37 protein-coding genes (1 of these 37 only partly in view) are annotated in these 57,671 nt (G+C 47.8%); 27 read left to right on the top strand and 10 right to left on the bottom strand.

Going from position 1 to position 57,671, the window contains the following annotated elements:
• The 4 genes from H583_RS35010 to H583_RS0131390 all read left to right on the top strand — a co-directional run.
• Positions 1–1,188: the 3' portion of a non-ribosomal peptide synthetase gene (locus H583_RS35010; protein ID WP_051237302.1), read on the top strand. Its footprint begins 9,471 nt before the window's first position; 1,188 of the gene's 10,659 nt are visible here — the last part of the coding sequence; the start codon falls outside the window, past its left edge; the stop codon is at positions 1,186–1,188.
• Positions 1,189–1,371: 183 nt separating this feature from the next.
• Entirely contained in the window at positions 1,372–2,142 is a 771-nt protein-coding gene (locus tag H583_RS0131400; RefSeq protein WP_245586048.1) for an ABC transporter ATP-binding protein, read from the top strand.
• Between the two features lie 58 nt (positions 2,143–2,200).
• Complete coding sequence (locus tag H583_RS0131395) at positions 2,201–3,610, top strand: hypothetical protein (protein WP_154666044.1); 1,410 nt, start codon at positions 2,201–2,203, stop codon at positions 3,608–3,610.
• On the top strand, positions 3,597–4,664 hold the full coding sequence (locus H583_RS0131390; RefSeq protein ID WP_028563935.1) for a hypothetical protein: 1,068 nt from the start codon (positions 3,597–3,599) through the stop codon (positions 4,662–4,664). Before H583_RS0131395 ends, H583_RS0131390 begins: the two co-directional genes overlap by 14 nt.
• 617 nt (positions 4,665–5,281) lie before the next feature.
• On the opposite strand, the gene H583_RS0131380 is transcribed toward H583_RS0131390, so the two are convergent.
• Together H583_RS0131380 and H583_RS0131375 are read right to left on the bottom strand one after the other, a co-directional pair.
• Positions 5,282–6,028, bottom strand: a complete 747-nt coding sequence (locus tag H583_RS0131380; protein WP_245586047.1) for a GNAT family N-acetyltransferase — start codon at positions 6,026–6,028, stop codon at positions 5,282–5,284.
• 269 nt (positions 6,029–6,297) lie between these two features.
• A complete protein-coding gene (locus H583_RS0131375) occupies positions 6,298–7,554 on the bottom strand; it encodes an MFS transporter (RefSeq protein WP_081667684.1) in 1,257 nt (418 codons plus the stop codon).
• 170 nt (positions 7,555–7,724) lie between these two features.
• On the opposite strand from H583_RS0131375, the gene H583_RS0131370 reads away from it, so the two are divergent.
• The 7 genes from H583_RS0131370 (at position 7,725) to H583_RS0131340 (ending at position 14,667) form a co-directional block, all read left to right on the top strand.
• Positions 7,725–8,306: a TetR/AcrR family transcriptional regulator gene (locus H583_RS0131370; protein WP_028563931.1), complete on the top strand. Its 582-nt coding sequence runs from the start codon at positions 7,725–7,727 to the stop codon at positions 8,304–8,306.
• 76 nt (positions 8,307–8,382) lie between these two features.
• Positions 8,383–9,192 (top strand): Rossmann-fold NAD(P)-binding domain-containing protein, encoded by an 810-nt coding sequence (locus tag H583_RS0131365; RefSeq protein WP_342663568.1) that lies wholly within the window; start codon positions 8,383–8,385, stop codon positions 9,190–9,192.
• Positions 9,193–9,281: 89 nt separating this feature from the next.
• Complete coding sequence (locus tag H583_RS0131360; protein ID WP_028563929.1) at positions 9,282–10,094, top strand: copper amine oxidase N-terminal domain-containing protein; 813 nt, start codon at positions 9,282–9,284, stop codon at positions 10,092–10,094.
• Between the two features lie 69 nt (positions 10,095–10,163).
• Positions 10,164–11,168, top strand: coding sequence for a helix-turn-helix transcriptional regulator (locus H583_RS0131355; RefSeq protein ID WP_028563928.1), 1,005 nt, complete (start codon positions 10,164–10,166; stop codon positions 11,166–11,168).
• Positions 11,165–11,854, top strand: a complete 690-nt coding sequence (locus H583_RS0131350; RefSeq protein WP_036711722.1) for an AlkZ-related protein — start codon at positions 11,165–11,167, stop codon at positions 11,852–11,854. Before H583_RS0131355 ends, H583_RS0131350 begins: the two co-directional genes overlap by 4 nt.
• Before the next feature lie 26 nt (positions 11,855–11,880).
• Positions 11,881–12,771, top strand: coding sequence for a hypothetical protein (locus H583_RS0131345; protein WP_028563926.1), 891 nt, complete (start codon positions 11,881–11,883; stop codon positions 12,769–12,771).
• 111 nt (positions 12,772–12,882) lie between these two features.
• Positions 12,883–14,667: an ABC transporter ATP-binding protein gene (locus H583_RS0131340; protein WP_028563925.1), complete on the top strand. Its 1,785-nt coding sequence runs from the start codon at positions 12,883–12,885 to the stop codon at positions 14,665–14,667.
• A gap of 63 nt (positions 14,668–14,730) precedes the next feature.
• Here the strand turns inward: H583_RS0131340 and H583_RS0131335 are convergent, their stop codons facing one another.
• Positions 14,731–16,488, bottom strand: coding sequence for a sensor histidine kinase (locus tag H583_RS0131335; RefSeq protein ID WP_028563924.1), 1,758 nt, complete (start codon positions 16,486–16,488; stop codon positions 14,731–14,733).
• Positions 16,478–17,206, bottom strand: a complete 729-nt coding sequence (locus H583_RS0131330) for a response regulator transcription factor (protein ID WP_028563923.1) — start codon at positions 17,204–17,206, stop codon at positions 16,478–16,480. Before H583_RS0131330 ends, H583_RS0131335 begins: the two co-directional genes overlap by 11 nt.
• Before the next feature lie 338 nt (positions 17,207–17,544).
• Between H583_RS0131330 and H583_RS0131325 the strand changes: the two genes are divergently transcribed.
• Positions 17,545–18,594 (top strand): M23 family metallopeptidase, encoded by a 1,050-nt coding sequence (locus H583_RS0131325; RefSeq protein ID WP_028563922.1) that lies wholly within the window; start codon positions 17,545–17,547, stop codon positions 18,592–18,594.
• A 576-nt stretch (positions 18,595–19,170) separates the two neighbouring features.
• On the opposite strand, the gene H583_RS35815 is transcribed toward H583_RS0131325, so the two are convergent.
• The gene (locus H583_RS35815; protein WP_081667682.1) at positions 19,171–20,067 is read right to left on the bottom strand and encodes a transposase; all 897 of its coding nucleotides are present in this window, start codon (positions 20,065–20,067) and stop codon (positions 19,171–19,173) included.
• Positions 20,068–20,822: 755 nt separating this feature from the next.
• Here H583_RS35815 and H583_RS0131315 point away from each other — a divergent pair.
• Both H583_RS0131315 and H583_RS0131310 read left to right on the top strand, forming a co-directional pair.
• Positions 20,823–21,572 (top strand): SDR family NAD(P)-dependent oxidoreductase, encoded by a 750-nt coding sequence (locus H583_RS0131315; RefSeq protein WP_425414550.1) that lies wholly within the window; start codon positions 20,823–20,825, stop codon positions 21,570–21,572.
• A gap of 29 nt (positions 21,573–21,601) precedes the next feature.
• A complete protein-coding gene (locus H583_RS0131310) occupies positions 21,602–22,771 on the top strand; it encodes a phosphotransferase (RefSeq protein WP_028563919.1) in 1,170 nt (389 codons plus the stop codon).
• Here the strand turns inward: H583_RS0131310 and H583_RS0131305 are convergent.
• Entirely contained in the window at positions 22,703–24,043 is a 1,341-nt protein-coding gene (locus tag H583_RS0131305) for an MFS transporter (protein ID WP_028563918.1), read from the bottom strand. The two genes, H583_RS0131310 and H583_RS0131305, sit on opposite strands and share 69 nt — an antisense overlap.
• A gap of 132 nt (positions 24,044–24,175) precedes the next feature.
• Positions 24,176–25,186, bottom strand: a complete 1,011-nt coding sequence (locus tag H583_RS0131300; protein WP_028563917.1) for a YpdA family putative bacillithiol disulfide reductase — start codon at positions 25,184–25,186, stop codon at positions 24,176–24,178.
• 205 nt (positions 25,187–25,391) lie between these two features.
• On the opposite strand from H583_RS0131300, the gene H583_RS0131295 reads away from it, so the two are divergent.
• Entirely contained in the window at positions 25,392–25,925 is a 534-nt protein-coding gene (locus H583_RS0131295) for a hypothetical protein (RefSeq protein WP_028563916.1), read from the top strand.
• A gap of 65 nt (positions 25,926–25,990) precedes the next feature.
• Here H583_RS0131295 and H583_RS35000 read toward each other — a convergent pair whose 3' ends face one another.
• Complete coding sequence (locus H583_RS35000; protein ID WP_081667681.1) at positions 25,991–27,049, bottom strand: cation diffusion facilitator family transporter; 1,059 nt, start codon at positions 27,047–27,049, stop codon at positions 25,991–25,993.
• Positions 27,050–27,318: 269 nt separating this feature from the next.
• Here H583_RS35000 and H583_RS0131285 point away from each other — a divergent pair, with 269 nt between their 5' ends.
• The 4 genes from H583_RS0131285 (at position 27,319) to H583_RS0131270 (ending at position 29,985) form a co-directional block, all read left to right on the top strand.
• Complete coding sequence (locus H583_RS0131285; RefSeq protein ID WP_028563915.1) at positions 27,319–28,101, top strand: SDR family NAD(P)-dependent oxidoreductase; 783 nt, start codon at positions 27,319–27,321, stop codon at positions 28,099–28,101.
• Positions 28,102–28,350: 249 nt separating this feature from the next.
• Positions 28,351–28,926, top strand: a complete 576-nt coding sequence (locus H583_RS0131280; protein ID WP_028563914.1) for a nitroreductase family protein — start codon at positions 28,351–28,353, stop codon at positions 28,924–28,926.
• 149 nt (positions 28,927–29,075) lie between these two features.
• Positions 29,076–29,363: a hypothetical protein gene (locus H583_RS0131275; RefSeq protein WP_028563913.1), complete on the top strand. Its 288-nt coding sequence runs from the start codon at positions 29,076–29,078 to the stop codon at positions 29,361–29,363.
• A gap of 49 nt (positions 29,364–29,412) precedes the next feature.
• Positions 29,413–29,985 (top strand): NUDIX hydrolase, encoded by a 573-nt coding sequence (locus H583_RS0131270; protein ID WP_028563912.1) that lies wholly within the window; start codon positions 29,413–29,415, stop codon positions 29,983–29,985.
• 824 nt (positions 29,986–30,809) lie between these two features.
• On the opposite strand, the gene H583_RS0131265 is transcribed toward H583_RS0131270, so the two are convergent.
• Positions 30,810–31,772: a tyrosine-type recombinase/integrase gene (locus tag H583_RS0131265; protein ID WP_081667680.1), complete on the bottom strand. Its 963-nt coding sequence runs from the start codon at positions 31,770–31,772 to the stop codon at positions 30,810–30,812.
• 114 nt (positions 31,773–31,886) lie between these two features.
• On the opposite strand from H583_RS0131265, the gene H583_RS34995 reads away from it, so the two are divergent.
• The 6 genes from H583_RS34995 to alr all read left to right on the top strand — a co-directional run bounded on the left by H583_RS34995 (position 31,887) and on the right by alr (position 38,898).
• Positions 31,887–32,510, top strand: a complete 624-nt coding sequence (locus H583_RS34995) for an HD-GYP domain-containing protein (RefSeq protein ID WP_051237296.1) — start codon at positions 31,887–31,889, stop codon at positions 32,508–32,510.
• Between the two features lie 32 nt (positions 32,511–32,542).
• Complete coding sequence (locus H583_RS0131255) at positions 32,543–33,004, top strand: chemotaxis protein CheW (RefSeq protein WP_028563910.1); 462 nt, start codon at positions 32,543–32,545, stop codon at positions 33,002–33,004.
• A gap of 42 nt (positions 33,005–33,046) precedes the next feature.
• On the top strand, positions 33,047–34,633 hold the full coding sequence (locus H583_RS0131250; RefSeq protein WP_028563909.1) for a methyl-accepting chemotaxis protein: 1,587 nt from the start codon (positions 33,047–33,049) through the stop codon (positions 34,631–34,633).
• 493 nt (positions 34,634–35,126) lie between these two features.
• Positions 35,127–36,203, top strand: coding sequence for a D-alanine--D-alanine ligase family protein (locus H583_RS0131245; protein WP_028563908.1), 1,077 nt, complete (start codon positions 35,127–35,129; stop codon positions 36,201–36,203).
• A 5-nt stretch (positions 36,204–36,208) separates the two neighbouring features.
• Positions 36,209–37,615 (top strand): UDP-N-acetylmuramoyl-tripeptide--D-alanyl-D-alanine ligase, encoded by a 1,407-nt coding sequence (locus H583_RS0131240; RefSeq protein ID WP_028563907.1) that lies wholly within the window; start codon positions 36,209–36,211, stop codon positions 37,613–37,615.
• Between the two features lie 44 nt (positions 37,616–37,659).
• A complete protein-coding gene (gene alr / locus H583_RS34990; protein ID WP_051237295.1) occupies positions 37,660–38,898 on the top strand; it encodes an alanine racemase in 1,239 nt (412 codons plus the stop codon).
• Between the two features lie 102 nt (positions 38,899–39,000).
• Here the strand turns inward: alr and H583_RS0131230 are convergent, their stop codons facing one another.
• Positions 39,001–39,252, bottom strand: a complete 252-nt coding sequence (locus tag H583_RS0131230) for a type B 50S ribosomal protein L31 (RefSeq protein ID WP_028563906.1) — start codon at positions 39,250–39,252, stop codon at positions 39,001–39,003.
• A 352-nt stretch (positions 39,253–39,604) separates the two neighbouring features.
• On the opposite strand from H583_RS0131230, the gene fur reads away from it, so the two are divergent.
• Both fur and H583_RS34985 read left to right on the top strand, forming a co-directional pair.
• Positions 39,605–40,084, top strand: coding sequence for a ferric iron uptake transcriptional regulator (gene fur / locus H583_RS0131225; RefSeq protein ID WP_028563905.1), 480 nt, complete (start codon positions 39,605–39,607; stop codon positions 40,082–40,084).
• Between the two features lie 717 nt (positions 40,085–40,801).
• On the top strand, positions 40,802–57,671 hold a 16,870-nt coding region (locus H583_RS34985; protein ID WP_051237293.1), incomplete at its 3' end, for a non-ribosomal peptide synthase/polyketide synthase.

The raw sequence follows: 57,671 nt of genomic DNA, 5'->3' as shown, positions 1-57,671 counted from the left end.
TGCCCGGCCCAAGAGAAGGTTGTACTTACCGGCAAGCATACCGGGATGGATCATGTACTGCTTACAGGAGCAACGGGCTTTCTTGGTATCCATCTTCTTTATGAACTGCTCGTTCATACTGAAGCTGAGATTAATTGTATCATCAGAGGAGATGATCCGCGCTCGGCGCAGCGGCGTCTCCTGAAGAAAATGCAGTTTTATTTCCCACACGCTTCTAGCCGGCAATGGAACGACTGGCAGGCAAGAATTCAAGTCTATAACGGTGATGTGACAAATAAATATTTTGGATTACATCCAAATGTCTTTAACCTGTTGGGACAACGTGTGGACAGTGTGATTCATGCAGCGGCGCTCGTCAAACATTATGGCTATTATGAAGATTTTTACCGCGCTAATGTACAGGGAACGAAGCAAGTGGTTGAATTTTGCATGGACTATGCAATACCACTGCATCATGTATCCACAACGAGTGTAGCCGGGTCGATAAGTGCAGAGCAGCTTGATTCCAGCAGCTTTACGGAGAACAGCTTCTATATTGGGCAAAATTATTGCGATAACTTGTATATAAGAAGTAAGTTTGAAGCAGAAGGCATGATTTATGAAGAGATGGAGAATGGGCTGCAAGCTACTGTGTATCGGGTCGGTAATTTGACCGGCCGTTATTCGGACGGGGCATTCCAGGAGAATATGGATGAAAATATGTTCTACAACCGGCTGAAATCCTTTATTCAAATTGGTGTGGTTGTACCCGAAATGCTAGAGCAGACGGAGGAATTCACCCCGGTAGACAGCTGTTCCAGAGCTATTGTTCAAATAGCAAGTACGAAAGAAGCTTCTGGGCGGGTTTTCCATATTTTCAACCCGCGTCTGGCGACTTACGAATTGATCAGCCATGCGGTTCAGGAGGCCGGGTATCCAATGAAACGGTTGAGCGGGGCTGAGGCTGCACAGCATGTGGAGGAGATTATGAAGGATGAAAGCAGAAATGAGTTGCTGAGCGGATTTATGGCGGACAAGCTGGAGGCAGATGCTAATGAGCAGCAAATTAATATTGAAGTGAGTGCGCCTCTAACCCTGCATTATTTAGGCCAGCTCGGATTTGAATACCCTGAGGCAGATACTAACTATATTAAAAGGCTGGTTAATTATATGTATAAAAAGAATCTTCTTCAAGATAGCTTAATTTAAAGGTTTATTTACAATTTTACACATTATTTAAAATGATGTATAATATAATCACCTTATTTTTGGATATGTCACCTAAATTCAAGATCCTTGCCATCCATTTAACTCTATAGCCGCAAGGATCTTCTTTCTTTTTCGAATGATCCTTGCCTGAATCTAGCGGTTGTGAAAGGAAAGTGACGATAGATGAGTGCTGCTCCAAATATGATCGAATTAGACAATCTTACCCGCTTGTTTGATAAGCAACGGGCAGTTGACAACCTGACGATTTCCGTTCCAACGGGAGAGATTTTTGCCTTTCTCGGGAGTAATGGTGCAGGAAAAACCACGACCATGAAAATGATGACGGGCCAACTGAAGCCTTCATCAGGAACTATACGGATTAAGGGCGTTGATATGTGGAAAGACAAGGAAATTAGACAGATAACAGGCTATGTTCCTGATGTTCCCCTGCTCCACGAAGGTTTAACAGCCAGGGAAATGCTGCGGTTTGTTGGAGGGTTATACGGGCTTGGAAGGGAGGACATACATAAGCGAACAGAGGCATTGTTAGGTCAATTTGACTTATTGGACAGCGCCGATAAATTAATCAAGGCTTACTCACTCGGCATGAAACGCAAAACAGCGATAGCCTGTGGTCTTATTCATAACCCGGAGATATTATTTTTAGATGAAGTTACGAACGGACTGGATCCCAAGGCTGCGAGAGAGGTCAAAAATCAAATTCATAAAGCAGCCAAGGAAAATGGTGTCACCGTGTTTTTAACCACACATATACTCGATGTCGTAGAGGAAATGGCGGACAGAATCGCGATATTGGACGCCGGAAAGATTCAAGCTATAGGGACACTGGAGGAATTGCGCCAAAAACGCGGCATGGCTTCAGATAGCAAACTGGAAGAAATCTTCCTGTCTTTAATCGAAAGGGGTGGACAAACTGATACCCTCGCCAATTAAAGCAATGATTTATTATTATAACCGGCCTTTCTTAAATCAATATTTCTATCATAGCAGGATGAAATTGCTTGTTTGGTTCATTCTGCTCGGTTTGGCTGTCCCAATCTATTTTTCGGAGAAGTTTGGTGCTATTTTTTTGGAAGCCAATCTGTCTAAAAAGGTCATGTTTATTGTGGCCGAAAGCCTCCTTGTAGGCTTATTACGCGGACTTAATGATCTCCCTTCACAAATGTATTTGCAAAAAAATCTGATGTTTTTCCATTCCTCAGGTATTTCCAATTTGCAAATCATTATAGGGCAATGGCTGTCCAGGGCTCCATTGTATGTGTGGGCGGCGGTAATCCTTACAATCCCATTGACAAGTGGATTAAGTATCCCTGATAAAATCATGACCGGACTTTTGTTGTTCATCATTGGTTTTGTCGCAGAAATGACGGTTGATTTAGTAAGCCGATATTTAATGATTCTTACGATGTACTATATGCCGAGTATCGTTAAAGCATTTGTTGGCATTGCAACCTTCGGTTTTCTAGCATTATTTGGATTTATTATATGGGTCCTGACATCGCTGGATGCAGTTTCGGCCGATTTCTGGAATCAGTTTGAAAGGACAATGTTTGTCATCGCCGGCATTAGCGGGGTCGGAATCATTATACTGCTTTTATTGACGAAAAAAATGGGGGAGCTTTATTATGAAAGCTGGCTTCAGTCTGTAGAAAATGAAAAGGTGGTTCTTGATAAAGACAGTGGTATATCGCATCTTATTTCGCATCCCCGCAACGCTGTAATGATCAAGGATTGGATTCTAATTTTGAAAAACTCAGTCACCAAGGCAAGAATTGCTATATGGATCATCGGCATGGGTGTTGCTGCAGTGTTGGTGAATATGAAGGTGCTTGATTCTTTTCTCACAGAGCAGAATAAACCATTTTATGTATTTGGCTTTGTAATTGTTTTTACGTTTTTGGCGTTTGGCGAGATTGTCTCTTCTCTTTATCAGCAGGAGAAGCAGAATTATTTGCTTTATTTTGTGACAGGAACAAAGGGTCAGCATATCTTCATGGCCAAATGTTTAACATCCCTTTTATTGGTCTTCATTCCTGTCATGATCGGGTATCCTGTACTCGGTCTGCTGCTGCGAATTGATATTACCACAATTACGACCACTTTAATATGGTGCGCTTTCGCTTCGTTAGGAGCCATTTTGCTTCAGTTGGGCATTGCAACCCTTGACCGAAAAGGCGGTCAGGGGATCATGATTATTGGCAAGGAAGAAGATTCAGATGGCATGCTTGAACAAGTGCCGCAGACCGCTATTCCGATATTATCGAGCTTTACAGGGTTGGTTTATGGTCTGCTTGCGACCACATTATATGCATTTGAATTGCATGTGGCGTTTTCAATCCTGTTATTTTTGCCTTGTTTAGCCATGATCCCGTTAGGAGTGCGTTCCAGTGAATATCGATAACAAATATGGCCAGAATGAAGGAAGCAGGGCGGAAGCTCGTGGAATGCAGAAAACGCTGCAATTTTGTATGTTTTTGATCACGTTTGTTATTTATGTTGGGAGTTATTACCTTCTGGCCAGAGATGAGGACATACTGACCAATCATATAACCCTTGTGACCATCGGTTTGGTTATTGTCATTCCTGTATGCAGTATGTTCATCGCTTTATTGACATTGGCGCCATTTCTTTTCTTTTACATCATGACTTTCGCTTCGTTTATCTTTGCAGTTCTGATTATGCCGTCCCCCAAGCCGGAGTTGTATACCGATATTGTGTTATGGGCGGGTCCGGTTATTCTGTTGAGTTTTGTTGTGTTTATCACATACAAGCTTGTTCTTGTCAGACGAGAGTATATGCAGACAGACGTATCCAAGGAAACGATAACACGCATTCAAGATAGCCTCACTCCGTTATTTGGTCAAGGTTGGATCAGGCGGATCGCTTTTTCAGAGATTCGAATGTGGTACTACTGTCTATATGTATGGTTTAAGCCTCCTGTAATAAATAAAGAGATTTCATTCGCCTACCATAAAGATTCCATGATTAAAGTACTGATTTTTTTTGGGTGCGGGATGCTGCTATTCGATGTGGGGGTGCTTCATTTCCTGATCGGAATGTTCAGTAAAACACTGGCTTGGATCATCACGATTTCGACCGTATATTTACTGCTTCAATTCATCGCTTTCTACAATTCATGCCGTTATGAGCCGCACATTGTGGACGATCAAAGAATTGTACTGCGGTTGGGTTTTTACTTGCAGGCAGAATTCAGCCCGGATCAAATTGAATCCATTCAAAATGCAAAAAAATTCAATGATGTCAGTAAGGAGAAGGGCGTGTTCAATTGTGTACTCGGCTTGGATTCCCCGCAATACGAGGTGATTTTGAAAGAATCCCTCTGGATGACGTATATGCTGGGCGGCAGAGAAAAAATTACGAAAATTTTACTTAAGATTGATGATCCAAAAGCTTTTTATCAAGCTATTGACTCCAAAATGCAGACCGAAGCCTAGAGTAAATAATTTGTTTTTTATTCTCACGGACATGTGTGTATGGCAGGGCAGCATCAAGTGTTTAGTTAGTGTGGTTGACAGTGTTCAGGAGCATGATTGATACAGAACTTCTGTAGCAGCTCGCAAATTGCTCCGAACTGGGTCTGAATCTCGGACTAGAGCCGGGTAATCTTACGGAGACGATGACCGGGCAACTGCAAATTGTGGCTGAAGGATAAAGGAAAGCTTCTCTCTCTCGAATGCGTTGGAATACCGGCTCCGTCTAATATTGGCCTGTCAGAGCTGCATTGGCTCTGGGTGAACAGCTTCCCGGATGCTGCCGCGAAGCAATTAAGCAAAAATACAAGAAAGCCGGAGCCCTTTACAAGAAGCTGAGGTCATCGATTATAGCCAGGGGCAAGGGAGGAGATGTAAATATTCATATTGATTTGGATGAAAAAACCGCCTTTCTCGATAGGCGGTTTTTTTTGATTATGTGATATATGAGCATCTGTTTCTCTCATTGCCGGGTTGACCCATTGGTTATGACCATCCTCATCAGTATAGCAGAATGCTTTATTCACCGATTTGTAGATCAAGCACTGATTGGTTCAGATTGCAAAATAATGTCTCGAAAATCAATCTGCATACTCTTTAACACGATACCAATATTTATAAATTTCTTTATATCCAAGCTTAGAGTAAAGGCGTAGTGCAGGCAAATTATCGGATAGCACAGCTAAATAGCTATACGCAGCCCCGTTATCTTTTCCCCAATGAAGCAAATTCAGTATCATCTGTTCAGCAATGCCTTGATTTCGAAAATTTTTATCTGTGACAATGTCATAAAGGCCTATGTAATCTCTCTCAATAACCCCAAGTCCGCATGCGAGTGCCCGTCCCTCATAATAGAAGGATATATATCCAGCTTTAGTTCTGATATTGGACAAAAGCTGCAGCATCGTTTTTTTATTAGGAGACTCCACCCCGCTAAGCCGGCTAAAGTTCTCAATCCACTCTGCATCAGGCTCTTCAATGATTTGGCAAGATGCAAGTTTAGGTTGTTTGATGCTGTTCAGCTTGAGAGTATGCACATTAGCCATATTCATGATCGAGTAGCCTTTCTGCTCCAGTATCTGATCCAGATTTTCAGGGTGCATATGGGGGGTGATTTTAAATACAGTATGCTGGCGTTGTTTTGTGTACAATTGTTCGCAATAGTTTATTTTCTGTTCTGTATCAATGCTTGATTCATAAATGCTGCTAACCGAGTTGGATCGAAAAGTGTATCCATTAGCAAATCGCAGCATCCACCCGTCATAAAATAACGTAGTTAGTGTTGGCCAGTTGTTCAATGATAGTTCTTCGATAAGCTTGCTGTCCACTGTAATCCCTCCTTCAATTAATGAATAATAATACATAAATATGAATTAAAATTCAATAGTTGAAATGAAAAAAGGATTATATAGCTTATAAAATTACCTGTGACAAGTCTATTCCAACCACTGGCGTGGACCAATGACATGAACCCCGGTCGATGAGACACTACAGTGTCAAGATTAGGGGCACGTAGGCAGTAAGAACTGAATATCCTGGTGGGAAGCTCGCGTGATGAAAGCTGTTGAACAGTCCCCATCCCGCGAGCTTTTTACAGTTATGACCGCATAGCGGCGGGCATATGGTGCTTCGTAAAACTCCAAAACAGCAGCGTGAGGGTGCTGACTGCGGCACCAAGCACACATACGCCGCTCCACCCGGAATAAGCATAGACAACGGTTGAAGCGATCGCGCCTGCAGCGCTGCCGATGGAGTAGAAGATCATATATGTTGCTGTCAGACGGCTACCTGCTGCGGACTGCGCAGACAGTATCATGGCCTGATTTGTCACATGGACGGCCTGTACAGCGAGATCAAGTATAACAATACCTGCCGCCAGTGCCCAGAGCGAATGTTGAAGCAGGGAAATTGGCAGCCATGATGCAATCAGTATAAGCAAAGCAACAAAGGTTGTACGTTGACCAAACCCGCGGTCGGCGAGTCTGCCGGCGCGCGCTGCCCCAATTGCTCCTGCTGCGCCGGCCAGACCGAACAATCCGATAACGGAATGGGCGAGCGATAAGGGTGGTGCGCTTAGTGGCAAGACAAGAGGTGTCCACAGAATGCTGAATACTGTGAAGATCAACATACATAGAATGGCACGGATACGCAGCACTGGCTCGTGCACAAATAAGGCAAGCATGGAGCGCAGCAACTGAGGATACGATAGTTCCATCGGCTGCCTGTGTGAGCCAGGGAGTGCCCGGAACAGTATCGCTGCCAGGAGCAAAGTTAATGCAGCAGATACATAATAGACGGCACGCCAGCCTGCAAGATCCGATACAATACCGGCAAATGTCCGTGCCAGCAGAATGCCGATTACAATTCCGCTTGTAACCATACCGACCGTTTGCCCTCTGCTGGCTGGGGAAGATAGCTTGGAGGCGAATGCGACGAGCACCTGCACGACAACAGCAAGCAGACCGACCAACGCGAAGCCGGCCAGCAGCAGCGATTTTTCAGATGCTGTGCCTACGATAATCAGGGCAATGGCGGTGAGCAGCATATGGGCAAGTACGAGCCTTTTCTGATTGAGAAAATCCCCGAGCGGTACCAGAAAGAACAGTCCGAGCGCATAGCATATTTGCGTAATCGTAATCATGCTGCCAATGGATGCAGGTTGAATCCCGAATTCCAAAGCGATCATATCCAGCAGGGGCTGAGCAAAATAAATATTGGCGACCGACAAGCCGGCTGCAACTGCAAATAGCAGTGTAAGGGAGGCTGGCAAGGGAGATGTCCGGCGGGCCTCCCTTTTTTCCTCACGTTTGGAGTCTGCTGATGTTATGCTATACTGCGTGTTCTGTCTGTTCATTCCCATCTCTCCTCCCAATATGGTGATAAAATAAATTACTGATCGGTATGTTATACAAATGAAATATAGTTGATAAATGATTAAAGTGTCAAGTGTTTTGACAAGTTTACTGGTATTGAATTAAAATTATAATATACTGATCGTTATGAAAAGAAGGGGTGAGCAGCAATATGGCTCGTACCAGGGAATTTGATGAGCAAAAGGTGCTTGATGCAGCGATGAGGCTTTTTTGGGAGAAGGGCTACGAGGCGACTTCCTTGAGTGATTTGACAGCAGCCATGGGGGTTCAGCGCCCAAGCATTTATTCGGCCTTTGGAGACAAAAAGGAATTGTTTGAAGCTGCGCTTCGGAAGTATAATCAGCTTCACGCTGCTAGTATAAGAACAAAGCTGAAGAAATTCTCCTCCGTCAAGCAGGCTTTTCGCTCTTTATTTGAAGGGATTATCACAAAAGCAGGAGACAGCAGGCCTGATATCGGCTGTTTTTGCATCAATACAATGGTTGAGCTCGCACCGCATGATCCCAAATTTGAGGTTTTGACCAGAGAGCATCAGTTATATCTTGCTTCTGTTTTCCAGGAGACGATTGAGCGCGGATTAGAGTCCGGGGAGCTAAGGCCGGATATTCAGGCGGAGGACCTGGCAAAGAATCTTGTCGTATCCATGATCGGATTGACAGTCATGATGAAATCCCGTCCTGAGCAGTTGTTTGCCGAGCAATCGATAGCACTTACACTTTCACTACTCGATTAGACCACAGAACTTCTGGGAATCAGAGACACTTTGTCCGGTTCTCGCAAATAAATCAATCTCCGGGTGACATTGGAACATGACTGCCTCCCGTTTGCATTATATTTCCTGGACGTTTAAAATTAGGGAAGCAGATGAACCGGATTTACATACGGCGTATAGAGAGCGGGAGAGACGGATGAGGGTTGAGCAGCGAGGGAGCAAAGGCAAAATCAAAGCAATTATTACAGGGGTTACAGGCATGGTGGGCGAAGGTGTGCTGCATGAATGCCTGCATCATCCCGATGTGGAGCAAGTGCTTGTTATCGGCCGCAAACCTTGCGGGATATGGCATCCGAAGCTAAAGGAAATCGTACACGCAAATTTGTTTGATGTGTCGCCTCTCAAGAAACAGCTCACCGGCTATAATGCCTGCTTCTTCTCCCTGGGTGTCTCTTCGGTAGGCATGAGTGAAGCGGAGTACAGCAAAATTACATATGATTTGACCGTGCATGTGGCAGAAATACTTGCTGAATTAAACCCGGACATGGTGTTTTGCTATGTGACAGCAAGTGGAACGGATCGTACAGAGCAAGGGAGGAGCATGTGGGCACGTGTAAAAGGAAGAACAGAGAATGCTTTGCTTAAGCTGCCTTTCAAGCGGGCATACATGTTCCGTCCCGGCTATATCCAGCCGACTAAAGGACTGAAAAATACGCACCGGTACTATGCTTATTTGTCCTGGCTGTACCCTGCCTTGAAATTGCTCATCCCGGCTCATGTCACCTCCCAGAAGGAAATTGGCAACGCGATGATTCATGCTGTGAGCAGGGGATACGAATCACCGATCTTGCATTGCAAAGATATAGCCAGGCTGGCGAAGTCTGACCCTATAGAAAACAGGGATTAACTGCTGTTTTAACCAAGATCATCTCAAAGCTTTTTATGAGTTTGAAAAAGACCAAACGTCAATCCTTTGAATTCGACAAGGAGGCATGTATGAATAAAGTTCGAAGAGGGAGCAGATTCGCGGCAGCAGTCTTAGGCTGCTGTATGACAGCGGTTGTTATCTTGTTTCCTTCCACACCACTGCAGGTAAATGCAGCATCTGGAACTTTTATAGCTGTTTCCGGGAAGCCGCTTGCCGGACAGTTGCAAAAGGGTTTGGCTCATGACAAGGAGCAAAAGTTTGTTCCTGTTACTGTGAACGGAGTAACTCTGAATTCACCAGCCTATTTGCAGGCGGATGGGGAGTCGTGGATGCTTTCGCTTCGTGAGCTTGTCCAGGCTATTGGTTTTAACATTGTCTGGAATCAAAAGGAACAGACTGCACTTATAACTTACAACAAGCTGATTGTGAAGATCAAGGCGGGAAGTCATACCTATATACGTAACGAAAATCAGCTTAAGCTTGGTGTCAGTCCTGAGATGAAAAACGGAAGGTTGTATGTGCCTCTGCAATATACTTCCTCCCTTTTAGGGACTGATGTATGGGCAGGCGGCCAATCCGTAGATATTCAGCATCAAAAATTACGCGGACTGATTGAAAGTATTACAAAAACGGAGGATGGCGCACGATTAACCGTCAAGACGGAAGGTAATGATCCATTAATCGTGACTGCCGATTCACAAACAACATGGATTGGGGCCGATGGTAAGGAGGCTGATCCGGAATCATTTAAGGAAGGTATGGGAGTTGAATTGTTCCGCTCCTTTATTGGCTATAGCTTCCCGCCTGTCACACACGCCTTCCAAATCTATGAGCTTGCGGATGAAGTGGAAAAATTGGATAACAGTGAAAACAAAAGGTGACACGCAAGCTGTCACCTTTTGTTTGTTACAATAAAAATCAGGTAGAGACATTCACAGGGAGGAGCAGGCATGAAGCGAAGCGACCGTCTGATGGCGATTGTGCTTGCACTGGGCCAGCGCCAGGAGACAGCGGCATCACTTGCAGACAAGCTGGAGGTATCAAGGCGGACGATTCTCAGAGATATTCAATCGCTCACAGAACTGGGTGTGCCCGTATATGCACTGAACGGCATTAAGGGCGGCTATCGTCTGATGGAGGGCTACACACTCCCGCCGCTGCAACTGGATACCAATGAAGCATTGACGCTGCTGCTGGCGCTGGACAGCATGACAGCCTACGCTGATACGCCGTTTAACAAGGAACGCTGGACAGTGATGGACAAGGTGAAAAGCATTCTGTCACCGGATACGCTGGATAAAATTGCGCCGCTGCTGAAGCATATGACCGTGGAAGTTCCAAGACGCAGCTACACGGTACCCCATTTGTCCCGGCTCATGGAGCTGACAGCCCAAGCCAAATGGGTATCTGTCTTTTACCGTTCCCAGTCCCATCAGCGGACACTGCTTATCCGGCCGCAAAAAATATATGCCGCACACGGTTTCTGGTATTGTGAAGCCTACTCCTGCATCCATCAGGAGGAACGTCTGCTGCGTGTAGACCGGATGAGCCAAGTTGAGGAGGCAGAACCGCCGACGGATGCACAGGAGCCGGAACGAGAGCCAGAGCCTAAACGCGAAGGGAAACAGTCAGGTGAGCCCGCTGCATGCAAGAGAAATTCTCCGGTATTAGCCCATGCAAGCTTCACGCTCAAGGTGAAGTTGTCTTACAGGGGAATGCTGGAGGTGGAACGGGACGAGCATCTTGGCGAGAAGCTGGTGATGATTGCGGAGGATGAATGGCTTCTGGAAGGAGAGCTGCCGGTTTCTGAATGGGACTGGGCAGTGAGACTCTTTTACTTTCTGGGTAAGGATGCTCAGATTATTACTCCGGCAGAAATGGGCGAAGCAATAGCAGATAAAGCCAGAGAGACATTGCGCCTCTACAGCAAAAATGAAAAGGAGAATAAATCATGAATAAACAACTGCTTACAGCTCCATTGCATACCTATGGGGATGCGGCTGCCTTATTATCGCAGATTGGTATTTTGCCGCTGGCTCCGTTAATTCCCGAGCATCCTTCCCTGGTCAGCCTGACTTCCGCGGACCAGTGGCATACGGAGCTGCCTACTGACCCTTGGGGCTGGCGTGTACGCTTCCCTTCGAGCGGAGCTGCAGCTTATGGGAAGTTTATGAAAAGCAAGGGCGTACTGATTGACCGCGGCTGGTTCCCGCTGGTCTCAGCGGCTGTTGGCGGCAGCGGCACAGTGGAGCAGCGATACCGTGACGGGCTTATTTCAAAAACGGCAAGAGACATTTATAACATTGTGGGCCAAGAAGAAGGCATTGATACCCGCAGACTCCGCCAGGCAAGTGGAATGAAGGCTAAAGAGGACAAGAGCGCTTTTGATCGGGCTGTAACGGAATTGCAGGGGGCGCTGGATATCGTCATATCCGGAATTCAGCAAAAAGTTAATGAGGCAGGCGAAGTCAATGGCTGGAGCTCCACAGCCTATCAGTCAACGGAACGTTGGATGAGCCAGCACGGGCTTGAACGTGACGCTCAAAGCAAAGCTAAAGCGTCAGAAGAGCTTGTATCCAGACTGGAAGAGGTCTGTACGGCAAAAGCACTTGCTTTTCTGAGAAAAACACTCTCCATATAAAAATTGAAACCAGGAGGTTTTTATTGATGACAGACCCGAGCATGCTTCTATCTAAAGCCCATGATTACATGTATAGCAACGCCCGGCTGCTGGACCGCAGACGTTATGAATTTCATTTTGGCAATGGATCGGCAGAGGCAGTAATTGACGCTTTGCGTCCCTATCAGAATGCGGATGGCGGGTTTGGCGGAGCACTCGAACCGGATATCCGTGATCCTCTTAGCCAGCCGGTGCCAACAGAGTTAGCCCTGCATGTAATGGATGAGGTCGGGTTATTTGATTCGCGTATTCTGGAAGGTGTACGATTATACTTGAAAAACCTTGCGGTCAGCGGAACCGGCGGGTTTCCGAGAGCGCTCCGGAGTATTAACCAGGCACCGCATGCACCATGGTGGCAGACCGAAGACGATACGGGGCCATCGCTTAATCCCACAGGCCTGATTCTGGCGAAGCTATACAAGCAGCAAGCGGTTACCTCATTCTATGAGGAGGAATGGTTCTTACAATCTGACGCCTATTTTCGGGCCAATATGCACAAGGCCGATCAGAAGGACTATCATGATGTTATTCAATGCATTGCCTTTGTGGAGCATGCCCCTGCAGATGCAACTACGGAACAAATGAGGGAGCTGTTAAAGGACTGGCTGAAATCAGAAGATTTGGTACAACGAAACCCGAATGCCGAAGGTTACGTACAAAAGGTAGTGGATTGGTTCCCTGCTCCGGATTGCTTTGGAGCATCAGACATACCCGAAGAAATCATCAGCAGCCATTTGGATGCTTTAATCGCACAGCAACAGGAGGACGGGGGCTGGATGATTCCATGGCCAGCGTTAAGTCCGGCTTGCTTGAGTGAATGGCGCGGCATGATCACGGTCAACAAGCTGCTCACATTAAAGGCATACGGCAGATTGTAGGACAAGCAGTGCGTCGGAATGAAGATGGAGCGTGGGAACAAGAATTACTGAAAGAATCATAAGCATGGAGACATGCTTATGATTCTTTCAGTTACTCAAGGAGAGCAGACTATGGATAAAAAAAGCAGGGAAAAGCAGCAAGTCCCCCAACACACCAGCGTAAATTGGCGCACATTTTATCATTTGCTGAAGGAAACCAGACCGCCGAAGCTCACTCTCGGTCTGGCCATCTTTCTCAGCGTAATTACAACGCTTGCCGGTCTAATCGTCCCCCTGCTGCTTAAAGGGCTGGTGGACGGATTTTCCGAGGCGTCACTGTCCGCATCGCATATCGGATGGATAGGGGCCGCATTTCTCGCCCAGGCGCTTGCAGGGGGATTGTCTGCCTATTTGCTTAACCGCTCTGGACAGCATATGGTAGCAGGCATTCGCAGGCGGCTTTGGAGCAAGCTGCTGGTCCTTCCGGTTCCGTACTATGACAAGAACCGGACAGGGGAGACAGTCAGCCGTATGACGAATGATACGAACGTTGTACGTACACTGATCAGCGATCATCTGACCAATTTTGCGACAGGGCTGGTCGCTATCGCCGGTTCCGTCACGTTAATGGTGATTCTGGATTGGAAAATGACGCTGGTCCTGCTGTCAGCCCTGCCGATCACGATGCTCGTTATGTTCCCGCTCGGCCGGATGATGCACCGCATATCCAAAGGCTTGCAGGATGAGACCGCAAAGTTCAGCGGTGTGCTTAATCAGGTGCTGATGGAGATCCGGCTGGTGAAGCTGTCCGGCTCCGAGAAGATCGAGCGGCGCAACGGGGAAGACGGGATCAAGACGTTATATCGCTTCGGACTTAAAGAAGCGAGGGTACAAGCGATGATTGGACCATTGATGTCCTTTGTCATGATGGCAATGCTTGTCGTTGTTATCGGCTACGGCGGCATGAGAGTTGCCTCAGGTGCGCTGTCTGCGGGGGATCTGGTTGCTTTCATCCTGTATCTCGTACAAATTATTATGCCGGTCGGTCAAATTACCCAGTTCGTGACCCAGCTTCAGAAGGCGAGGGGCGCGACAGAGCGGATTGTCGATACATTGCGGGAGTCCGAGGAGAACTTTGCTGGCGGTGTTGCGCTTGAGAATCCTCAGCGTCCGATAACGCTTGAAGAGGTGACATTTGCTTACGAAGAGAAAGAGCCTGTCCTTGATCGGGTCAGCTTTACCATTGATCCTGGCAAAGTAACCGCCATTGTCGGACCCAGCGGAAGCGGCAAGACGACTTTATTCTCGCTGCTTGAGCGTTTTTATCTTCCTCAGGAAGGCGTCATTCGGATCGGGGATGAACCGATCAGCGCCTATACTCTGAGCTCCTGGCGCAGTGCAATCGGGTATGTATCACAAGAAAGCCCGATTTTGGCAGGGACAATCCGTGACAATATCACCTACGGACTGGAGCGGGAAGTTAGTGATGATGAACTTAAGGAAGTGGCCAGGCTGGCTTATGCCGACCAATTTATCGAGGCATTTCCAGAGAGCTACAACACCGAGGTAGGGGAGCGGGGCATTAAGCTCTCTGGAGGCCAACGCCAGCGGATCGGCATTGCCCGGGCACTGCTGCGTAATCCGTCTATTCTGATGATGGACGAGGCGACCTCAAGCTTGGACAGCAACTCTGAGAAGTATGTCCAGCTTGCGTTGGAGACATTAATGAGAGGACGGACAACGCTGGTCATTGCCCACCGTTTGTCAACCGTAATTGATGCCGACCGAATTGTGTTTCTTGATACTGGCAAGGTAACTGGCATTGGCACACATGCGGAACTGCTGGACACCCACGAGCTGTACCGTGAATTTGCCCGGCGCCAGCTTCAAATGGTCGGAGTTTCTGGTGATCAATGAACAACGCAGACATAGCCCTTATGCAGCTTATACGCATAGGGCTATGTCTTTTTTTAACCAACTTCAAACCTTCCTCGTTTCCGGCCAGCTAATACGGATGGAAGTGCCTTCCCCGATTCGGGTATTTAATTCAATTGAGGCACCGAGTGCTTCTGCAAGCGCCTTGCTGACCGCCATTCCGAGGCCGGTACCTTCCGCCCTGCTTTCGGAATCCGTTCCCCGGAAATACCGCTCAAATAGTCTGCCTGCAGTTTGCTCGTCCATTCCTTCACCATTGTCAGTAAACGTAATGATGACGCCGCCAGAATCTTGCACTTTTAACGATACAGTCAGCGTTGTCCCTGTGCGGTTGTGGAGGAAAGCATTGGCAACCAGATTATCAACAATTCTCTGGAACCATGGCTTGTAGATGGTCAGGAACACAGACTTGTCCGATGATACGAAATGTATCATTTCTTCGCTGTAAAGCGGATGCTGTGCCGTCTCGCGGAGTACATCTGTCAAATATTCATTCATTTCCACGACCTCTTCAGATGGAGCTTTCCCTCCGCTTCGCAGATGGTAAGTTAAGGTGAGATCATTAATAAGCGCATCCATATGAGAAGATTTATCCAAAATGACTTTGGCAAATGAACGGACTTCACCGGTTGTCCAATCATAAGCATCGGTTTCCAACATATGAGCATAGCCCTTAATAGAGGATAGCGGGGTTTTCAAATCATGGGACACCCCTGCAATCCATTCGTCTCTCATCTGCTCTGTTTCTTTCTGAAGCTGCTCATTGCGGCGGAGTGTTCCGGAAAGCGACTCCAGAGAATGGATGACATCTCCATAAACACGGTATTTGCTTTTTCTGCGTCCTCTTCGATTTTGACTTCGCGGCTTGCCGTGTGAATTGGTGGGCTCTATGAATTGTCCCTTATCCAACAGACGCAGCCAATTCAGCACATGAACGACAGGAGAGCCGATCCTGTTTCCGAACCAATAGGACAGGAACAACAGCAGCAGCATAGCTGCAACTACCAGTGCTCCCATTCCTATAGCCAGTACACGGAATTCTGGAGGCAGGGTTGGCTTTTCGCCCCGCTCATAACCTGGAAGGGCAGTGTTCAAAACCCATGTTTCTCTTGTGTCAGGGTTATATTGTGTAAGCATTTCAGAGCCGTATCTGTCAGGGTAAATGGACCTAAGTACCATCTCCGACACGGAAAATTTGCTAATTGCCTTATCCGGCTTATTTACAGATGCAATCTCTACACCGCCAGCATCCAGCAATTGAAGCCATGCATTTTGCCTCTTCAGTCTCTCTAGCGTTTCAGCAGGCAAAAGAATTTCACTCCCGCTTCGTTCTCCAGTCTTGGCAAGCAGCCGCAAAAATCCATCTCCTTGATCGCTAATCCCGTAAAGAAGCGTATGGGTAATACCATTCTTGATTTGAATCCAAATCGTTAATTGATAAGGAAAGGGACGCTTCTGCAGCAGATAATCGTTGAGCTCGCCCGGGTCATAGGAATCTGGTACGTCCGGTGGTGTGAAAAAAGCATCTGTCACTTTGCCGCTCTCATCAATTCGCTGCAGCCATCCTCTCGTTCCCTTAAGTGTCTCCAGCAGCTTGGGATCGAATCTCCAGTTGTCTCCTTCAGCCCGGACAGTATCCACCAGCTGGGACAAGCCGACACTTTGAAAATCCCGTTCCGCCTGTATTTGTATAAGTTGACTAATAATCCAGTAAAACACTACACCGGCCAGTGAAAGCAAAATCAGTCCGAAGCAAGCAAGCCATCCGACCAACCGGAGGGTGAGCCGCCATTTAACGTTCATATCCGGAATCCCTGTTTGCTACCATTTTATAACCGAGCCCTCGTACATTGACCAGAAATTCAGGTTGGGAGGGATTCCGTTCAATTCGTTCCCGGATTCGATGAATATGAACCATTACCGTATTATCATCGCTAAGGCTGTTTTCCCCCCATACGCGCTCGTAAAGCTCGCTTTTCGTAAAGATGCGATTGGGATGCTTGCACAGAAACAACAGCAATTGAAACACAAGTGAAGGACAGGGGACAGGAACGCCTTCCACTTTCAGCTCCGCTGCCGCTTCATTAACCTGAAACCGCCCAAAATCAAAAATGGTTCCGTGTCCTGCAGTTGAGACAGTAGAGGTTCCTTTGAGTGAGCGGCGAAGCAGGGATTTTATTCTCGCCACGATCTCCAGAGGGTTGAAAGGTTTTGTCACATAATCATCGCCCCCAACAGCGAAGCCTGACAGCTTGTCAAAATCCGTAGACCTTGCACTAAGAAACAATATAGGAGCATCCGTAAGTCTTCGTATTAGAGGACAAACCTCAGTACCGCTCATATTCGGAAGAGTTACATCCAGCAAAATAATGTCATATGGCTTCTCATTACATAGAGCAAGCGCCATTTCAGCGGTCGTCGCCTTATCAATATGCAGAAAGCCTTCCTTTCGCAGCACAGTCTCCAGCAATTGAAGAATGGCTTGTTCATCGTCCACCAAAAGAATGGCACTATCATTCACAAATACATCTCTCCTTGAAATTTCGTTGTAAAACTATTTTACCATTGCCGGACAGGGAAAATGCAATATGAACAGAACCTTAATTCTCTACCGGTCAAATTTAAGCTGGCGTTAAGGCTCCGTTGGCCTAGGGGTAAGATAGACGCGTTATAATAAGGCTACATTAACTTGAGGCATCCCGTTTAACAAAGGCTGGGATTTGTTTGGGGATGGCAGCATGCTGACAGTGGAGATGCCCGCGCATGCCGAGGGAATAATCGATATTTTTTTCTCCACAAAGTTGGGCATGTACGATATTAGCTCTATAAAAAATAAAACATACAGGATGGTGCTTAAAAATGAAAAAAGTATTCTTGATTGCAACTGTGGCAGCAATTATCTTATCAGGTTGCGGGACAAAAACAGAAAAACGGGTCAATGACTCGCCGACCGGAACAGTATCTGAAACTCCCGGGAATTCGAATGGGAATGGAAACGGGAATTCAGACAATTCCAGCAATGGCGGGACCAATCAACCCGGGGGTGCAGAAGTGATTAAGTATAAAGCAGATGAAATCGGACAAGCGCTTTTAGATGGAGATTATGAGGGTGTTTATTATCAAACAACCAAAGATTTTCATAGCCAGATGTCACTGGAAGAGTTCACTCAAGCAGGGCCGGAAATTCTCAAAGGGGTGGAATCCTGGACAAAGGAGAGCGAGCTGGACTTGAATGATTCATACTACATCACATGGATGAATCAGGATCGCAGCAAAGGCCTGAAGGTTGGAGCGGACAAGAACCATGTTATCGGGTATCTCCAAGTCGTACCGGTGGAACAATTCCCGTCTACAGATTCAGTCAAAACCAAACATGAATATGGACTCCCATTTAAAGGAGAATGGTTTGTATTCTGGGGAGGAGAGAATGTTCTCGCGAACTATCACTATGAAGTAGAGATGCAGCGTTACGCCTATGATTTAATTCAAGTGAAGGATGGTTACTCTTACAGTGGAGACAAAACTAAAAACGAAAGCTACTATGCATTCGGTCAGGAAATTATAGCTCCCAGGGCTGGAATTGTTGTCCGTGTAGTGAGCAATATTAAGGATAATGAACCTGTAGGCAAGATGAATCCGGAGCAGCCCGAAGGCAATGTCGTCGTAATTGACCATGGTGATGGCGAGTACAGTTTCTTGGCTCATATGAAAAAAGACTCTGTCGTCGTTAAAGTTGGTGACAAAGTAGAGAAAGGTGACTTGCTGGGCCTGTGCGGAAATTCAGGGAACACCAGTGAAGCGCATATTCACTATCAAGTTTCTGACGGTACGGATCTGTTTACCGGTAAATCCATTAATATTAAGTGGGAAAATGGCTTGAACCCTCATCAGGGAGACATCATTAAATAATAAAAAGCTTTGCGGCCAAAATCAGCTTAAAAAAGGTGAAGTCACGAATGGATGACTTTGCTTTTTTTATTATATATTTTTTGGCAGCCCTGTTCCTTGTTCAAGGCTGGCGGTTCTAGAGCTGCTCTCATTTCTGGCGAAATTTGTCGAATCTCTGTGAGGTTATTTATTATTTTTTATTGTTTAACAGAGCGTTGGCATTATCCCTTTTACTCAGCTAATATTTGTAAACATATATCCCTACAATTATATACACGTACAATCGTATACACATACAATCATATACACGTACAATCGTATACACGTACAATCATATACATATACAATCATATATACATTCAATCATATATTCCTGAAAATTCACAATCCTACAATGTAATAATCCAACAATCTAACAATCCTGAAATAATGATAGATTGATACAAATATACATTTCTACGATATTTTATTTTGATTTAAGAAATAAATAATTTAAACATAAGCATTACAAATTATAATTCAATATAATAGCAAACGATAATAAGAAAAACGCAATGTAATCAAAATAATTAAAACATCAGTGAATGAATAAAAAAACTACCTTACAGGTTGCATACAAAGCGTTCCTAATGTCTGGTGAGCAGTAAGTTGGCGATTGTCGCAGTTGAGCCGAAAACAAAATTCATCCCAATAAAGCTGCAAATATCTTGCACCTATACCGTGAAAGGTGGAATTGATCCATTGTTTTGCATCTGAAAAAACACGCTCCAAATATAAAGAACAGTTAACGGTAATTGGACAGGAATTAAGAGAAAGAGCTTTCTGGGCAATATGTTTGCCGAAAAATAAAGGTTGCAGCACTGCAGGCATTCGACGGTTATTCATTAGAGCCGGATTTGCAATTTTAAGTTTTATATAAGGGGCAGGGCAGACGGGTGATTCACTCCATGTATTGAAAAAAGCACGACTGACCGATAATTTTCCGGGTAGATTTGCAGATTGTAAGGCCTTATTTACTTGATCATTTCTTTCAGAGGGAGGATGTAAAGTATTCGACATTGCAACAATGGAATGTTCTTTGAGCCCTTTCCTAAATGAAGGGCGTCCTGCATCCCCATAAAATCCAATCTGTGCTTGAACCGAACCCAAAAGAGGCTGCTCCATATCCATCATACTGATTGCCATTCTTACTCTTTTGAGCATGGACCATGCTGTTTTGTAGGAGACTTGTAATAGTTGTTGAAGTTGTACTGCGTGAATGCCACCGGGGCGGGACATCAGCTGTAAGGCGATATACCATTTTTCCAAAGATGTCCGTGTGTGTTCCATAATCGTGCCGGTTGTAAGAGAGGATTGATGACGGCAATTAGCGCATTGAAATAGAGGTGCATTGCGTGTGGAAATTGTGTAAGCCTGCCGGTGACCACAGCGCGAACAACAGTAGCCGTTTGGCCATTTTGAACGAAAGAAATAGGTTAATACTTCACTGCGCATACTGTATTTCCCTCCCCAAGAGCAAACATCCTCAGGTAATAAACGGCCAACATTTTAATACAAGAAATCATTACAATCCGTCTCAGATTCAAATGGAATTAGACATTCCTCTGCAAAAAAGTACCTGTTGGAGCTGAAATCATTTGGTAAAAGCTTCTTCGAATTTCTTATATTTTACATTATAGCAAACATACGTTCCTCTATCAAGGATGTTTTATTTATAGGAATTACTTTTGGGCAAGATGAATGCTGAGATCAAAATAGGAGCGGAGTGAATCAAACGGAAGTTGTTAAAAATGCATAGTAATACTCAATAATGTATATGGGGCAAGTATAAATTCAAAAATCATGATACATTGAAAGGAACCTTAAATCTTGAATCTTGAATCTCGAATCTCGAATCTTGAATCTTGAAATTTCGGAACCTCGGAATCTCTGACTTTCGGTTAGGCTGAGTAAAGGGAATAGTGGCGATAGTTCTAAAAGAGTACAAAAAGAGAGATATACTCAAAATGAAATCCATAATATCCCATTAAAATTAAGGATGTATTTACTTCGATTGATTACTTCACTCTAAAAACACAATAGACGGGCGGATTCCGCGGCTAATAAGGGAAGCATTAGCATTTTTACTGATGTAACCTATATAATACGAAATAGAACTGAGCGAGAAAGTTGCACCTGTATTGAAAAAACGAATCTGAAAATAAGCGCGTGGGATCAAACAACGCACCGTTTAATATGACGGAGGGATTATGATGAAAAGAACTGCGGTAATAACCGGGGCGGCTGGAGGAATAGGAGCTGCGCTGGCAGAAGGATATCTTCGGGCAGGTTATCAGGTCTCAATAACGGACAAGGACGCTGATCGGTTAGAGGCGGTTACTCAAACATTGGTGTTGAACTATGGGAAAGATCAGTTGTACAGCGCCGTTGCTGATTTGAGCAGTGAGACAGCAATTACGGCGTTTATGGATGCAGCTGCAAACCGATTTAATCGTATGGATGTGCTCATTAATAACGCAGGCTTTGGAATAACGAAAAGTTTGTTTGAGCTGAATGTGGAGGAATGGGACAGTGTGCTGAACACTAACTTGCGCGGTGCTTTTTTATGCGGCAGAGAGGCAGCGAAGCGGATGAAAGTCCAGTCCGAAGGCGGCAGCATTGTACATATTGCCTCTACACGGGCGCTAATGTCAGAGGTGAATACGGAAGCATATGCGGCTTCAAAGGGAGGCATGGTTGCTCTCACCCATGCAATGGCTGCGTCCCTCGCTCCATTTAAAATTAGAGTGAACAGCGTCAGTCCGGGATGGATTGAGACGAGGCACTATGATGAGCTGCGGGAACAGGATCATAACCAGCATTGGTCTGGCCGTGTCGGCCGTTCAGAAGATATTGTGCGCGCCTGTCTTTACCTGACGGACGTGAATAATGATTTTGTTAACGGTACGAATCTGATTGTGGACGGCGGTATGACACATAAAATGATTTATGAGGAATAGACTGGCAAGTTGGCTTTGGGGGAGAAAACATGAGTAAAAATAAAAAAGAAATAACCGGAACCGTGGAAACCGAAGAAACCATCGGAGCCGAAAATACATATGCCGGGGACCCCCCCAGTATTAGCAGCAAGGGTGAGACAGTCACCGGCTATGAGTTAGCGCGGCTAGAGGCGTATTTGCAGCAATATAAGCTTGCTGGTGATTATGAGGTCATGGAAGAGGAAGGCGGCAAAAATAATACAACGCGCATGGTATATAGCGGTATGGAACGCTACGTACTGCGTATTTATGACAATCACAAGGATATAGCAAAAGTCCGGTTTGAGCATCAGGTGTTGTTGGAGTTGAATGCGCATACGCTGGATTTTGAAATTCCTCAGCCGGTACGGAATATTTATGGTGATACGGTATCTTCAGGTGAAGAAGGCAAGCTTGCTGCCGTGTATGCTTATCTTGAAGGAGAACGTCCAGATCGTCTGAGAGAAAGCCATATTTCAGGTCTAGGACAGGCATGCGGAAATGTGAGCCGGGCACTTGGGCAGCTGCATTTGCAGAATAAGCCCTCATATACGCCGTATTATGTGCTGCAGGATAATTATGGTCATTTAGAAAAACAAACAATGCTGCAGTGGGTGAAGGCAGATATAGAGGCTTGTGAACTGGAATCGATGATGGCGGAACTGGAGGGTATACGAAGAAGGCTGGTTGAATTGGAAGCTGCTTTCTGTAAATTGCCCCGGCAATGGATTCATGGCGATATTGGGTTTACGAACGCTCTGGCCCGGGGAGAAAAAGTAACCGGCGTGCTCGATTTTGAATTTTGTACTCGGGATTTAAGAGCTATGGAACTGGCAGTTGTACTGCCTGAATTGATAACGGAGGAAAGTTCGGAGCAATCTCTAAGACAGATTCGACTTTTTACAGAAGGCTTCGGCAGCAAGCAGGGCCTGACTGCCGAAGAAATATCATATTTACCGGATCTAATGCAGCTTAGAATGGTGGATGTCTATTTGCATTTTGCAGAGCGCTTCAGGCAGCAGCTTGATCCGCTGACAGAATGGTCAGGCCACACAAGACGCGCTGCATTTGTGTGCCGCTGGATTGAGGACAATCGTACCCTGCTGGCTTTGTTATTTGGCAGTTGCTTGACCGGCAGGCAAGTGATCGGTTTTGTCCCGGAGAAACCATATGGTTCCTAGGGCCACGAAGCTTACGATCGTACCATAAATGAAAATCATGCGAATGCCCAGCATGAATTCACTTTGTAATAAAAGTGAACCCATGATCGTAACGCCAATAGCCGTTCCGGTATTGCGCGAGAACATTTGCAGCGAGGTGGATATTCCGCTCTGGCTGGATTGAACGAGTTGCTGAGCGCCAATGGTAGTAACGGTGAACAAAAGCCCGTACCCTGCACCTTGAACTGTTAATGCAAGTGTTACATATATGAATCCGGTGGAGGGTCCCAGGAACAACAGCATTATGCCGGATACCAGCAGTGTCAGATTGCTGATCAGCAGCAGCGGGGTGTACCCGTAACGCAGCACCCATTTCCCTGCAGGGACGGAGCATGCCATCCAGCCGGCAGATATGCCGAGCAGAGAAACGCCGCTTACAAAAACAGAATAGTTCTGATGCTGCAGGAACAGCGGAACATAGCTGGAAGTGCCATATAAAGCGGCACAAGCCAGGAATGAATTAATAATCATCCATTTAATTTTTGGCAGCTTGAGAAGCTGCAGGGGAACAATCGGAGAAGGATGGCGTTTCTCGACCATCCAGAACAGCCAAAGCAGGATGGCGCCTGAGACGACATACATCCATTGATTGTTCTCCACAGTTGTTGCGGCCAATAAAAGACTGACCCCTGCGGCAAACAGAATCGAACCCCATACATCTATCTTGGATTTGCGAGGCTCATACTGTTCCGTGTATCCGAGCAGACAGATAAAAGCAATGATACATACAGGAATATTAATAAGAAAGATCCATCTCCAGCTTGCCATCTCAACAAATAAAGAACCCAAGAGAGGGGCCAGAACGGCGGACAGTCCCCACATTGCAGAGAACATCGCCTGGATTTTGCCGCGCTGCTCCACTCGGAACAGATCGCCGGCAATAATCAGGGGGAAGGGCATCATGATGCCGGCTCCCATTCCTTGTACAGCCCGGTAAAGCACGAGTTGAAGCATCGAGTCGGCAAGTCCGCACAGCACCGACCCCAGCAAGAAAAATAAAATGCCAAAGCCGAATATCTTTTTGCGGCCGTACAGGTCCGAGATACGACCTGCAACCGGAGTCAGCACAGTCGAGAAGATCATATAGGCAGCAAAAGACCAGGCATACAGGGAGTAGCCCCCAAGCTCCTCCGCAATTACAGGCATGGTCGTATTCGTAATTGTCGAATCAATGGATGCTACAAGTGTAGCCATGACGATGCTGACCATTACGAAAATTTGTTTGGATTTCATAATACCCTCCCGGCAGTCTTTCGGATGAGGATGCCGATTTATTTTTAGTAGCAGCCATATCGCAGAGCCGCAGCCGCTGTGATATGGCTGTCATGGATGGGAGTGTCCCCCCCGGTAAATGCAGTTGCTTGTTTACACAGTTTGTGTGCTTTGTTGTTTCTGAAGCAGATGAGCGGTGATCTTATTGCCATGGAACCGTCCGGTTTCGATGAAGATTTCATTGGCTTCATGACGGGATGCAACAACACCTGCCAGATAGATGCCGGGAACATTGGTTTCCATCGTCTCCGGATTAAAGGTCGGATAGCCTTCCTCCTCCATGGTAACGCCCGCTTCTCCCAAAAATTTGCGGTCCGGGTGGAACCCGGTCAACGCCAGCACAAAGTCGTTCGGAATTCGATTCGTACCTTGAGCGCTCTCGATATAAACTTCCGTTGGCGTAATCTCAGATACTTTGGACTGGAAGCGGATATGAATCCGTTCTTTGGCAACCTTGCCTTTTATCACCGGGAGGACCCAAGGCTTGATGCTGGAAGAGTAATCCTCGCCACGGTAGACGATAGTCACTTTCGCTCCAACACGTTCCAATTCCAACGCAGCATCAATTGCAGAGTTGCTGCCGCCAATGATGACGACATTCATTCCGGTATACGGATGGGCTTCCCGGAAGAAATGGGATACTTTTTCGCTCTCCTCGCCCGGAATGCCGAGCAGGTTCGGATGATCGAAGTATCCGGTAGCAATGACCACATTTTTTGCGTGATACGTATGGCTGGTGCCGCTGGTGCGCGTGCTGGCCAGTGTAAAGCCCCGCCGATCACGGACAATACTGTTCACAGTCTCATAGGCATTGATTCTGACGCCGCTGCGCAGGGCTACGCTTCTATAATAATTAAGAGCCTCCAAGCGGGAAGGCTTATCGTGAGCGGTTGTAAACGGCACATTTGCAATTTCAAGCAGCTCCGGGCTGCTAAAAAACTGCATGTAGACCGGGTACTGTGAAATCGAGTGGACGACATTCCTTTTTTCAATAATTAACGGGTTAAAACCCTGCGTCTGTAGTTCCAAAGCTGCGGCAAGACCGCACGGGCCCGCTCCGATTATAATAATTTGCTCCTGATTTTGTTCCAGTTCGGGGTTCATACTGTGGTTCCTCCTTCAAAAATACCCAATACGCCCATTGTACATCTGCGGCAGCCCGAGAAGCAATCACTTTAAGAAGTTTACAAGTAAGAAAACACCATGCTTAGCCTGTACGTTCTACCCCAAATTAAGGTATAATAAAGGGTAAGGCCAAATAAGGGGGGAGGTAATCCCCGCTATATATAAGCTGAAGGGGGAATACGAGATGCGTCGTCGTTTTGTCATAGAAGCAGTAATGGTGGCAACTTATGGACAGCTCATGCTGCCTGGCCGTCCGGTCGATTATGTTATCCCGTATTCGACCATTATGGAGCTGTATGATATGAAGAGCGGCCAGGACCCGGTAATGGATGATCCCGAGGATGATCAGCATGTGAAGTTGAAAATCGGAGAACTAATCGCCTTCTTTGAGGAGCCCCTTAACCGGAAAAAAATTGAACGCGCGCTTCAATCCCCATGGCGTGAAAGCTCTCCGCTGCTGCTCGGCGAAGAGGTCTCCTTTACGGTCGTCAATGCGATGGATAATGCCCATTATGGAGAGTTCTTTGACCCGATTGAGACGGAGCAACTGCTTACAGCAATGAAGTTTGAGCTGCCGCTGCTGTCGGACCAGATTGAGCTGCAGGACCGTATTATAGAAGCTGAGGTCCCGGTTCAGGTGTATGATATTGAAGATTTCGAGTTTGCAGTGGAGGAAGGCATCTCAGTCCACGATTTGGAAGCAAGCCGGGATTGCTAATAAAATGAAGGCAAACAACCGCTGTCTGGTATTTCGGACAGCGGTTGTTCGTTATGCATTGCCCATTAAATTTGTGTCTCGGAATGCTGCAATGCGGATTTTTCCACCTGGATTGTTGCGTGCCGGATCTGAAACTGCTCTTCGACCAATCGAATTGCCTGTTGTAAAATATGCTGGCTGCTCTTGTCATCTTCAATGAGGAGATGACAGCTCAGGGAATCCAAACCCGAGGTAATGGTCCATACATGCAGATCATGAACGTTTTTTACACCTTCTATTTTGTTAAGCTCCTCCGCAATTTGTTCCAGATTGGCAGAGGCTGGAGTACCCTCCATCAAAATATGGACGGCATTTCTCATAACACCCCAGGCTCCCTTTAAAATAAGCAGTGCCACAACAACACTTATAATCGGATCTGCAATGTACCAATCAAACAGGAGCATCAAAAGTCCGGCTAATATTGCTCCCACTGAACCCAGCGCGTCACCTATTACGTGCAGGTAAGCACTGCGAACGTTAATATTGTTTTTGACATCGCTTTGCCGAACCAATGCCCAGACACTGATCAGGTTGGCCAGTAGGCCAATAGTCGCAATAACCATCATGGACCCGCTTGCTACGGCAGGAGGAGCGAAGAAGCGCTCGTAAGCTTCCTTAATAATAAACCCCGCAATGACAAACAGGGTAACGCCATTAAAAAGCGCGGCCAAAATTTCAAAACGGTAGTAACCATAAGATTTGGCCGGTGAGGCTGGGCGGGAAGCAAACCACATTGCGACAAGGCTTAATGCAAGGGAAGCGGCATCGCTTAACATATGCCCGGCATCTGAAAGCAACGCCAGACTGTTCGTAATCAAGCCGCCGAAAAATTCCAAAAACATAATTCCGCTTGTAATGACAAGCGCGATAGTCAATCCTTTCTTATTATTCGGGGCGTGAGAGTGTCCGTGCCCATGACCATGGTGATCATGCCCGTGCCCGTGGTGAGGACCGGAATTCGTGTTATGATGATGCCCCTGCCCTGTTTTATGACTGTGCCTGTGATCTTGCTGACTTTGTTCGCGCTCACGGGGAAAATTATCCCGCTTCTGTTGTTGATGCAATGAACGGTTATGTGACGGCATGATGAATTCCTCCATTATTCAATAACATATGAACATATACTCATATATTCATAATAATAAAATCATTACAAATTGGCAAGCATATCAGAAAAATTTTACATTGAAGAATCGTTATATCTTAAATCTGTCTCTTTCTCCCGTTATTTATTCAATTCTGATTTTCATAGAACCTGTAAGCAGTACATGCCCGGTATAAAGGTTCATGATATAATATAAAATGAAAAGATTGGAAGATTGTTGTAGAAGAATGTAGAGGAGGCCGACATTTTATGGACTTGGGTTTGGTGGGGAAAAAAGCGCTTATTACCGGAGGCAGTAAAGGAATTGGATTCGCAACAGCTATAACACTTGCCAAAGAAGGGGCAAAAGTAGCGATTGTCGCCAGAAATACGGCCGAACTGGAGACGGCTGCCGCCGAAATCAGAGAGGCAACTGGTCATGAGCCAGTATGGATTTCTGCTGATGTTTCGATAGAGTCCGAAGCGAAGCGGGCAGTTACGGAAGCAGCTGATCGCCTGGGCGGTCTGGACATTCTTGTGAATAATGCCGGAACTTCCGCAGCAAGGCCCTTTGGAGAGGTAGGCACGGATGCATGGACAGCCGATCTGGATTTGAAGCTGTTCGGTGCTGTTCATTTTGCCCGCGCTGCACTGTCTCATATGCAGGCCGCCGGAGGGGGGGCCATCGTGAACGTAACTGCTGTCGGTGGAAAGACGCCGTCGGCTTCCTCATTGCCGACTTCTGTGAGCCGTGCGGCGGGACTGGCACTAACCAAGGCAATGAGCAAAGATTTGGGTAGCAGCAATATACGGGTGAACGCAGTATGTATTGGTCTCATTCGCAGTGCGCAGATTGAGCGGATGTGGCAGGCAAAGGCTTCGGATCAGACATGGGAGGAGTTCGCCCGTGATCCGCAGCATCGTATCCCGCTCGGCAGAATCGGTGAGGCTCAGGAAGCGGCTAACGTGATTGCCTTTCTCGTATCGGATGCAGCCTCCTATGTGACAGGGACTTCGGTTAATATCGACGGCGGAACTGCTGCTGTTCTGTAAACCAATAAGCTGTAAAATAAACTTGGTGCACCGTTAAAGGAACAGGCATTGTATGCATCCTTTAGCGGTGTTTTTTTCCTGTGTTATATTCATTTGTTCACCTGATGAAAAAGTTGCTTCGCACATAATTTTTACGTCATGTCATTGTCAGGTACGGTGTATTATATTATCATTGATAATGAGAATCGATATTATTTGAAAAAACGATAAATACAATTGAAATAGATCGTTTATAAGGAGTGTGCGAAGATGAATGTTACAACACTTAGTGTGATGCAGGCCATACGTGAACGGCGTACGATTCGGGATTTCAACGGAGAGCCGATGAACAAGGAAGCGGTTATGGAATTGCTGAACGAAGCGATTTGGGCGCCGTATCATTCGGCAAAGGAGCCGTGGCGCTTTATATTGTTTATGGAGGACGGGCGCAGAAGATTTGCTGATGCTGTGCTCAAAACCTATACAAAGGAAATGCTGGAGCAGTATGGAGAACGCGCCATGCAAGGCTATTGCCAGCTTGCCCAGGCTCATTTGCTGGTGGTTATTGAGGCAGCACCCAGACAGAAGACATTTGAGGACGCATTTTCTGCTGCCTCTGCACTGATTCAGAACCTGCAGCTGATAGCATGGGAGCGGAAAATTGGTGTCGTCTGGAAAACGAATGATTACAACTATGATCAGCGTTTTCTGCAATCCGTCGGGGTAAACCCTGGAGAAAGAGTTGTAGGTACGCTTCATCTCGGCTATTTTAATGAAGATAAAATCCCCCGCCCGAAAAAACGGAAGCCAGCCGAGGAATTGCTGACCTATATCGACTCCATTTGAGCTGAAATAGTCCAATCTTCTATTAGGGGGTCCGGTCATGATTCTTGAAACCATAGAGCAGCGCATGAACAGGTTGCAAATTGTGGATTCTATCTTTCAGGTTGAGGAATGAACCAGTACTTAAATCTATTTGCATGTGTGGGGGGCTTATGAGCAGGATAAGGCTGATCGTAGAATCACTATTATTTGCAGCAGCGGTGACTGCTGTCGTGATCGGGTGGCAGGTTGTAAGGGGCATGTTGACGACAGTGTATGAGACTCCGGATATTTTAAACCAATATGCGAGTGTTGATTATCTTGAGCATAAGACATCTTTCGGCGTAATCTATGAAAGCAGCATATGGTATGTCATTGGAGGCTTCCTGCTGATTGCGGCTCTTTATGCAGCAATTCGTCTAGCCTGGAACAGCAGAAAAAGAAAGAGATCAGGGAATTAGCGGTATTCGGCTATAGCTGATAGTAAAAAGAAGGTGCTATACTGGCAGTATGATAAAATATAACATTTGCTTTGTAAGACGCGATCAGCAGATTCTGCTGCTTAATCGGGAGAAGGCGAGTTGGATGGGCTGCTGGAATGGTGTTGGGGGCAAGCTCGAGCCGGGTGAACAGCCCAGACAATCGATGATCAGGGAACTTCGGGAGGAAACGGGACTTATAGCGGAACAACTGCTATTCAAAGGATTAATGACATGGACGCTAGACGGGGAACGATTTGGCGGGATGTATGTATACTTGGCCGAGTTTCCGGTGGACTTCCACTATGCTGTGCCCGTGAAAACCACGGAAGGCATACTGGATTGGAAGGAATTAAGCTGGATTACGCATCCTGAAAATCGTGGCGTGGCTGCGAACCTCCCTGGAACATTGCCGACCGTTCTGGAAGACGCTGGCTGCTATCAGCATCATTTTAATTACGTTCAGTCCAGATTGCAATCCTCTGCCAGTATGGCGATTAATCCTGCTATTGAGACGGATGCTCTGAGGCGGGAGGCATTCTTGCGAACACTTGAAGCAGAAACTGTAGCCAGGCAAGTGATTGGCCAACCGGCTAACAGATAGCAGGCATAGGGGATAGCGCACGGGCTCAGGCCAAATAGCCGCACAGCAAGGCTGGACGGCTATTTGCGGTATGAGAAAGAATCGGGGCTTGCAATTCTTATAATGAAGTTCCTTCAAGTGTAATTCGGAATTTTTACTATTTAAATCAATTGACAATTTATTCTGACTCGCATTTCAACTGCTATATGTAATAGTGAAAATCTGAATCGCCAAAAAATGTCTTTCATGCAAAAGTATTATACATAATACGTTATATTTTATACGATTTTACATGCATTTAGTTGAAATCATTCAGTTGTCTGTGAAAAGGGGGAATTTGCTGTAAAAGAAATCCGGATCTGATCGGGCAATATCAGATCATGCATTATTGTAACGCGTTATCGTGCAGAGATGGTTAAAGTTTTGCTAAAGATTTTATCCAGGTAATGATGAATGGATGAACGAAGACTTAAATAAAGCAGAAAATAGCCCGTAAAGTCTGTACCGTCTATGGCACAGGTCTTACGGGCTTATGGTAAGAAATACAGATTGAAATCTTGATTCAAACTGCCATATTTGCATTTGCTAGTGTTAGTTTTGTAAATGAATATTGTAATTTTTGTAAACTCAAGTTACGTCATATGCGTCGCACAATAGTAGTTGTGCGACATAGGACCTATGACATTTGAATCCCTTATTTTTCCTCGTCAGTATATAACATTATTCTACATTATTCAACACAACTTCTATTAAAAAACATAAAGTCTGAATAAAAATTCCTCGTATTTTGTCAATATGTCTATCGAATCCGTTAAAAAACCCTGTAAAGAAAAAGGTGCAAAGACCTAACTCTGGACAAGTTCCATTAATGTTTCCTCAACAAAATCAGGTGCGCTTTTTTTCATTTGTTCTACGGTATGTAAATACCGCTGCGTTGTATTAATATGCGTATGCCCCAGAGTCTCTTGAACCTGCTGCAATGAGGCTCCTTTTAATAAAGCGAGTGTTGCGCTGGTATGGCGGAGCCAGTGCGGGGTAGGACGTTTTTCCGAGATACTGTGCTTGGCAGCTGAGCGAATGATTCTTTCGACCTGCCTTGTAGAGATAGAGAACAGCCGTCCGTCGGCAGACACCGGCTGCTGCTCCCGATAATTGCACAGTGAGCTCCACAGTTGGCTTGGAACCTTGACTTGGCGCTCCTTGCCCCCTTTTCCATTGACGATATGCAGCCAAATGAAATTCCCTGTCGGATCGGTATGAAAGTTACTCCATCTGATTCCGGTCAGCTCGGATACGCGTAAGCCCAGTGTAATTAATGTCAGGGCAATCAGGTAATTACGGGTATTTTGACCGCTAAGCCAGGCCAGCATTTGTGAGGCTTCCTGCCTGGTCAAATAGTGGTGGCGGCTTGTAACCTTCACCTGCGGTAGCTTGATCGAGTTAGCGGGATTGTAATCCACGAAGCCAATATTCGGCTCGCTCGCCCATTTGAAAAAGGACTTTAGCGGTGCGATAAGAGCCGCTACACTTGCAGGGGACAATGCTTTGCCTGTTGAACTGGCCGTACCGCGAATCAGCCCGATTTTGAATTCCTCCACGTCTCTCCATGTAACTTCAAACAACTCTTTTCCTGTAATAAAAGTCCGGAACAGTTTCAAGGCGCGGCGGTAATTGCGGATCGTGAATATAGAGTGGCCGCAATAACTCATAAAGGCTTCTACGATATCATCATCATTCCAATTATCATACGTCAGTAAAGGAGTCGTGTCGTGATTGAAGTGTTCTTGTGCAAAATTTGGTGTGTCCATGTAGTTCCCTCCTAAGATGTGGTCGCACAACTACTATTGCACGACTCCGCCTTAGATGCATGCGGTAATTTTTTACAGTCAATTCAAAGGGGTTCATTTTATGGGGTGGAACATATGAATCTGATTCATAATCATCGGATTCGGCCAGGGGAAGAGATGAATTCGGAACCGGTTGTAGGCTGGTGGATGAAACGGCTGCGTGAGCATCATCCTCAGACGTATGATCACTGTGTAAGGGTGGCGCTGCTGGCAGACAAAATAGTTTCTGCGATGAATCTCGAGAATCGTTTACATATTATTAACGGCTGTTTCCTGCATGATTTGGGAAAAATCTATATTCCCCTTGAAATTCTGGACAGCACGGGCAAGCTGAACAGAGCGGAATGGGAACAGATCAAGCAGCATCCGGTTACCGGATTCCAATTGCTGCAATTTGCCGGACTAGCCGGAATTGTACCGTCTTATGTCCTTCATCATCATGAGCACTGGGATGGGAAGGGATACCCATATGGGTTGCAAGGGGAGGAAATCCCTTTTGGAGCAAGGGTATGTGCTGTAGCGGACGCGCTGGACTGCATGCTGACTAACCGGCCATACCGGAGAAGCATGAGTATAGAACAGGCTTTGATGGAGTTAAAGAGCAATGCGGGTACACAATTTGATGAACGGATTGTTCATACGGTACTCAGTCTCTCTCATGAGCTGCACCGGATGTATGGATATCAGTCTGCCAATTAAACAATCAGTCTAAGGAGAAGGAGGCGACGATAATGAGCGGTTCCGAACAGGATCAGTATGTTGAATTTGGTATTGGATCAGAAAGCTACGCGATCCTTATTTCGGACATTCATGAAATTATTCGTATGCAGGCAATAACAGAAATACCGGACAGTCCAATGTATATGAAAGGGGTTATTAATCTTCGGGGCGACATTATTCCGGTGATCAGTCTCAGAAGTCTGTTCATGATGGCTGAGGAGCCTTTTGGCAAGGCAACCCGCATTATTGTGGTGAATCATGGAAGGGAAGCTGTCGGTATAATCGTGGACAGGGTTAATAAGGTTGTCAGATTCAAAGATATTCAGTCGCCTCCGCTGCAGGGAGGTGAGATGTACGGTGCCCGCATTTCTGGAATCGGAATTGCGCCGGACATGCTTGTCGGTATTTTAAGGCTGGATGAGGTATTAATTGGCCGGCACAAATTCAGTTATTCAGCAGCAGACCCATATTAGGAAGCAAAAAAGCGATGAATAAACGATAAGGGTGAGTGGATCATGAGATGGTATTATAATTTGAAGACGAGCACCAAATTAATCTCGGCCTTTCTTATTCTTGCAGCGTTAATGGCAGGCGTCGGAATGTACAGCTTGACCAACTTGAAGAAAATGAACAACTCTCTTGATGACATGTACGCTAATCAGCTAATGGCCGTCCGTTCTATTCTGGAGGCCAAGGCGAATCTGAATGAGATGCGGATGCTTCTCCGAAGATTGTACATGTCCACTGACGAAAGCAAATTACAATCTTCTCTGGATACCGCCAAGTCGAACAGGGAAGAAATCGAAGCCGGACTCGCAGCTTTCCGGGAAACGAATCTAAGCAAGACGTCAGCGGAACTTTTGCCGGCGCTTGAGAAAGCGATGAATGACTATTTTGCTACCTATGATGAAACGCTCAGACTTCATGGGGAAGGCAAGATGGAGGAGATGCTGGATAAGATCGACAACGACGTGAACCAGAAGGTTGGTGTGCTCAACCCATTATTAAACCAACTGCTCGATACGAACGTTAAGGAAGCAGACCAGTCAAGGGACAACGGGGTCCGCGCGTATACAAGCTCCAGAAATATTATGGTTGGCGTTATTATTCTTGTTATTCTGCTAAGTGTCGCACTCGGAACCTTCATTTCCAGATCCATCTCGGCTCCGCTGTCGCGTGTGGTGAAGCTGTTGTCCAAGGTTGCACACGGAGACCTGCGCGAAAAAGCCGAAATTCGCACCAAGGACGAAATTGGCGCGCTCGGTGTTGCGATCGACCAGATGATCGTGAACCTGAGCGGTATCGTAACAGGGGTCATCGAGAGTGCAAAAAATTTGTCCTCATCCGCGCAGCAAATCTCTGCTACGAGTGAGGAGATTGCCGGCGGCAATGCGAATCAGGCGGAAGCTGCCCAAACGATCAGCGAGCTGTTCCGGGAATTGACAGATGCGATTCAGTCCGTAGCCCAGAATACAGAGCAAGCAGCTGAACTTTCAGAGGAAACCGTAGAAATATCGAAGGCTGGCGGACAAGTCATCGACTCCTCACTGTCCAGTATGGAGGAAGCCAGCAGTAAAATGTCCCGTTTGGAGGACGACTCCCGCCGCATCGGAGACATTATTGAAGTCATCGAAGATATTGCCGATCAAACTAATCTTCTCGCACTCAATGCTGCAATCGAGGCGGCACGTGCGGGAGAACAGGGCCGGGGCTTCGCGGTTGTGGCAGACGAGGTGCGCAAGCTGGCAGAGAGAAGCAGTGAAGCCACCAAGCAAATCACCGGTATTATTAAAGGCATGCAGGAAAATACAAGAGAAAGCGTCATTGCGGTGAAAGAAAGCGGCGTATACTCACAAAAAACAAACGAGTCATTCGGTCAAATCTCCAGTAACATTGTAGAAGCCGGGCATAAAGTTTCGGAGATTGCTGCTGCCAGCGAGGAACAAGCGGCACAAGCATCTAACGTGATGGAGGCCGTGGAGAGCATCTCGGCTGCTACGGAGCAGGCTGCGGCTGCAAGCCAGGAAGCAGCTGCGATAGCTCAATCCATGGCTCAGCTAGCCGAAGAACTGGAGCAATCGGTGTCTGTTTTTAAAGTTTAAGCTGTTATCGGTTTAAAGTTGAATATTTAAAGTTACAATAACCGTCTTCCTTGGAAGGCGGTTATTTGAATTTCACCAGTTCAAGCCAACGGCAACTTATTAAGTTATTTCTTCAGCGATATTTAATTTTGATTTTTTAATTATTAAGAAAATTTAAACTCTTCATTAGGGGGCCTCTATGCCTGCATATGCTGACTTTGCGGTTGCGGCCAACCATTGACGTGGCGGCCTTTTTGCCATGTGATTCAAAAGAGAGATATTTACTTTAAAGTGTTTATTTCCTAAAATTTGATGTTTTATTCTGATTGATTTCCTGAAAATATTACGACAATGTAATAGGTTTTTAAGATTTATTTAAACAATAATTACAAGCCTCTTTATGATTTCGGCATACAATTTGAAAGCAAGACTACAGCGTCGAAGTATGTTGCGGCGAGAAGCTGTGGTGAAAAGAGATAAGCAGAAGAAAGAGAAAATCAGGGGAGGCGTACATATGGCTACAATTTTATATGTATTGTATGGAGGCAAATCGGTTGAGCATGAAATTTCTTTGAAGACGGCATTTACTGTCCTTCAATCGATTGATTATACAAAATTTGAAGTTTATCCCATCTATATTACCCAGAACGGGTATTGGTGCAGTCAAGGAAGAATGGAGACTCCTGCAGGTACCATGGAAGAATTGCGGATTGTACCTGAAATTACGGAGGAAGCGGCATCACTCGGAGACATATTGACCCGATGGTTTCGATTGGATGGAAATAAGGTGGCGCTCCCGCTGCTCCACGGCTCCAATGGAGAGGACGGGACCATACAAGGTCTGTTCGAGCTGCTCGATATTGCTTATGTCGGCAACGGTGTACTCGGCTCTGCCGCAGCCTTGGATAAGGCGGTAACAAAGTCATTGCTGGCAGAGGCAAACATTCCTCAGGTAGCACATCAGGTATATCACTACCCGCAGTGGCTGGAGTCCGGGCATGAGGTTATGAAGGCGATTGAGCAGGGTATTGCCTACCCTTGCTATGTCAAGCCGGCATCGCTCGGCTCAAGCATCGGCATCAGCCGTTGCGAGAACGCCAGCCAACTGAGGAATGGAATAAAAACGGCCTTTCTGTATGACCGGAAAATTGTCGTGGAGAAGGAAGTTGCCGGGAGGGAGATTCAGGTCGCGGTAATGGGAAATGACCGTCCGCTCGTCTCGCTTCCTGGGGAATTTATTCAGGATCAGGCGTTCTTTGATTTCGATGCCAAATATGTTCACGGGAGGCTGACGATGTCCATCCCGGCGGAAATTCCTGACGCAGTCAAAGAACAGTTGCAGCAGTATGCACTGCAGGCTTACCAGGCTCTGAACGGAGCGGGGCTGGCAAGGGTCGATTTTTTCCTGGATCAGGCTGGACGTCTTTATTTGAATGAAATTAATACGCTGCCTGGGTTTACCAAGTTCAGCATGTACCCGGTCATGTGGGAGCGGACTAACGGAACACCATACTCCGGGCTGATTGAGAAGCTGATCGACTATGCCTTTATGCGCCATGCAGACAAACAGGCTATTCAATATACGAGGTGATAAGCATGATTCGCAGAACACTTGGACAAATTCAATCCATGATTACGGGATCGGAGCTGTGCGGGAATGCGGCAGACGATACAGTGATTACAGGGGTATCCATCAATACGCGGACACTGAAGCCAGGCAACCTGTATATTCCGATTGCGGGCGAACGGTTCAATGGACATTCATTCGCGGAGTTGGCTATTGAAGCCGGGGCAGCAGCATTGCTGTGGAACCGCTATGAGCCAAATCCTCCGGCGGGGAGAATTCCCGTGCTGCTGGTTGATGATACGCTTCAAGCCATTCAGGCGCTGTCGAGAGCTTACCGGCTGGAGATCAATCCGGTCGTAATCGGCATTACCGGCAGCAATGGCAAGACCTCGACCAAGGATATACTGGCAGCCTCTTTGTCAGCAAAATACCGTACACATAAAACGTTTGGCAATCTGAATAACCACCTTGGTGTTCCGCTTACGCTTCTGGAAATGGAGGAGGGCACGGAGATTGCTGTTATTGAGATGGGAATGTCCGGACTGGGAGAGATTAGTCTGTTGTCTTCTCTTGCACTGCCGGACATTTCAATCATCACCAATATCGGAGATGCGCATTTGGGGGATTTGGGCAGCAGAGAATTAATCATGCAGGCCAAGCTGGAGATTGTGGAGGGGCTGCGGCAGGGCGGACTGCTTATTATGGATGGAGATAATGAACAGCTTCGCACAGCAGCACAAGCAAAAGCGCAAGCAGGCCGCTTCAGTATCAGAACCTTTGGCTTGAGTGATGCCAATGATTATTATCCGCAAACATCAGCAACAGGCATGAACGGCTCTTCTTTTACCTATATATCTCCGGATAGTGCCGGGATCAGACAACAGGTGAAGCTGCCGCTTATCGGGCAGCATCAGATACTCAATGCGCTGGCTGCGATTGCTGCTGCCGAGTATGCAGGGCTGCGCCCGGACCAGCTTGCAGACGGGCTGGAGAATGTTCAGATTACCGGCATGCGCAACGAAGTCATGCAAGCAGGCTCAAGAATCATCATTAATGATGCCTACAAGTCAAATCCGGCCAGTGCGTCTGCGTCCTTACAAATGCTGATGGCACTGGAGGAGAGACGCCAGAAGGTCGCAGTGCTTGGTGATATGCAGGATCTGGGACCATTTGCCCAGCAGCTTCACAGACAAGTTGGAGCTTGTGTACAGAAGGAGCGGCTGGACTATTTGTTTACACTTGGACAGAATTCCGTGTACACGGCACAAGAAGCCGCCAGAATTATGGGATCAGACCGGGTGTACAGCGCACAGGACAAACAGGAGCTTGGGAAGCAGCTGCGGACCATTCTGGAACCGGACGCCATCATCCTGGTGAAAGGCTCCAGGGCGATGCAACTGGAGGAAGTAGTCGAATTGCTGGTTAAGCACCAGTAAAGCTGTACAGGAAAAGGAAAGCAGTAAAAAAGGAGTGGACACCGATGCTCGCACCGGAAATATACAGGGATACATGGATAGAGGTTGATGAATCAGCCATCCGGTACAATACTGGAACAATCAAATCGATGCTGCCTGAAGGTGTCAGCCTGATGGCTGTTGTCAAGGCGGATGCTTACGGCCATGGGGATCTGGAAACGGTAAGAATTGTGCTGGAGGCAGGTGCAGACCAGCTTGCTGTTGCCTACTTGAGTGAGGCGATCAGACTGAGGGAGCACGGCATTACGGCACCCATTTTGATTCTTGCCCCGATTCAGCCGCAACAGGTGAAGCTGGCTGTTCATTACAACCTGATGCTCACCGTAACCTCTGCCCACTGGTTCCGGGAAATGCGCAACTGCAAGCAAGTGGACCCCTCCCAGCCTGTACGGGTGCACATTAAAATGGACACAGGGCTTGGGCGGATTGGCATTCGGGAACGTGAAGACTGGGATGCGATGCTGCCGTGGATCAGGGAGAAGGATATTGAAATTGCTGGCGTTTATACCCATTTTGCAACGGCTGGCCATGCAGAGATCCGTTTTCTGCAAAAGCAATATACACGCTTTCAGGAGATGTTGGGCTGGGTAAGGGCAGCAGGCTTGCGTCCGGGTATACGTCATTGTGCAGGCAGTGCGGCAGCGCTCCGTTTTCCGGGCCTTGCTATGGATATGGTACGGATTGGTGCTGCGCTGTTCGGTTTTTACCCTAAGGAACTGGTGCCAGTTGAGCTTAAGCCTGCCTTGAGCCTTCACAGCCGGTTGATTCAAGTCAAGCATCTCCGCAAGGGCGACTATATCGGCTATAATAACTCCTATCAGGCCAGGGAGGATGAATGGATCGGCACGATACCGCTCGGTTATGCGGACGGCTGGTCCCAAAGCTTGCGTGGTGCAGCCGTTTTAATAGACGGCAAGCGCGTGCCCATTGCCGGGAAAATATGTATGGATCAACTGATGATCCGGCTCCCGCATGGTTACCCTGAAGGAACACTTGTTACGCTGATCGGGGGACAGGGCGCGGAGGAAATAACCTGTTCTGAGCTGGCACGGTTAATGGACACAGCTCCCCAGGAAATCACGACTTCAATATCGGCAAGAGTAGTACGAATGTTCTCCAGTGATTCGTATAAACATGAGTTGCAGGAGAAAGAGGAAGCAACTGTAAACCATACTGTTGACAAAGCGGCAGCAGCGCCAATTAAGTTTGAAGCAGATCTCAGGCGCTTGACGCAGAGCTGTTGAGGTTTCCCGCCTTCCACGTGCCCCAAGCCCGACGTGTAGAACAATCAAGCTGCAGAGTTTTCAATCCATGAAAGCTCTGCAGCTTGATTGGAGGGATACTGATCAGGATTGGCTTTTACCAAAGCGCTGGTTGAACCGGTCAACGCGGCCGCCGGTTGATACGGTACGAAGCTTGCCGGTATAGAATGGATGGGATGCTGAACTTGTCTCCACCCGGATTACCGGATAACTCTCACCGTCTTCCCATTCCATCATTTCATTGGAGCTCTTTGTTGAACCGCTTAAAAATTTATATCCGCTGCTTACATCTAAGAAAATAACTTGCCGGTAATCCGGATGAATTCCTTCTCTCATCTCATTACATCTCCTTAAACAGTAATTATTACGTATTTATACATAAAATCATAATTGATATTTATTATCATTGTCAATTATTTTCCCCAAAAAAATCATATTTAAACGTTCCATTCCGATGATTTGATTTGCTTATTTCACAAAATTGTATTAACATATAAATTGTAATCATTCTAAACAATGTTCCTTGGCTCGTTCAATTCAACTATAGATATGAATCGATTTTGGACAGATGATATTGCCTGATCTGACGGAATAGCGGGTACGTATAAGCTTCGCAGTGAAATATAGGGAAGCTGGGAGCAGCGCATGTTCCCTTGTATTTTTGAAATAAGAGGAGGTGTCTCCATTAATGATTACTATTGCTGATGAAATTACAAGAATTAATAAGCAGCTTACAGCAAAGGGCTACAAGCTTACAACCCAACGGGAGGCTACTTTGCAGGTGCTGCTGGAGCATGAAAATGACCACTTAAGCGCTGAAGACGTATTTTTGCTGGTCAAGCAGAAAAACCCGGATATCGGAATAGCGACGGTGTACCGTAATCTGGAGCTTTTTGCCGAGTTGCATATTGTGGAAAAAATGAATTTTGGAGACGGTGTTGTACGTTTTGACCTGCGCAGCGATGATCATGAGCATATGCATCATCATTTGATCTGCAATTCTTGCGGGGCATTGAAGGAAATTAAGGATGACTGGCTGACAGAGCTTGAAGAACGACTGGAACGCGAGTACGGCTTCAAGGTACTCGATCACAGACTGGATTTTACAGGTGTGTATCAAAGCTGCAAAGACAATAATTGCAAAAAAAAACATAAAGCTGTTTCTTAATAATTTTGACAAATCAGGACCAGGAAGAGCCTTTCCATAGAGAATGGGGGGCTCTTTTTGATGTCCAACTCTATTAAAATAAGCAAGCCAGCAAACCCTTTATTTTTATATTACAATCGGAACAGGGACGGCTCAACGCACAGGGCAGATAGTCAAAAATGCCTTAGAGCGTCTTCTGTTTTATGGTGTGTAGTAAAGGCAGAAGAGACAATTTATTAAATTGGAATTACAGATAATGGTGATTATTTTCGGAGTCTAAATTATGTTAATTTATAGTAAATCGTATTGCCAATGCCTTTAATACTGTATATAATACGTTATGGAAATGATTAACTTTCTCTGCAAATTGGTGCTATTTCATTTTCAACTTTTTTTCAAGCGGACAAATAAGAAGGGGGTGTAATAACGACTAAGCAAGATATCTTTTTAATCGGGTATTTCTCATAATTATCATCTAATGAATCACTCCATCGCATCTTTGCTATGAGTCAGGTTTCACTGCCTTTACATCCTAGATGCCCTCATAATCGACTATACCTGCCCAATTCCGACAACAATTGTTGACCACACTTATGCATTTCAATATTGCAATTAAAAAACTTCATATCGCTATGCATCTAATCTCTTCTGCGGAGATGATCGCGAACTCAACCGGAAAGACTTCAGATTGCTGTTCTAGACGCTTACGAATATTTCTAATTATAGGGGAGAGTCAATGTGAACGCGAATCCTAACGAATGGTTTCCTTTGACACAAGCGCAGCGCAGAATTTGGTACATGGAAATGATGCATCCGGGTACGTCGGTTGCCACTATTGCAGGCACGAAGTACATTCGGGGCAAGGTCAACGTAGAGCTGTTGAACCAGGCTATTAGCCTGGTAATCAAGCAGTACGATGCTTTCCGCATTCGGATTGCGATGGCTGACAATCAGCCAATGCAGCATTTTGTTCCTCAGGAGCAAGTTGTTCCATCCGTTGATTATTTAGAGTGGGATAACCGGGCCGAGGCTGAATCCTGGTTGCACCGCTTTAATTTTACGCCGATTCATATTTTTGATTCAAAATTGTATCATTTCGTTGTCTTTAATTTCAACGATGAAGAGTTCTGGTTCAATGTGAAAATGAGCCATATGATCACGGATGGAATTTCCTCTCATCGTATCGTCAATAAGGTCATAGAAAACTATATTCAGCTTGCAAATGGGGAGGAGCCGGCCAGCAATAATGAAAGCACTTATCTGAATTATATACTCTCAGAACGAGAATACGAGCATTCTGACCGGTACGCAAAAGATAAAGCCTTCTGGCTGGATAAATTCAGCACCATGCCTGAAGTGCTTGGCATCAAAGCCTATCCGCCTTTTTCCATTGGTACCGAAGCGAAGCGTGCAAGTATCACAGTGAGCGGTGAAAATTATGAAAGGCTGCATCAATTCAGCCAGCAGCATAACCTTAGCGTGTTTACAATACTTTTGGGTTCTTTATATGCATTTCTGTATAAGATGACAGGGAACAATGACATTGCAATCGGTACTGCTTACGCCAATCGGACTTCCAAGCAGGACAAAGAAGCGGTCGGCATGTTCGTAAGCACAGTAGCCACACGCATGAAACTGGACCCGGATCAGGACGTACTGGCATTCCTGCATAGTGTTGCCAAGGAACAAAAAGCAAACCTCAGGCATCAAAAATACCCTTATAATCAGCTTGTTCTCGATTTGAGGGATCGGAGCAGCCGGTCCGATATCCAGGATTTGTACCGTATTTCTATCAACTATATACCAATCAACTGGACAACCTATGGCGATCTTACGGTTCGTCAGCGCAGCAGCTTTTGCGGACATGAAGTTGATGATTTGGCCATTCAGGTAGAGGATATGTTTGATGACAAGCAAATGACGTTCAACTTGGATTATCGCATGCAGTTGTTCGAGGAAGTCGAAATCAATCGCATGATGGAACAACTGATGATTATCGTAGAACAAATGCTTCGCAATCCGGAGAGGACCTTGAAGCAGCTCTCGATGATTGGCGAGCAAGAGGCTCAGACTATATTGACCCGATTCAACTGTGCTTCGGCAGCATCGTATCCGATGGATATGACTGTTCATCAGCTGTTTGAGCAGCAAGTTGAACGTACGCCGGACAAGGTTGCCGTCATGTACGATGAAAAGTTCCTGACGTATGCGGAATTGAACGACCGTGCCAATCGCCTTGCCCGAACCCTTAGAGCCCAGGGTGTAGCTGCAGAACAGTTTGTGGGCATTATGGCAGACCGATCCTTGGAAATGGTCATCGGCATTCTTGCTGTATTAAAGGCAGGAGGAGCCTATGTTCCGATAGATCCGGATTATCCGGAAGAGCGCATCCTGTATATACTTGGAGACTCAAATGCACGGGTATTAGTATCGCAGAGTCATTTGCAATCCCGAATTGGCTACACCGGAGCTTGGGTTTTGCTTGATGAAGAAAGCAGCTATGGCGAAGCAGGCAATAACCTGGAGCCGGTCACCAATCCGAATCATTTGGCCTATGTAATCTACACTTCCGGAACCACAGGCAATCCGAAGGGTGTTATGATTGAACACCGGCAGTTAGGAGCGTTGGCAAATGCCTGGAAGCAAGCTTACCGGTTAGACGATCTGGGAATCCGGACTTTGCAATGGGCCAGCTTCTCGTTCGACGTATTTACGGGCGACATGGTGCGGGCGCTGCTTCATGGCGGAGAGCTCGTTATATGTCCTGCGGAATCGCGGGCCAATCCAGCTGCCATTTGCGAGCTGATAGCTAAATACCGGATTGAAATGTTCGAATCAACTCCTGCTCTTGTTATTCCATTGATGGAATATGTGTATGAGCACAAAAAGGACATCAGCAGCCTGCGCTTACTCATCGTCGGATCAGACCACTGTCCGGCCACTGAATACCGCAAGCTAGTCGAACGTTTCGGTGCGCAAATGAGAATTTTGAACAGCTATGGCGTAACAGAAGCATGTGTCGATGCCTGTTATTACGAGCAAAATACTGCTGAATTCATGCAAGTGCTGCCGATCGGCAAGCCGCTTCCTTCGGTTTCGATGTACATTTTGGATGAGAATAAGACGCTACAGCCGATTGGCATCATTGGAGAGCTGTATATTGGCGGAGCCGGAGTCGGCAGAGGCTATTTGAACCGTGAAGACCTGACAACAGAGAAATTCGTTGCAGACCCGTACGCTCAAGGAATGATGTACCGCACGGGGGATTTGGCAAAGTGGCTGCCTGACGGGAACATCGAATACCTGGGAAGGCTTGATCATCAAGTTAAAATCCGGGGTAATCGGGTGGAAATAGGTGAAATAGAAACCCGATTGCTGCAAACATCGCTCGTCCGTGAGGCTGTTATCACAGCGCGTGAGGATGAAAATGGACTTAAAGTATTATGCGCCTATTATGTCGCCGATGCTGAAATTGCCGTTCATCAGCTGCGTACAGCACTTGCGGAGCAATTGCCGGATTATATGATTCCATCCTACTTCATGAAGCTCGAACAGATGCCGCTTACGCCGAACGGAAAGATCGACCGCAATGCGCTGCCGGCGCCATCTGGAGATTCATATACAGGCAAAGAATTCTTAGAACCCCGTACTGATGTGGAACAAGCATTGGCAAGTGTATGGCAAACGGTGCTGGGCGTGAAAAGGGTTGGCTTGCTGGATCATTTCTTCGAGCTTGGCGGAGATTCGATCAAATCCATTCAGGTATCTTCACGCATGCAGCAGGCAGGATACAAAATGGATATTCGGGACATGTTCAAATACCCGACGATTGAACAACTGAGCCCGCATTTGGCGGTGGTTCGAAGAAAAGCCGAGCAAGGGGAAGAAAGTGGGGAGGTTGAGCTTACCCCAATTCTTAGCTGGTATTTCGGACAACAAATGAAGCATTTGCATCATTATAATCAATCCATTATGCTGCATGGCAAGGAAGGTTTCGATGAGGTTGCACTGCGTAAAGCACTGCACAAGCTTACCGAACATCATGATGCGCTTCGAATTGTATTCCGGCGCACGGAGCAGGGGGATTACACTGCCTGGAACCGTCGGGCGGATGAAGGCGAGTTGTATCAACTTGATGTGATGGAACTCCGGGAATGTGCGGAAAGAGGCGAATCCGTTCGTGAGCAGCTCGTCAGCGCGGCCGAAGAAATTCAAGCCGGAATAGATCTTGAATCAGGCCCTCTTGTGCGTGCCGGATTGTTCCACTGCCCCGATGGGGATCACCTCCTGATTGCCATTCACCATGCTGTCATTGATGGCGTATCCTGGCGCATTCTCCTTGAGGATCTCGCGTCCGGTTATGAGCAGGCGCTGCAAGGGAACGAGATTCATCTTCCTGACAAAACGGACGCTTTCCGGTTATGGTCCCGCCAGCTTGCGGAATATGCCCGGCAGCCGGCAAGGGAGCAAGAGATAACGTACTGGCAGCATGTTGCACAAGCAAACGTTCAGCCGCTTCCAACGGACAAGCAGGGTATTGCCCTGCAGCAGGATAGTGAATCTGTTCTGATCGAATGGGGCCAGGATGAGACTGAATTGCTTCGGGGGCAAGCTCATCGGGCATATAACACACAGATGGATGATCTTCTTCTGGCTGCACTCGGCATCGCCTTCCAAAAATGGAGCGGGCATGAGCGGATCAGAATTAATCTGGAAGGTCACGGCCGGGAAACCATCATACCGGATATCGATATTACCCGTACGGTAGGCTGGTTTACGAGCGAGTATCCGCTATTGCTTGAGACGGGACAGACCCAAGAGCTTTCCCGAACGATCAAGGCAGTCAAAGAAACTCTGCGCAATGTACCTGACAAGGGCATGGGTTACGGTATTTGCCGCTATTTAACCAAGTCTGGCCCGGCATCTGATTGGGGAGCGGCGCCGGAGGTCAGCTTCAACTATCTGGGGCAGTTCGATCAGGATTTTGAGAACAGCGGCTTTGCCCAGTCACCGTATTCGACCGGCAGCAATATTAGCGGTGAGCAGCCCCGCCCCTATTTACTTGATATAAATGGAATGATCAATGGCGGGAAATTGCAGCTTGATATCAGCTACGGGCGCACGCAATACGAGGTGAGTACTATTGAACAACTGGCAGGTTTGTTCAAGGACAGCCTGACAGAAATTATTGAACATTGTGCGGGCAAGGAGCAAAGCGAGCTGACACCAAGCGACGTTTCGTTGCAACGGATCAGTATTCAGCAATTGGAACAAATCGTAGAGCGGGCGGGCAGCCTTGGAGAAGTGGAAGATCTATATGCATTAACACCAATGCAGAAGGGCATGTGGTTCCATGCTGCAATGGACCGGAAGACGGGAGCTTATTTCGAACTGACCCGTTTGACACTAAAGGGCGAGCTCGACATCGAAGCTTTCGCTGCCAGCTGGAATGCCCTCGTAGCGCGCCATGCTGTATTCCGTACCAATTTTCTCGTCGACGCTGATGGAGAGCCGTTGCAAGTTGTGTTTCGCAACAGACGGCTTGAATTAAAATATGAAGATTTGCGTGGTCTGGAATTATCCGAACGAGCCACGGCCATTGAACAGGAGGCAGATAAGGAACGGTCTGAAGGTTTTGACCTCGAATATGGAAATTTGATGCGCGTGTCCATTTTACAGACAGAACAGGAGGTGTATGAGATCTTATGGAGTTCCCATCATATTTTGATGGACGGCTGGTGCTTGCCGCTGGTTGCCAAAGAAGTATTCGGGACCTATTCATCGCTAGTCGGGGACAGGAAGCCGGTTCAGGCATCGGTTCCTTCTTACAATCAATATATTAAATGGCTTGAACGGCAGGATGAGCCGGCATCAGCTGCCTATTGGCAGGAGTTTCTGTCAGGTTTTGAAGAGTCGACTGTATTGCCGCATAGCAAAGCGCGCGGACAATCCGGCGTTTATGAAGCGGGACAAGTACTATGCGAGCTCGGGACAGGCTTGAGTCTCCAAATCAGTCAGGTTGCGACTTTGCATCAAGTGACCCTGTATACGCTGCTGCAGGCGGCATGGGGACTTTTGCTTCAGAAGTATAACGGGACATCTGATGTCGTATTTGGCAGCGTCGTATCCGGAAGGCCGGCGGAACTTGCCGGGATTGAAGAGATGATCGGGTTGTTTATCAACACGATTCCGGTGCGTGTAAATTGCCAAGCAGATGTCAGTTTCATAGAGGTAATGGCGCAGACGCAGGAGCAGGCATTGTCATCGGCCAAGCATGACTACTATCCGCTTTATGAAATACAAGCAAAGTCTGCCCAGAAGCAGGATTTGATCAACCATATTATGGTTTTTGAGAATTATCCGATGGAGCAGCAGCTCGAGCAGTTTGGCAGCTTGGACGGCAAAGGCCTGAAACTGGCGAATGTTGTGGTATCTGAGCAAACGAATTACGATCTGAACCTCATCATCATGCCTGGCGACAATATTGTCATTCGCTTTGAATATAACAGGCAGGTATTGGATTCGGCAGGAATGAACATCTTGAAAGGACATCTGCTGCATGTTTTGGAGCAGTTGGCATCGAACCCGCAATTGTCCGTTAGTGAGCTGCAGTTGGCAACAGAAGCGGAACAGGCTGTCATATTGAACGAATTCAATGATACGGCGGTAAAATACCCGAGTGAAAAGACAATTCATCGTCTGTTCGAAGAGCAGGCTAAGCGGGTGCCGGATGCAGTAGCTGCTGTATTGGGCAATGAAAAGTTGACGTATGGCGAGTTGAACAGGAGGGCCAATCGTATAGCATGGGAGCTTAAAAACAGTGGGGTATGCACCGGAGATCTTATCGGTATCAGTGTTGAACGCTCACTGGAAATGCTTATCGGCTTGCTGGCCATCCTGAAAACCGGCGGAGCTTACGTGCCTATCGATCCGGCTTATCCGCAAGAGCGGATTAACGCCATGCTGGCGGATACGTCGATTTCTGTTATGGTGACGCAACAGCGTCTTCGTAGCATGTGGCCGGAAAACATAAATGTCCTTGTACTTGATGAGATGGGCACACGATTCGTTCCATCTTCTGTAGAAGGTCACGATGGTAACTTGCCGGATTCCGGAACCGGAGATGGCCTGGCTTATGTGATCTATACTTCAGGGTCAACAGGAAAGCCAAAAGGTGTATGCGTTACGCATCGCGGAGTCGTGCGTCTCGTAAGCTCGCCAACCTACGTGGAAATTGAAGCTGCCGATGTATTTTTGCAGGGCTCGACCGTATCCTTTGACGCAGCAACCTTCGAAATTTGGGGAAGCCTGCTGAATGGGGCTGTACTTGCCATCCTGCCCCCAGGCAACCAATCGCTTGCAGATTGGTCCGAAGCAATCCAGCAGCACCGTGTGACTACGCTATGGATGACAGCCGGACTATTCCAGGTCATGGCCGAGCAGCATATTGACGGCTTTAGCGGAGTCAGGCAGCTGCTGGTAGGCGGAGATGTCGTATCACCTTCACATGCGCGAAAAGTGCTGGAGCATCATCAGGGAATTCGCTTGATAAACGGCTATGGACCAACAGAGAACACAACGTTTACTTGCTGCCATTCCATTACGGAAGCGGATTTGCAGCACGGCTCCATTCCGATCGGGGCACCGATTGGCAATACGAGCGTGTATGTGCTTGATGAAGCCGGACGAATTCTGCCTGTCGGTGTCATCGGAGAGCTTTATACAGGCGGGGACGGATTGGCTACAGGCTACTTGAATCGCCCTGATTTGACGGCGGAGAAATTTGTAAACCATCCGTTTATCCCTGGCGGACGGCTGTACCGGACCGGTGATCTGGCAAAGTGGCTGCCAAACGGAACGATAGAGTTTATGGGACGTTGCGATGAGCAGGTCAAAATTCGCGGCTACCGGATTGAACCTGGCGAGGTACTGACCCATGTGCTGAGTTGCGACCAGGTGGGCGAAGCCATTGTTATCGCACGTGAGGATGCAAGCGGGCAGAACGTGTTGTGTGCCTATTTCACAGCGAAAACCATGCTTGATCCTTCTGTGCTCAGCAAGAGGCTGGCACAGGAGCTGCCGGCATATATGATCCCGTCCCACTTTATTCAGATTGATGAATTGCCATTGACACCTAACGGAAAGGTCGACCGCAGAGCGCTGCCTGTTCCCGAGGAGGGGCTTCGTCTACACGGGCTCATCCGGCCGCGTACAGAGCTGGAAGAGAAGCTGGCAAGCATCTGGAAGGATGTGCTTGGCCTTGAAGACATTGGCGCGACCGATTCGTTCTTTGAATTGGGCGGACATTCCCTGCGCGCGACTATACTCGTCAGCAAGCTGCACCGGGAACTGGATGTTGTTTTGCCGCTCAGGGACGTATTCCGCTGTCCTACAATTGAGCAAATGTCTGCTGTCATTGAAGGTTTGCAGCAGGAGCACTTCCATGCCATAACGAGAACAGAAGAGCGCGACTGGTACCCGGTATCTTCGGCACAAAAGCGGTTGTTTGTTCTTCATCAGATGGAGGGAGCCGAGCAGTCTTATAATATGCCGGGGATCATGGAGATTGACGGCAAGCTGGATCGTGGCCGCCTGGAATTAGCGTTCCGGGGACTGATAGACAGACACGGGGTGTTGCGAACCGGATTCGAGTTGAGAAATGGCGAGCCTGTGCAGATCGTGCATGATCAGGTACCGTTCTCTGTGGAGTATTGGCAAGCAAGCGAGGCGGAGGAGGCCAAAGCGGTCACTCATGCTTTCGTCCGCACATTCCAACTGAATAAGCCTCCGCTAATTCGTGTCGGACTGATTCAATTAGATGCAGAGCGCCATCTGCTCCTGTTCGATATGCATCATATCATTTCCGACGGTGCTTCCATGGAAATCTTGCTGGAGGAGTTTGTAGCGCTGTATGGCGGCGGGGAATTGCCTGAATTGCATATTCAATACAAGGATTACGCGGTGTGGCAGCAATCCGCAGAATATCTGTTGCGAATGGAGCAGCAAAAGGCGTATTGGCTGGAAACACTGCGCGGAGAGCTGCCGGTTTTGCAGCTGCCAGCGGATTATCCACGGCCGGCATTCCGCAGCTTCGCAGGAAGCACACTGGAATTTTCTGTTCCTGCGGGCAAAACAGACGGGTTGAAACAGCTGGCAGCAGAGGCGGATGCCACGATGTATATGGCGCTGCTGGCACTATATTCTTCCTTGTTGTACAAGTATACCGGCCAGGAGGACGTGATCGTCGGCATGCCGATCGCCGGCAGAACGCATGACGATATACAGCCGCTTATTGGGATGTTCATCAATACGCTGCCGTTGCGTAACTACCCGGCTGGGGAGAAGACATTCCGTTCCTATTTGGAGGAAGTACGGAATTCGACGCTGCACGCTTATGAGCATCAGGAATATCCGTTGGAGGAATTAATTGACCATATTCAGCCAACGAGGGATGTAAGCCGCAATCCGGTATTCGATACCGTGCTTGTATTGCAAAATACGGAAAAAGGTGAGTGGTCCATCGACGGGCTTACCGTGAAGCCTAATCCGATTGAGCATAACATTGCCAAATTTGATCTCACCCTGCACATTGAAGAAGGCGAAGAGGGCCTGATATGCAGTATTGAATATGCAACGGCCTTGTACAAGCGTGATACGATTCAGCGGATGGCCGCTCATTTGGGTCAAATGCTGGAAGCCGTCATTGATAATCCGGACCTGCGTTTGGAGCAGCTCAGCATCGTAACAGAAGCGGAGAAACATCAATTGCTTGAACAGTTCAATGATACATCGGCAGACTATCCGCGAGACAAGACGATTCACCGCTTGTTCGAGGAACAGGTTGACCGGACACCAGAAGCGATTGCGATAACGGCAGCGGATGGAGTCATGACGTATCGGGAGCTGAACGAGCAAGCCAACCGTCTGGCTTGGACGCTGCGAGCGGAAGGAGTCGGGGCCGACAAGCTGGTTGGCATCATGGCCGAGCGCACAACAGACATGCTTGTAGGGCTTCTCGCCATTCTCAAGGCCGGAGGCGCTTATGTGCCGATCGATCCGGAGTATCCGGAAGACCGCATCGGTTACATGCTGACCGATTCCGGGGCCGACATTTTGCTGCTGCCAAAACATCTGCGGGAGCAGGTGGAATTTGCGGGCAAGGTGCTGTTCCTTGATGACGGGCAGGCATACAGCGGGGAAGCTTCCAATCCGCCAGCGGTCAACAAGCCTTCTGATCTGGCTTATGTCATCTATACATCCGGAACGACAGGCAAGCCGAAGGGAACGCTGATTGCGCATAAAAATGTCGTGCGGCTGCTGTTCAACAGCAAAAATCTGTTCGACTTTAATGCTTCTGATACCTGGACCTTGTTCCATTCCTTCTGCTTTGACTTCTCGGTATGGGAAATGTACGGGGCTCTGCTATACGGCGGAAAACTGGTTGTCGTCCCGCAGCTCACAGCCAAAAGCCCGGCGAAGTTCCTGGAGCTGCTTGCCGAAGAACGGGTTACGGTTCTGAACCAGACACCGACCTATTTCTATCAGCTGATGCGGGAAGCCTTGGCAGACGGAAGTCCGGAATTGAACATTCGGATGGTAATATTCGGCGGGGAAGCACTGAGCCCGCAGTTGCTGAAGGACTGGAGAGAGAAATATCCGGCCACCAAGCTGATCAATATGTACGGCATTACAGAAACGACAGTGCATGTGACGTACAAAGAAATTACCGAAATGGAAATCGGGCAGGCACGAAGCAACATTGGATTCCCGATTCCAACCTTGCGGATTTACATTTTGGATGCGAACTGGCAGTGTGTGCCGATTGGCGTAGCGGGAGAAATGTACGTAGCAGGCGAAGGGCTCGCCCGCGGATATCTCAACCGCCCTGAACTTACTGCAGACCGGTTTGTGGACAATCCGTTTGAACCGGGAAGCAAAATGTACAAGACCGGAGATTTGGCGAAGTGGCTGGGAGACGGCAACATTGAATATTTGGGCCGGATCGATCATCAGGTCAAAATTCGCGGCTACCGGATTGAGCTGGGGGAAGTGGAATCTCAAGTTACGAAGCTTGCATCGGTCCGGGAAGCAATCGTCCTTGCACGGGAAGAAAGCAGCGGAGAAAAGCTGCTATGCGCTTACTTTGTAGCAGATCGCCAATGGACCGTAAGCGAGCTGAGAAACGAGTTGTCGCAGGAATTGCCGGCGTATATGATTCCGTCTTATTTTGTGCAGCTGGAGCGGATGCCGCTCACCTCCAATGGCAAGGTAGACCGCAAGGCACTGCCGTCACCAGAGGGAAGCATCCATACAGGGGCGGAATATGTCGCGCCTCGTACGCCTCTCGAAGCAGGTCTGGCCCGCATCTGGGAGCAATTGCTTGGCCTTGATCAAGTCAGCGTGAACGATAATTTCTTCGAACTTGGCGGACATTCCTTGCGTGCGACAGCTTTGGTCAATAAAGTGCATCAGGAATTGAATATTCAATTATCGCTGCGTGAGGTATTCCGCTTCCCTACAATCGGAGAGATGGCGGGTGCCGTGTCGGCAATGGACAAGGACACGTATTCCGCTATTCCGGTCGCAGATGCGCAGGAGCATTACCCGGTGTCCTCCGCACAGAAGCGGCTGTACATCTTGCATCAGCTGGAGGGCGCAGAACAAGGCTACAACATGCCTGGCATAATGCTGCTTGAAGGAAGGCTGGACCGCAACAGGTTCGAAGCCTCGTTCCACGCCTTGATCAGGCGTCATGCTGTCTTGCGTTCCGGCTTTGAACTTGTGGGAGGGGAACCTGTACAGCGGGTACTGGATACCGTAGATTTTTCGGTCGAATACAGTAAAGCCGGAGAACATGAGGTTCAGCAGCGGGTAAAACAGTTCATTCGCGCTTTTGAGCTCGATCAGCCGCCGTTGCTGCGAGTCGGATTAATCGAAATTGAAGAGGCAGAGGACCGGTATGTACTCCTGTTCGACATGCATCATATTATTTCCGATGGCGTATCGATAGGCATCGTTCTGCAGGAATTGTCGCAGCACTATCATGGGGAAAGCGTTCCGCCGCTCCGAATTCAATATAAGGACTATGCGGTATGGCAGCAGTCGGAAGAGCAGAAGGAACAATTGAGTAAGCAGCAGGCCTACTGGCTTTCTCAATTCCGCGGTGAATTGCCGGTATTGGAGCTGCCGACAGATTTTGTGCGGCCGGCAGTGCAGAAATACGACGGGGTTACGCTTCCATTCAGAGTTGACAAGCAAGTAAGTGAGGGCTTGAAACAGATTGCTGCTGACACCGGCACAACATTATATATGGTGCTCCTTGCCGCCTATACCGTTTTGCTTCAAAAGTATACAGGCCAGGGGGACATCGTCGTCGGAACACCGATTGCCGGCCGGACACATGGCGAACTGCAGCCGCTTATCGGTATGTTTGTCAACACGCTTGCAATTCGCACGTATCCCGAAGGCGGGAAGCCGTTCAGATCGTATCTGGATGAAATCAAGAGCACGATGCTGGGGGCTTATGAGCATCAGGACTATCCGTTTGAAGATTTGGTCGAAAGTCTGAAGCTAACCAGGGATTTAAGCCGCAATCCGTTGTTTGACACGATGTTTGCCCTGGACAATACGGAACTGCTGGGCGATTCGCTGGGTGAATTTCAAATGAAGCCGTACCCGATGGAATATACGATATCCAAATTCGATGTGAGCCTGGATATTAAAGAAGATCAGGAGGGGCTGGATTGCAGCTTCGAATATGCAACTTCCTTGTTCACAAATGAGACGGTTGTCCGTATGGCTCAGCACTTCGAACAATTGCTTCGGGGGATCGTCAGTGAGCCGGGAGCGAAGCTGGAAGAGCTTGGCATATTGACGCCAAATGAATATGGAGAGATTTTGCACGTGTTCAACCAGCCACAAGATGAGGCCGCCTCTTTTGGCACGGTCCACTGTCTGTTCGAAGAGCAGGCTGTGCGTACGCCGGAGCATACGGCGGTTGTATCCGGGAATGAGCGCATGACCTACCGCGAGTTGAACGAACGGGCCAATAAGCTCGCAAGAACGCTTCGAGTGCAAGGCGTGAGGCCGGATGAGCTGATTGGTATTATGGCTGATCGTTCGCTTGAGATGATAGTAGCGGTATTGGCAGTCCTGAAGTCGGGTGCGGCTTATATGCCAATCGACCCGGAATATCCTGAGGATCGCATTGGCTATATGCTGGAAGATGCGGCAGCCCGCTTGCTGCTGACTCAGCGCCATTTGCAGGAGAAGGTGGCTTTTGAAGGAACGTGGGTGCTGCTTGATGAGGAAACTGCCTATCATGAAGACGGAACGAATCTGGAGCCAATCAGCAAGCCTTCTGATTTGTGTTATGTCATCTATACATCAGGAACGACCGGCAATCCGAAAGGGGTCATGATTGAGCATCGCCAGTTGGCGGCTATGGCCGATTCCTGGAAAACGGAATACGGACTGCATGAACCGGGCATCAAGTGGCTGCAATGGGCCAGCTTCTCGTTTGACGTATTCTCCGGCGATCTCGCCCGGACACTGCTGCATGGCGGAGAACTTATTCTCTGTCCAAGCGAAGCAAGAGCGAATCCGGCTGCGATATGCGAGCTTGTCCGCAATACGGGTATCCACATGTTCGAATCAACGCCGGCTCTTGTGCTCCCGCTCATGGAGCATGTGCATGAGCACCAATTGGATATCGACAGCCTGAAGCTGTTAATAATCGGCTCCGATCTGTGCCCGGCAGATGATTTCCGCAGACTGCTTGACCGCTTCGGTTCACATTTGCGAATCATTAATAGCTACGGGGTGACCGAAGCATGTGTGGACTCCAGCTATTATGAACCGCAATCCGCGGATACCGTCCGTGCAGTTCCAATTGGCAAACCTCTTCCGCACGTATCGATGTATATCCTGGGCGATAATCAATCGCTCCAGCCCGTCGGTCTGGCAGGAGAGCTGTATATCGGGGGTGCCGGAGTAGGGCGCGGATACTGGAGAAGACCTGAACTGACGGCGGACAAATTCGTTAGCGATTCATTTGTAACGGGCCAACACATGTACCGTACAGGCGATTTGGCGAAATGGCTGCCGGACGGCAACATCGAATTAATTGGGCGGACGGATCATCAGGTCAAAATTCGCGGCTACCGGATTGAAATCGGTGAAGTCGAATCGAAACTGCAGCAAACGCCGGATGTTCGTGAAGCGGCTGTTGCCGCACGGGAGGACGGCAGCGGGCGCAAGGTACTGTGCGCTTACTATACGTCCGGGCGTGAGCTGACGGCAGGGGAATGGAGAGCAGCTCTGTCCAAGGAATTACCGTCCTATATGATCCCGTCACATTTCTTGCGGCTTGACCGCATGCCGCTTACACCGAATGGAAAACTTGACCGCAAGGCACTGCCTGCACCGGAAGGCATTGCATATACCGGCACAGAATATGCAGCGCCGCGTACGGATGCAGAGAAAGCGCTGGCTGCCGCATGGCAGAGTGTTCTGCATGTGGAGCGGATTGGAACGAACGACCATTTCTTTGAACTGGGCGGGGACTCCATTAAATCCATTCAAGTATCCTCCCGTCTGCATCAAGCGGGCTACAAGCTGGAAATACGCGATCTGTTCAAATATCCGACGATTGCACAATTGGGCCTCCACCTCCAACTGGCCAGCAGGATAGCCGACCAGGGCGAAGTATCCGGTGCAGCGGAGCTTACACCGATTCAACGCTGGTATTTCGGACTGGATCTGGAAGATGTGCATCACTACAATCAGTCGGTTATGCTGTATCGCCAGGACGGGTTCGATGAGACGGCTGTCCGCAAGACATTGCGGAAAATTGTGGAGCATCATGATGCACTGCGAACCGTGTTCCGCAAAACGGAAACCGGATTTGCCGCCTGGAACAGGACAATTGGAGAGGGAGAATTGTTTGGCTTCATCACCCTGGATGTGGCGAACGACGAGGATGGCGCACTGGCAATTGAAGCAAAAGCAAACGAAGTTCAGGCGAGCATAGATTTGCATGACGGACCGCTTGTGAAAGCTGGCTTATTCCGCACAGAAGAAGGCCATCATTTGCTCCTTGCGATCCATCATGCTGTTGTGGACGGAGTGTCATGGCGCATCCTGCTGGAGGATTTTGCAGCTGGCTATGAGCAGGCATGCAATGGCAGCGATATCCGCCTGCCGTCCAAGACAGATTCGTATCTTGCATGGTCAAGAAGCTTGGTTGAGCACGCCGCAAGCCCGTCTCTGACAGAGGAACGCAGCTATTGGAACAGCGTTTTGAACGACGGCGCTGCTTCACTGCCCAGAGACTTTGACGGCAGGAAGGGTATTCAGCAGGATAGCAGTTCCGTCATTATCACCTGGAGCCAACAGGAAACCGAGCAACTGCTGAAGCATGTGCATCGGGCTTATAACACGGATATGAATGACATATTACTTGCGGCGCTTGCAACGGCTGTGCGGAAATGGAGCGGACAGAAGCGGGTGCTCGTCAATCTGGAGGGACATGGACGGGAGCCGGTTTCCGGGGAATTGGACATTTCACGGACGGTCGGCTGGTTCACAAGTGAATATCCGGTGCTGCTGCAATCAGAGCCGGATCAAAGCCTGGCTTACCATATCAAAGGATTAAAAGAGAAGCTGCGCCGGATTCCGAACAAGGGCATCGGATATGGCTTGTGCCGCTACTTGAGCGTGCAGGCAGACGACCCGAAATGGGGTGCTGCTCCGGACATCAGCTTTAACTACTTGGGACAATTTGATCAAGACTCCATGGGAGACGGTATGTCGATATCACCGTATTCGAGAGGCGCTGATGCCAGCAGCAAACATGATCGGCAATATGCGCTCGATATCAATGGAGCGATTGAAAATGGCACCCTGTCCTTTGATATCAGCTACAGCAGTACAGAGTACCGCAGGGAGACGATTGAGCAAATGGCTGGCCACATGCATGCAAGCCTGCAGGAGATTATTGCACATTGCATTGCGCAGGAGCATACAGAATTGACACCAAGCGATTTGCTGCTGCAAGGGCTGAGTGTTGGACAGCTGGAACAAATTACTGAAGACACACAAGATATTGGCATCATCGAAAATATGTATATGCTGACGCCAATGCAGAAGGGCATGTGGTTCCACAATGCAGTAGACGGGGAAGAAGGAGCTCATGGCGCGTATTTCGAACAAACCCGATTTACGCTCAGAGGTGAGCTTGATCCTGATCTGTTCATGAGAAGCCTGAATAAACTGGCTGCCAAGCATGCGGTGCTGCGCACAAACTTTTACAGTTTGGATGGCGAACCGGTCCAAATCGTGTTCCGGGAAGGAAGGATTGCGTGCACGTATGAAGATCTGAGCCAGCTGCCGTCTGGAGACCAAATAGCCGCAATAGAGAATATCGTATCCGGCGACAAGCAGAGAGGCTTTGATTTACAGCGTGATCCGCTGGTGCGGGTCACCCTGATGCGGACAGAAGCATTATGCTGCCACGTATTGTGGAGCTCCCATCATATTCTGATGGACGGCTGGTGCTTGCCGCAGCTGACAGATGAACTGTTCCGCACATACGCTGCGACTGCAGGTCAGCCTTCGGGATTCAAGCTGCGCGAGGAGGCAGACTCGCCTGACTACAGCCGGTACATCGAATGGCTGGCTGGGCAGGATATGGACGCTGCAGCGGAATATTGGAAAGGCTATCTGGCAGGATATGATCAGCAGACACGATTGCCTGGAGGCAAATCCGCAGGAAAAGATAAGCAATATGTACTGGAACAAGCGCATCTCAAATTGGGAACCGGGCTTACTTCCCGCCTGAACCGTGTCGCCAAGCAGCACCAAGTGACCTTGAATACTTGGCTGCAAGCGGCTTGGGGAATCGTGCTCCAAAACTACAACGGGACTGAGGATGTCGTTTTTGGCGGTGTCGTGTCGGGCCGTCCGGCTGAGGTGCCGGGTGTCGAATCGATGATTGGATTGTTCATCAACACGATACCGGTTCGCGTTAGCTGCGCAGCTGAAACAAGCTTCGCCGAAGTTGCGGCACAGCTGCAAAATACGGCTCTCGAATCCGGGCGATATGATTATTATCCATTATATGAGGTGCAATCCGGAACGTCGCAGAAGCAGGACTTGATCAGTCATATTATGGTGTTCGAGAATTACCCGCTGGACGAACGGATGGAACAGACTGGCGATGACGCCGGTCAAGGGCTGTCTATATCCGATGTACAAGCGGCCGAACAGACGAATTTTGATTTCAATTTCATGATTGTGCCGGGAGATGATCTGCTCATTCGCTTTGATTACAATGCGCAGGTGTACGACCGTGCCGATATGGAGCGGCTGCAAAATCACCTCATGCATGTACTGGAACAAGCAGCGGACAACCCGGATGTTGCCGTTGGCAAGCTGGAACTGGCTACCGAAGCCGAGAAGGCGGAACTGATCGCAGCGTTCAATGATACGGCTGCGGACTACCCGCGCGAACAGACAATTCACGGGATGTTCGAGGAGCAAGTGCAGCGGACGCCGGATGCTCCGGCAGTGCTGTTCGGGGAAGGAAGCCTGACCTATGGGGAGCTGA

The organism is Paenibacillus pinihumi DSM 23905 = JCM 16419, from assembly GCF_000422505.1.
Taxonomy (GTDB): Bacteria; Bacillota; Bacilli; order Paenibacillales; family Paenibacillaceae; genus Paenibacillus_D; species Paenibacillus_D pinihumi.
The sequence above is the reverse complement of the archived record's forward strand: the minus strand, read 5'-3'. Positions and strand labels throughout refer to the sequence as shown.

Coding starts and splice junctions, on each gene's coding strand:
- H583_RS0131400 (WP_245586048.1), top strand. CDS start 1,372: ATGAGTGCTGCTCCAAATATGATCGAATTAGACAATCTTACCCGCTTG.
- H583_RS0131395 (WP_154666044.1), top strand. CDS start 2,201: ATGAAATTGCTTGTTTGGTTCATTCTGCTCGGTTTGGCTGTCCCAATC.
- H583_RS0131375 (WP_081667684.1), bottom strand. CDS start 7,554: ATGAACAGACAGAACACGCAGTATAGCATAACATCAGCAGACTCCAAA.
- H583_RS0131370 (WP_028563931.1), top strand. CDS start 7,725: ATGGCTCGTACCAGGGAATTTGATGAGCAAAAGGTGCTTGATGCAGCG.
- H583_RS0131365 (WP_342663568.1), top strand. CDS start 8,383: ATGACTGCCTCCCGTTTGCATTATATTTCCTGGACGTTTAAAATTAGG.
- H583_RS0131360 (WP_028563929.1), top strand. CDS start 9,282: ATGAATAAAGTTCGAAGAGGGAGCAGATTCGCGGCAGCAGTCTTAGGC.
- H583_RS0131355 (WP_028563928.1), top strand. CDS start 10,164: ATGAAGCGAAGCGACCGTCTGATGGCGATTGTGCTTGCACTGGGCCAG.
- H583_RS0131350 (WP_036711722.1), top strand. CDS start 11,165: ATGAATAAACAACTGCTTACAGCTCCATTGCATACCTATGGGGATGCG.
- H583_RS0131345 (WP_028563926.1), top strand. CDS start 11,881: ATGACAGACCCGAGCATGCTTCTATCTAAAGCCCATGATTACATGTAT.
- H583_RS0131340 (WP_028563925.1), top strand. CDS start 12,883: ATGGATAAAAAAAGCAGGGAAAAGCAGCAAGTCCCCCAACACACCAGC.
- H583_RS0131335 (WP_028563924.1), bottom strand. CDS start 16,488: ATGAACGTTAAATGGCGGCTCACCCTCCGGTTGGTCGGATGGCTTGCT.
- H583_RS0131325 (WP_028563922.1), top strand. CDS start 17,545: ATGAAAAAAGTATTCTTGATTGCAACTGTGGCAGCAATTATCTTATCA.
- H583_RS35815 (WP_081667682.1), bottom strand. CDS start 20,067: ATGCGCAGTGAAGTATTAACCTATTTCTTTCGTTCAAAATGGCCAAAC.
- H583_RS0131315 (WP_425414550.1), top strand. CDS start 20,823: ATGATGAAAAGAACTGCGGTAATAACCGGGGCGGCTGGAGGAATAGGA.
- H583_RS0131310 (WP_028563919.1), top strand. CDS start 21,602: ATGAGTAAAAATAAAAAAGAAATAACCGGAACCGTGGAAACCGAAGAA.
- H583_RS0131305 (WP_028563918.1), bottom strand. CDS start 24,043: ATGAAATCCAAACAAATTTTCGTAATGGTCAGCATCGTCATGGCTACA.
- H583_RS0131300 (WP_028563917.1), bottom strand. CDS start 25,186: ATGAACCCCGAACTGGAACAAAATCAGGAGCAAATTATTATAATCGGA.
- H583_RS0131295 (WP_028563916.1), top strand. CDS start 25,392: ATGCGTCGTCGTTTTGTCATAGAAGCAGTAATGGTGGCAACTTATGGA.
- H583_RS35000 (WP_081667681.1), bottom strand. CDS start 27,049: ATGCCGTCACATAACCGTTCATTGCATCAACAACAGAAGCGGGATAAT.
- H583_RS0131285 (WP_028563915.1), top strand. CDS start 27,319: ATGGACTTGGGTTTGGTGGGGAAAAAAGCGCTTATTACCGGAGGCAGT.
- H583_RS0131280 (WP_028563914.1), top strand. CDS start 28,351: ATGAATGTTACAACACTTAGTGTGATGCAGGCCATACGTGAACGGCGT.
- H583_RS0131275 (WP_028563913.1), top strand. CDS start 29,076: ATGAGCAGGATAAGGCTGATCGTAGAATCACTATTATTTGCAGCAGCG.
- H583_RS0131270 (WP_028563912.1), top strand. CDS start 29,413: ATGATAAAATATAACATTTGCTTTGTAAGACGCGATCAGCAGATTCTG.
- H583_RS0131265 (WP_081667680.1), bottom strand. CDS start 31,772: ATGGACACACCAAATTTTGCACAAGAACACTTCAATCACGACACGACT.
- H583_RS34995 (WP_051237296.1), top strand. CDS start 31,887: ATGAATCTGATTCATAATCATCGGATTCGGCCAGGGGAAGAGATGAAT.
- H583_RS0131255 (WP_028563910.1), top strand. CDS start 32,543: ATGAGCGGTTCCGAACAGGATCAGTATGTTGAATTTGGTATTGGATCA.
- H583_RS0131250 (WP_028563909.1), top strand. CDS start 33,047: ATGAGATGGTATTATAATTTGAAGACGAGCACCAAATTAATCTCGGCC.
- H583_RS0131245 (WP_028563908.1), top strand. CDS start 35,127: ATGGCTACAATTTTATATGTATTGTATGGAGGCAAATCGGTTGAGCAT.
- H583_RS0131240 (WP_028563907.1), top strand. CDS start 36,209: ATGATTCGCAGAACACTTGGACAAATTCAATCCATGATTACGGGATCG.
- alr (WP_051237295.1), top strand. CDS start 37,660: ATGCTCGCACCGGAAATATACAGGGATACATGGATAGAGGTTGATGAA.
- H583_RS0131230 (WP_028563906.1), bottom strand. CDS start 39,252: ATGAGAGAAGGAATTCATCCGGATTACCGGCAAGTTATTTTCTTAGAT.
- fur (WP_028563905.1), top strand. CDS start 39,605: ATGATTACTATTGCTGATGAAATTACAAGAATTAATAAGCAGCTTACA.